Origin of the sequence: Clostridium sp., from assembly GCF_050717515.1 — a bacterium.
Taxonomy (GTDB): domain Bacteria; phylum Bacillota; class Clostridia; order Clostridiales; family Clostridiaceae; genus Clostridium_AD.
Map to the genome: position 1 here is coordinate 230,550 of NZ_JBOITL010000036.1, position 57,671 is coordinate 288,220.

The following is a 57,671-nucleotide window of genomic DNA, read 5'->3' on the forward strand; positions in this document are numbered from 1 at the left end:
TTTTGTTATTATTAATAAAACAGTCACTAAACTAATTAATACAAATGCTGGAACCACACTTATAGGATGCTTTGAAGTAATAAATGCCTGGCCTGTAACATTACCATATGCCATAAGTGAGGTCATGCCTATAAATGCTGGAAGTATAATGCTTTTATTGTATTTTTTCTTTTTAGTAAATCCATATATTAAAGCTTTAAACATGGTACCCCACCAAGAAAAGAAAAATACTAGTGCAAAGGGTACTCCAAATTCAGTAGCTACATTTAAAAATATATTATGAGCATCGATATATGCTTTTTTTAGTTCCGGTGCATATGCTTGAAAATAATACTTGAAATTAGCTGGACCTACTCCAATATAAGTATGATCTTGTACCATTCTAAATGCTGCTGCTCCGATAGGCCTTCTATTACGAGTCTGCTCACCTAATTGATAAAAGAATCCTTTATTGTTTGCTACATTTTCTTCAATTTTAGGCACTTCAGAATTTACAATGGCATCCTTTATTTCTGTCATTTCACCTCTTTGGAATACATTAAAAGTAACACAGCCTAGTATTAATAGGGTCACTATTAAATATTTTTTATAATTTTTATGATCTATTATAATAATAGCTACAAAGGCTATTATTAACGCCCCCAAGAAACCTCTAGATCTTTGAGTACATAAATTAACAATCTCAACTAATAACAGTAACTTGTATATAGAATTATACTTGCCTGAAACTTCTTTATTAACAGCATATATTAATATAAATGGAAGTACCATCAAAGTATATCCAAGCATGAAATTACTACCTAATACTCCATACAGGTGAGTATTTTCCCCACTTAACACTTGACTATATAACGCTATAAAAGTGTCTGGTATTCCTGATATTGCAACACCTATACATAAAAACAAAATAATTTTTTTATAAAAATCATATTCCTTTATTTCTAAACATATTAATATTAAACTATAAAGAATCATAAATATGACTCCGATAAACGTTAATCTAAATGCTTCAAATTTATAAGCACTTAGCAATGATGAAATTAGTGCAATAGCACATAAGAAAACATATACTATGGTAACTATTCCATACTTACTTTTTATATTAATCTTTTTAAAATTCAGTTTTTCCTTTCTTATACCAATTAATAAAAATATAAAATATACAAAATACATTGTAGCACCAATACTATTTTGATTCAATCTATTTAGTAAGTATAACTGCATAGGCAGTATTGGTATGGAAATATTATATATTAGTATGGCAGTTTTTGAATCCTTTAGCATTAAAACTAATGAACTAATTATAAATATTGTTGTAAAAAAACTAGCTGCAAATATAAAATAGTTGGTTTTTCCTATAAGCATATAAATACCTAATTGACAAACTAAATATGCTACTAAAATTAACATTTTATATTTTAATAAATACTCTAAATATTCTTTTGACCCGTCTTTAATATCCTTTAGTAAATTCATTTATTACCTCCTGGTATATCTATGATGTACTGAACAATTATAAATTGTTCATGTTTTACTTTATATAAGTTTGCCCTAAAAACATTTTATAAACGTTAATTCCACTTTGGACAATACAGTTTTGATTTTCTAAATATGAATATAGCCACTTGAAAACTTGTTTTGAATCCTTATTATATTGATTTGTTATAGCTGAATTATGCCATAATATAGCGAAAACTCCACTATATTTTTGCACTTGAAAAATAAGCTCTTTAATATATTCCACGGACTCCTCATAATTTAAATTCATATAATCAAAAAGACTTCCCTCCATTAATATTAATGGAACTTCAATTAAATCTAAAGATGAATTACGAGTTAAGTCATAGGTCCGATAAGGCAAACAATATCCAACCTTAAATCCTGCCTGTTCTGGAAAACATGCCGTAGAGTCATATTTCAACTTACAGTCATCTTGAATAACCCATGTTCTCGAGCTATGAAAACTTAAATAATGCTGCCTAACCCCCGAAACATATGTATCCTTTATACTATTTTCTAATATTGCAAGTTGGTTTTTAAAATTTTCTTTATTATTAGAAGTATTTAGTCCTGGATGAAACCCTATCTCAGATCCATTGTCCAATATCTCCCTTAAAATTTCTTTTACTCTATGACTTTTCAAATCATAAGTTTTTCTATCTGCCATAAAGTAAAAGCTGGATTTGAAATTTTTCTCCCTTTCCATATTCATAATATAATCAAAAGTATCAAAGGGATCTTTCTGCACTTTTAGTATTTTAATATTAATAAAATCACTTATTCTTTTAAATACTTGTCTTGGTTTCCTATCAATTAAAATCATACTAAGTAATAATCTTATTTCTCTTTTAAAGGATAGGTGCTGTGTAATGATATCAACATCATGAGATAACATTACTGCAAATTCGCTCCCACTCCATAAGTCTTTTCTTTCAAGATTCATATTAAATCTTTTATTTAAAACATTAATAAAAAGACATATGTTTTCATTAACTACTGGTCGTGATAGTAAATTAAATTTATGTAAAATGCTATTTTCTATATTAAATCTCCCTTTATCATCGTACTCATTAAAAACAAATTCTTCATAACAAGTTAAAAAATAAAATATGGTCTGGAAAATGTCAATATTAAACATTATTTTTTTTTGCTTTTCTTTGAAGTAAAAATCACAAGATTTATTAGTAAAGAATACCGGTAAGCCCTCATAAAATTCAACATTACTAAGTAACGAATATTTATGCAAATAATTTTTTCCAAAAAGAGAACCCCGCGTAACAATTATATTTGCAAAGTCACATTCTAAATTATTCCCATAATAAATAATTAAATCACATTTGCAATCTGCAGGATTAAATTTTGAATATGGTACCATACAATAGTCAACGCAGTAATTACCAAATAGTATCTGAGATGCATACTCTATTTGATTTTTAAATTCCTCATTTTCATAAACAACTAAAATTCTCTTCAAATCACTCACCTACAATATTAAAAATTCTTTCACTAACCTTACCGTCTACTTTATAAAAATTTTCATGAAGGTATTGTTGAATACCTTCATCCTTTTTAATATCAACATCTTTTAATTCTACTAGTGTTTGTGCTAATTCAAATTCATTACTTACACCAACTGAAACACCATCACGAACAAAACCTCCATCATCATTATATTTGGGAAGCAGAATGCATGTAGATGGCTTATTTAAAAGAGCTCCTTCCACAACAACCGTAGAATGAACACTTACAATAACATCACTCCAATTAATGAGATCATATAAGTCACCATCTTTTAGAATTTCAGCATTATTTATATTATACTCCTTTATTTTCGACGTGTAGAAGTCATAATATAAATCAATGGGATGAAGCTTAATTATAAGTTCATAAGGCTCTTTTAAAAGGTTCAGTGCTTTAAATAACATTATTGTTGCAGGCTCTAGTAAATCCACAAAATATTGGGTACAATATAAAATTTTTATACTTTCTTTTTTTAATTCTGAATCATTATATTTTCTATTAACTAAAAAATCTGTTCTTACCTGACCCACTACTTTTATATTTTTATCATTATAGGCGTTAGAATTTTCTAAAAGAAGTTGCCTATATTTATCCCCCCAAAAAAAAGTAGCTTTAGGAACTATCAGCTGCCCAAATTTTGATATTATTGCATATGCAGGTGAATTTTTATTAATTACTCCATGTTGCGATGCAAAGCTTTTTATACCTAATCTATTTGCAGCAATAATAAAACATCTGCCTCTGTCACCTTCATCAATAATCAAACATCTTTCAATTTTATTCTTACTTAGAAACCTTTCTGCAGATAAGGTTTCTATTAAGTAGGACTTAGATTGATGTTTTAAATCCTTTAAAATACAACAGAGCATAAGTTCTTTTAAGTCATAATCCTCAAACTCATAATTAAAATTTGGTAGCTTGCTCAGTTCATCTTTATACTTTGAATTATCTATAAGCTTTTTACCTATAAATCTCTTGTAAGCAATAAACAATTCAAAAGGCACAAACTTCTCATTACAATTAAATGTTTTATCTATTAGTTCTACACTATTTAATAGTTGAAGATTTAATACATTAAATTTACTTCGACATTTTTTAGTTACAAGCCCTATTTGAGTATCATAGTAGCGATTGTTTGCCTTAGCGTCTTTCACTAAATTCAGTGAACCTGTATGAGAGCATATAAGCATATTTGAGCTTTTGCTTTTAATCATTTTAAACTTTAAGTATTGCAAAACCCCTGAGAATTGTCTATGAAATAGCTTATACTTATTGTTTAAACCACTATTTTTTTCATCACTATTATCTTTTGTAGCTTCACTAGTTTTTAAATTAAATACTTTTTCAGCTACCATCCTCATAATTTCATTATCTGTTTGAACTAAAAAATCTTTACCATATTCGCTAGTAACACTTTGAAGAATAGTTATACAGGTTATTAATATTTTTAGTTTTAAAAATATTGTTGGTCTATTGAAATAATATAATGGAATACCATCGTAGGTACATAAATCCTCAATTTGTTTTCCTTGGATTTTTTGATTTTCTAAAAACTTAAGAAAACAAAATGAGCGTTCATCAATATTTGAACTAACTAAAAATTTATCTATATCAACTTTTCCATTGCTACTTACCATTTCCTTACACTGATTTGTATATATTAACGTATTCAACTTATATCACTTTCCTTTTACTATATGTCAGTAGGTTATTTATTTAAAAGAACACCAATTTTCTTCTTAAAGCTAAAAACTGTTATTAAACAAACCATGATAATTATACCATATCTTATAACCCATATGTCTTTAATGAAATAAAAAATCACACTAGATATAGTTACAAACAAAATTCCATATATAAAGTGCATAATATTAAAGACTCTTACGTCAGATATTTTTAAAGCTATTATATAATGATACAAAAAAAGCAACAAATATGATACAACAGTTGTCCACCCAGCAGCCTTATATCCGAATTTGGGAATAAAAATAAAATTTAGAACTAGGTTAGCTACTGCAGCCATAAACGTTCCCGTCGCTATATATTTAGTTTTCTTTGTATAAAACTCTAAATTAACCGGTAGGCTATATAAGAAAACAAAGTAGTAACCTATCATTATGATTGGTACGAGTCCTATTCCCTGTGAATATGCCTTTGTACCTAAAATCATTGCTATTTCTGGAGATATGAAAATTAAAATAAATGTTATAAATGAAAATAAAATTATATAGTACTTTGTTTTTTCCGAAATTTCGTCATAGTTTTCTTCCTTCATCTTTTCAAAAAACCAAGGTACCCAAGCTTTATTAGATGCAGCCCACGCAATACTTACTATTAGTCCCATTTTATATGCAAATCCATAAATACCTGTTTCCGCATCACCTACTATTTTACTTATCATTACGGCATCGGAAGAAGTCAATGCTATTGATGAAAGTTGATGAAAAATCATAGGAAGAGAAATAGGTAGTGCATACTTCCAGTATTTTAAAGCTATTAATTTTTTACCTTTCATCATAAATATAACATATAGTATTACTCCATAAATTATTGTAACATAGGCTCCACCTTTGATTCTTCCATAATATCTATTATTAGTTAATCCCATTATTAAAACAATTGATAACCCAACGTTTATTAACGTACTTGTTATAGAAATAAATAAAAATTTCTTATACTTATATTCAATAGAATATTTTGTGCTAGCAAAGCTAAGTACAAAACCAAAAAAACTTTGTACAATGAGCATAATCAATAAATCCGGCTTTATTCCTATCATATTTGCGATAGGTTTTTTGAATATAATTCCAATTGCTAGCCATATTAGGAAGGTTATACTAGCTAGAAAAAGTAACGAAGATAAGAATTCTTCATAGTCCTCTTTAAAATCAAATCTACCTCTAGATACAGCAGATTCCAGTCCTATACCAATAAGAATAGTAAATACACCAACATAGGTAGTGTATATAGTAATTACACCATTTTCTGTAGGACTGAGCAATCTATTAAAAATAGGAAGCGTTAAAAACCCTATACCTTGTAGGAAAAATGTCCCTATAGTATACCATATTCCACTTTTGACTAATTTGCTGCTATACATTTTTTTAACTAAAGCATTCAAAATTCTATCCCCTTACTAATACTTCATATTGCTTATTTTAAAAATAACTAGTGCTATAGTAATCTATTTTTTTTGCACTACAATGATAAATAATACCGGTCCATATTAATATATCTTTAAAATAATATGGACCAGTATCCCTATCTGTTATTTTTAAATTTTATTTTGCGTATTTTTTAATAATATTACACACTGCTTCAATATCTTCTTTTTTAAGACCTACAGAACTTGGAAGATTTATTCCTAGCGCATAAAGCTCACCTGTAACACTTAAATCTCCATGTGTGCAATCAATGTATGGTGGCATATCATGTATAGGCATAAAGAAAGGTCTTGCTTCTATTTTTTCTTCATTTAATTTTTGTATAAGCTGGTCCCTTGTTATACCATACTCATCTTCAACTAAGATTGAGTATAGCCAAAAACAATTTTCTACATTATCTTTTTCTATTGGTAATGTAATTCCAGGAACCTCACTTAAAAATTTATTGTAATAAACTGCATTTTCTTTTTTTACCTTTAAATATTCTTCAACATTTTCAAGTTGAGCCACTCCAAAAGCAGCAAGAAGATTTGGCATCCTAAAATTATATCCTACCTCAGGATGGTAGAAAGCTTTATTATCAGTAACTACTTTTGTTTGTGTGGACAAAAATTTTGCTCTATCTCCATATTCTAAATTGTTAGTTACAAACATTCCACCTGCCCCTGTAGTTATAAGCTTATTTCCATTAAAACTGTAGCAACCCATATGTCCTATGGTTCCAGCCATTTTGCCTTTATAAGTAGATCCTAATGCTTCTGTTGCATCTTCTATAACAAACAGATTATGCTTTTGCGCTATTTCCATAATCCTATCCATATCTGCTGGATGACCATAAATATGTACTGGCATTATAGCCTTTGTTTTAGGTGTTATTAACGCTTCTATCTTTTCTGCATCCATAACAAAGGTATCTCTACATACATCTACAAATACAGGCTCAGCACCTACATATTTTATAGTGTTTATTGGAGATATAAATGTTAATGATGGAACTATAACCTCATCTCCTGCACCTATTCCTAGAGTTACTAATGCTAATTGAAGTGCTGCTGTACCATTATTTGTAACTACTGCACTTTTGCTACCTACATATTCACTAAATTTCTTTTCAAATAAATTTACATAACTTCCTACTGAAGATACCCAATTAGTATCTATACAGTCTTTAACATATTTCCACTCATTGCCTCTTATTTCTGGTATACATAATGGTATCACACTAAAAACCTCCTGTTTATTTTATACGTTGTATATGTCTGTTTTGAAATACTGCATATTATTTTTTATCCACTCAACTGTTTCTTCAAGACCCCTATCTATATTATAATTCGGCTTCCAGCCTGTTAATTCTTTTATTTTAGTGTTATCCGCCCATAATCTATTAACTTCGCTATTTTCCGGTCTTAATCTTTCATCATCACAAAGGATTTTTACGTCCTTTCCTATTATGCTTATTATTTTTTTAACTGTGTCCCCTATAGTTATCTCATAGTTTGAACCAGCATTTATAACTTCACCAATAGTTTTTTCGCTTTCAGCAACTTTTATGAATGCCTCAGCAGTATCTTTTACAAAATTAAAGTCTCTAGTTGGAGTTAAACTTCCAAGTTTAATTTCCGTTTTACCTGCAAGTATCTGCGATATTATTGTTGGAATTACAGCTCTTGCTGATTGTCTTGGTCCATAAGTATTAAATGGTCTTATAGTAGCTATTGGCATATTAAAGCTTTTATAGTAACTTTCTGCCATCTTGTCTGCTCCTATTTTTGATGCCGAATATGGAGATTGACCCTGCATTGGGTGTTTTTCATCAATTGGCACATAAAGAGCTGTACCATAGGTTTCAGACGTGGAGGTATGCACAATTTTTTCAACCTCATATTCTCTACAGGCTTCTAAAACATTGGTAGTACCTTCTATATTTGTTCTTACATAGGCCATAGGTGAAAGATAAGAATATGGAATTGCAATTAGTGCAGCAAGATGAAGCACCACTTCTTGCCCCTTTATAATTCTTTTCATTCCATCATATTCTCTTATATCTCCAGTAACAACTTTAATGCTATCTTTAGTCTTTTTATCAAAAGTGTCAATCCATCCCCAGTTATTAAAGGAATTATATTGAGCTAGTGCCGTAACATCTGCTCCAAGTTCTACTAATCTTTCTGTTAAATGACTTCCTATAAACCCCTCTGCACCTGTAACTAAAACTTTTTTACCTTGCCAATTCATTTCATCTACTCCTCTTTTTATAATTCAAAAAACTTATGAATATCCCTGTTAGCATTTCTATAGTCTTCTATTTGGCCTATATCCTTCCAATACTCAGTTATCTCATATATACCTGAAGTGTAATCATTATTCATTGCATCTTCTATTAAATCAGTCATATTATAAACTTCGTCTTCTTTTATATATTTTACAATTTCAGGATTAACAACATATACTCCGCCATTAATATTAAATTTGTATGTAGGCTTCTCTTCCAAAGACTCTATAATCATATTATCCGTAACTAATACTCCATAGGGAACATTAATTTCATAATTTCTAACTCCCACTGTTATATTGAAGTCGTTTTTTATATGATGATTTAAAAATTTTTCAAAATCAATTCCCGTTAGTATATCTCCATTTATAACTATAAAAGGCTTCGTGAATTTTTCTTTTACTAAGGCTATTGACCCTGCAGTACCTAGTTTTTTAGTTTCTCTAATGTATTCTATTTTTACACCAAATTCACTTCCATCTTTAAAGTAATCCTCTATTATTTCTCCTTTATAATTAAGTGAAACAATAAAGTTTCTAAATCCATATTCTTTAAATTGTTCTATTATAAGTTCCAATATGGGTTTTTCACCAACTGTTAACATAGGTTTAGGCACTGTTTCTGTTAAGGGTCTTAGTCTAGTTCCTAGACCTCCAGCTAAAATAAAAACATAATTATCTTTTTTTTCATAAGATATTATATCATCTAAAAAGTATAAATCTATAAGTTTTTTATCTTTATCAATAACAGGTACCTGTCTTATTTTATTACTTAGCATATACTCTTTTGCTTTCTTTTTACTATGTTCTTCTGTTACAAATTTAAAATTTTTAAAATAAGTGTTTTCTATACCATCACTTATGCTAGAGCCTTTAAGCATAGCCCGCCTAATATCACCATCTGTAATAGTTCCAACGAGTTTATTATTTTCATTTACAACTAAAGCCCCACCAGTTAAATTTTTATCTATAACCACCATAGCTTCTTTTATTGTAGAATCCGTTCCTATACAATATTTGTCAATTGAAAATTTCATAATATCACCTGCGCTTTATAATTTTTGCTGGAATTCCTACTGCAACTACATTATCTACTATATTTTCAATAACCACAGCTCCGGCTCCTATAATTACATTATTACCTATATGTATTGATTGAATTATAGAACTTCCCATACCTACATGGGTATTACATCCAATATTCACCCCTCCAGCTATACAAGCCCTAGGTGAGATATGGGTGTTCCTTTGAACCTTGCAATCATGTTCGATTACTGCTCCAGTGTTTATTATACAATTCTCTTCTATGAGTGCACCTGGATTAATTATGGCTCCGGCCATTACGCAAGTTCCAAAGGCTACATTTGCATAAGGAGAAACTATTGCACCCTTATGTATAAGTACAGGCATCTTAAAACCTATATTCAAAAGCTCCATGTATATCTTATCACGAACCACAATATTCTGCAGTGCACCAACACATACAAAGGCATTTTTTACTCCATTATTGTATAGCTCTTTTAAAATGCTGTCATCACCTATTATAGGTATATCTAATACAAAGGTTTCTTCACCACTCACATAAGCTTTATCCGTTACACCCACTATATCATATTTAGAAGCACTTTTTATAATGTCAATAATAACCTTACAATGACCACCTGCGCCTACAAGTACAATTTTCTCCATAATATCACCTCAACTCTCAACTAGTAAGTTATTCTTTTTTGTATAAGTTTCCTATCTAAGACTATCTCACTTAAAATTTGCGCTATTTTACCACTGGCATTACCATCACCATAAGGATTTATGCAGGTTTCTAATTGTTTGTTAAAGTTATCATCTTCTAGTGCACTTTTAATTCCTGCCTTTACAGCATCTTTACCGTAAGGTATGTCTATTATATTGCAGGCTCTTAATCTTCCACCCTGCCTTGATCCTATATTTACCACAGGCAACTTAAAGCTAGGAGCTTCAATTATACCTGAAGATGAATTCCCTATCATTACATCTGCTATTTCTAAAAAGCTTAGGTACTCTACTTGACTTAAATTTCTAAATACCTTTAAGAATGGGTATTTAGCTCTATATTCCTCAATAACCTTTATAATTTCACGTCCGCCATTATCACTATTAGGGTATGAAACTATAGTTTGATACCCAAGTTCTACAATCGCATCTAGTGTTTCTCTTATTTGCCATTCCACCATGTCCCGCTCTGTGGTTACTGGATGTTGCGTAAGTAAAAATATCTTATCATCTTCTAATTTAAATCTTTCTAGCATTACACTTCTTGATAAAAACACTGTTTTTTTAATGTAATCAAGTCCTGGGGCTCCTACTACAAAAATATTTTCTTCCCTCTCACCTAATTTAAGGATTCTTTGTTTGCTATCCTCATTAGCAGGAAAATGAATATGTGAAAGTTTAGTTATAGCGTGTCTTACGGATTCATCTACGGTTCCAGTTACTTCCCCTCCATGAATATGAGCCACAGGAATATTCATATGAATAGCTGCAGTGGCTGCCGCCAGCATCTCTCCCCTATCCCCTAGTATTAATACCACATCTGGTTTTATTCTATCAAAGCACTGTGCCATACTTATAATGGAAAGCCCTATAGATTTAGCCATAGAGGTGCCTGTGTCAGAAGCCAGAATTGTTTCAAACTTATCTGCTATTTCAAAACCATCTTTTTCTATCTCGTTTATAGTCATGCCAAATTCAGGGCATAGATGCATACCACAGGCAATAAGCTTAAGATCTAATGCGACCTGTTTTTCTATTTCTTTAAGAACATGATAAAATATACCATAATCTGCTCTTGTACCAGTTATTACTGCTATTTTTCTTTTCATATTTGACCTCCTTGTAGTGCCCTGGGAGAATAACATAACGGAATGGTTTAGTACATTTTTATTCCATCATATTGAATGCTATTTGCTCATCAACTTTTATATCTCTGTTAACTTTTTTACCAATAATGTCTAAATAAAACTTAGGTGAAAGTCCAGTTCCTGGTCTTTTGTAATCTAAATCCATTAAACTTATACACTCTCCTGCTCTTATATCCCTAGTAGCTACTATACTTTTTCTTGCTGCCTTAATAGTATCTACTTCACTAGGATTACATCTCTTAATACCACTTCCAAGTGCCATTTCTACATTTCTAATAGCTGTAACCATGTCTTTTAACTCTAAAGGACTGAGAGATGCACTATGGTCTGGACCTTCCATGTCCTTATCTAGTGTAAAATGTTTTTCAATTATATCTGCTCCCATAGCAGCTGCGGCTATAGGCACTGTTATCCCTTGTGTGTGGTCAGAATACCCCGACACAATTTTAAAAGCATTTTTTATGGTACTCATTGCATTTAAGTTAACACTTTCAAGTTTAGCTGGATAATTTGAAGTACAGTGGAGCACCGCTACTTCTTTATTCCCTATGCAATAAATTGCATTTATTGCATCTTCTATTTCTGAAAGTGATGCCATACCTGAAGATAAAATTATAGGTTTATTAAATCTTGCTATATGCTCTAAAAATGGAATATTTGTTAAATCCGCTGAACTTATTTTAAAAGCCTCCATACCTATAGATAATAAAAAATCAGAGCTTTCAAAATCAAAAGGTGTAGATAAAAACATAATTTTCTTGTGTATACAATATTTTTGTATTTCTATAAAGTTTTCATATGAAAGTTCTAATTTCTTTAACATATTGAACTGAGAGTCATCTTTGCCTATATTATTCTTTTGATACTCTGCCATGTCTGCATAACGCGTGACTAATTTTTCAGTCTTAAAAGTCTGAAATTTTATGGCATCAACTCCCGCAAGCACAGCTTCATCCACCAGTTTTTTTGCTATATGTATATCTCCATTGTGATTAACCCCAGCCTCTGCAATAATAAAGGTTGGATTTCCATTACCTATAAGTTTACCATCTATTTTAAACATCCATACTCTCCTTTATTATCAGTTCTACAAGTCTCGCGTCTAGCATTGTGTCAATATCTACCGAACTTTCCTTGTCCATTACATAAGGGATTGTATCTTCATTAACAAATTTCTTTTCATCCACTAACATATCTGTTGAATTTATATATAGTGCACCATTAAATATATAAAAAGCAGGTAAATCTTGGCGCCTTAGATTTGTTCCCTCAAAACTTATGACTTCTTTTAATTTATCATTTTCTATATTTCTCATAAGAATAGGATTTTCCTCAGCTTCACAAACACTAACTAATGAAGTTCTGCTAGACTCAATAATTTTTTCTATAGCTTCATCCAAATGCTCAAAAGTCCTTAAAGGTGATGTTGGCTGTAATAATATTACGTAATCAAAAGCTATATTATTATTTTTATAAAAATCTATTGCATGTATTACCACATCTATAGATTTCGCACTATCACTTGATAATTCCTTTGGTCTTAAAAAAGGAACCACAGCACCATACTGCTGTGCTATTACCTTTATGACATCACTATCTGTTGATACAATTATTTCATCTATGTATTTAGATTTCTTTCCTGCTTCTATTGTATAAGCTATAAGTGGTTTACCACATATAGCCATGATGTTCTTATTTGGTATACCTTTTGAACCACCTCTTGCTGGAATAATAGCAAGAAATCTTTTATTCTTATACATAATTATCCCCTTTTAAGTATGATTTTTCCGTATTTTCTTATATCTTGTTTGATATTTAGAATAATTGAATTGTTTTTAATTATTCTAAAGTATTGTTTTTGCGTAGCTCCAAAGGAGCGAAACATGCTTTCTATTTGTGGAACTACTGAACCTTCAAAATCAAATTTATCCGTAAATCCCGCAGAATATTTTATAGCTTCAAACACATTTAAATACATGGCTCCACTACTTCTAAATTCTGGATCTGCACCCCCTAATAGGTAATATGCGCAGTTTTTATCATACACAAGATAAAGCGCAGCATGAAGATTGTTTTGTTCGTCCACTGTGAAAAACATCTTTCTTGCATTGTTTTTATTTATTATAGCATCAAATCTCCCAAACCACTCAAAATCAAAAGGCACCTTCATATTTTGCCGATCAAAAGTTTTTTTTAGCATACTATACATATCAGATAGAGTCAAGTTATCCATAACCTTTAAATTATGATTTACTGCTTTAGTAATAACTGACTTAGTTTTATCTGCAAACTCACCCCGTACTACTTCTATATTTTGAATACCTTCTATTACATAAGTGTACCTGGTTTGCTCATTAAAGCCCTTCCACATAAAGGGCATCCAGTTAGTAAAATTATAGTGAAATGAAATATCAAAATTTTTGAATTTAGGAATATTGTCTACAAAATCCATAATTATGTCTTTTTCTTTAGAAATTCTCTTTACATACTTCATTTCTGAAAAATCAGTAAAAACTATGCCCAAGGTTTGGGTAAGCTTTGGCATAGTTATATATCCACTTTCATTTTGAGTTATGGGCATACCTGCAACCATTCTATCGCCTTTATCAAAGCAGCCTAGTATATCATACTTTGAACCTACTGCATCTAGCCAAAAACTTTTAGCAAAAATACACCCTTGTGGAGATTTGTCTACAAATGCATCCCACATTTTATATTCATTTTTTTCTAAATTTCTAAAATTAAAATTTCCCATATTTACTTCCTTTTATTGATTTTTAAGTAATTGATCCTCTGGTACAGATCGAAGCACTTTAGCAGGATTTCCAACTACAATCATACCTGCTTCCACGTCTTTTGCAACTACGCTACCTGCTGCTACTAAAGCATCTTCGTGTATAATTTTACCAGGCAGTATAACTGCTCCGGCTCCAATTCTACCACCTTTTTTTATAGTTACCCCTTTGAATTTCCCAAACCGTTCTTTAGAACGGGCTGCATAATTATCATTAGATGTTGTAACACAAGGCGCAATAAATACATAATCCTCAACTTCTGAATAAGCTGTTAAGTATACATTAGTTTGTATTTTGCAGTTAGAACCAACCTTGCAGAAATTTTCAATAGTCGTCCCGCGACCAATAATTGTTCTTGAGCCTACAGTTACATTTTCTCTTATTACTGCAGTATCCGCAATAAGTGTTTTTTCTCCAATTGTGCAACCACAATAAATAATTACCCCTGCCCCTATAAGACAACCTTCGCTTATTTTAGCTGGAAGCAATTTTTCTTCATCTTTGAAAATACTGTTTACAGATCTCATTGGCTCCTTACCTATTACCGTATTATCATCTATTCTAACATTGCCTGAAATATTAGTTCCAGCGTGTATAACAACATTACTGCCTATAATACAATTGTCACCTATTACTACATCATCATCTATTACTACAAAATGTCCCATTGTTACATTATTGCCAATTTTACTTTTTTCTGAAACATAATTCATGAAAATAACCTCTTTTCTATGATATTTCTAAAATTATTTTTTCATTTGCATTGTTGAGAACTCTCCCATTGGGAATTTAACTGGAAGCCCTGTAAGTCTTGATTTATAAGCCGCAAGTATAATAGACATACCTTTTTTACCTTCTTCTCCATTTATGAGAGGTTGTCTATCCATATTTATAGCATCTACCATGTCTTTATATAGTGGCGTATGTCCAAAGCCGTATACAGAATCTGGGTCACCTTTCTGCTGACTTAATATTTCTTCCTCTGTATCCACATTATCTGCAAATTTCCAAGTTTCTATAGAATTAACTGCAAGCCCTCCTATACAAACTGTACCAGTTTCACCAAATATGCTTAGTGTCTCTTCTAAATTTTTAGGATATACACAAGCAGAACCTTCAATTATACCTATAGCTCCATTTTTAAATCTTATCATTATTGCTCCAAAATCTTCTGCTTCTATATCTCGAAGGAAAGTATCACACTGAGCATAAACAGTGTCTATTTCTCCACCCATCATCCATTGTAATAAATCAATATTGTGAATACATTGATTCATTAATGTACCACCGTCCAGTTCCCATGTTCCTCTCCAAGGTGCTTGAGTGTAGTATCCCATATTTCTATTCCAAAGAATTCTTGCTGTTCCATTAACTAATTTTCCGAATCTATTTTCTTCCACCGCTGCTCTGAGTTTTTGTATTGGTTCATTAAATCTGTTTTGATGACTAACACAAAGTTTTACATTGTTTTTACTTGCACACTGAATCATTCTATCTGCATCTTGAGTAGATAGCGCCATGGGTTTTTCTACAAGTACATGTTTCCCTCTATTCATGCAATATATAGCTATTTCTGGATGATACCCACTTTCAGTAGCTATAGAAACCATGTCTATATCAGCTTTTTCAAGCATTTCTTTATAATCCGTATAAATTTTTACATCAGCATTTTCTCCTAGTGCTTTTATGTACTCATCTCTTTTGGAAATAGCACTCGCTTCTACCACATCACAAACTGCTGTAAGCTGGATTTCTGACTTATTTTGAGTTATAGCCTCTATATGTTTGTAAGATATTCTCCCACACCCTATTATTGCTACCTTTAATTTTTTCATTTAAATTCCTCCTTGATGGTTTGTTAGAATTTTGGCATGCAACATTATAAAATAGTTTACAATGTTTGCATGCCATAATTTTTTCCCTACATTATTTAAAGTTTATTAATTTTTTCTCTATTATTTACAACATGCTTTGTAGCGTTTCTAGTATCATATAATAAACTAGCTTTAGCTACAATTTGTTCATAATCATAAGAACTATGATCAGTAGTTATTATCACTATATCTGCATTTGCTATTTCTTTTTCCCAATTTACAGTTATATATTCTTTGCCCTTATGGCTGAATTTTGGGATAAAGGGATCATTTATCATAATGTCTGCACCATTCTTTTCTAATTGATCAATAACCTTTAATGTTGGTGATTCTCTCATATCATCTATATCTTTCTTATAAGCTGCACCCATAAGAAGAACTTTCGCTCCATTTAATGCCTTTTTTTGACCATTTAAAAGCTTCATAACATTTTCCAGCACAAATTCAGGCATATAATCGTTGATTATACCTGAAGCTTCAATTAATTTTGTATGATAATCAAACTCTTTTGCCTTCCACTCAAGGTAGAATGGATCAAGTGGTATACAATGTCCACCAAGTCCTGGACCTGGGTAAAATGGCATAAATCCATAAGGTTTAGTTGACGCAGCATCTATTACTTCCCAAATATCAATATTCATTCTTTTACACAAAATTGCCATTTCATTTGCTAGCGCTATATTTACATTTCTGAAAGTGTTTTCAAGAATTTTTTCCATTTCAGCTACTGCTGGTGAAGACACTTCCATTATATCTCCCTCTAGCACACTTCTGTATAACATTCCTGCTACTTCGGTACATTCTTTAGTACATCCTCCAACTATCTTTGGAGTGTTTTTTGTATTAAACTCTTTATTACCTGGATCAATTCTCTCTGGAGAGAATGCGAGGAAAAAGTCAACTCCACATTTCAAACCTGATTCTTCTAGAATTGGTTTTAAAACTTCCTCAGTTGTTCCTGGGTATGTAGTACTTTCAAGTACTACAAGCATTCCCCTATGCAAATATTTAGCTACACTTCTAGTTGATGCAACAACATATGATAAATCTGGTTGTTTATATAAATCTAGTGGCGTAGGTACCGCAATACATACTGTATCAACGTCAGCAACAAAGCTAAAATCTGTAGTAGCTTTAAGTTTTCCTTCCTCCACTAATGACTTTAAATCTGAATCTACAATATCTCCAATGTAATTACGTCCTTCATTTACCATTTGAACCTTTTTATCTTGAACATCAAAGCCTATTACTTCATATCCTACCTTAGCCTTTTCTACAGCTAGTGGCAATCCCACATAGCCCAGGCCTACTACACCAAGTTTAGCTGTTTTGTTTTTTAATTTTAACAATAATTCGTCTTTATATTGAGACATTTTATTACCTCCTATAACCTTAAAGGTCTAATTAAATCAGTTTTTTTAGTTCATCTTCCTTTTATAAGTAGGAACTTTTTCTTCCATTAAAGCAAATACAGCTTCTTTATCTCTTCCTACCACATTTTTAAAATCCTCAATAGATTTTTCAATAAAATCTATATCATTTCCAATAGGTTTTTCAACGTAAATTTTATTATGTGAAGTGGATGTTAAAGCTATCTCATCCATCAGAAGCTCTTCATAAAGTTTTTCTCCTGGTCTTAATCCAATAAATTCGATTTTTATATCTACATCTGGTTCAAGCCCTGAAAGAGTTATTAAATCTCTGGCTAAATCAACTATTTTTACAGGCTCACCCATATCCAGAACAAATATTTCTCCGCCTTTTGCCATACCTCCAGCTTGAATAACTAATTGTGCGGCTTCCGGTATTGTCATAAAGAACCTATTTATATCAGGGTGCATAACTGTTACCGGTCCTCCATGAGCTATTTGTTTTTTAAATAATGGTATTACTGAACCATTACTTCCTAAAACATTACCAAATCTTACAGCCACATACTCAGTGTCGCTAATTGTATCAAAGGCCTGAATTATGAGTTCACAAAATCTCTTGGTAGCTCCCATAATGTTTGTAGGATTTACTGCTTTATCTGTACTAATTTGAACAAATCTCTTAACACCAGCTTCATGACTACATTTTACCACATTATAAGTTCCTATCACATTATTCTTAATGGCTTCTGCTGGGTTATTTTCCATAAGTGGCACATGTTTATGAGCCGCTGCATGAAATACTACATCCGGTTTATGGGTTTCAAAAATTTCTTTTAGTCTATCAATATCTCTAACAGATGCAATAATGAATTGTTTATTTAACTGTGGAAACTCATAGTTAAGCTCCATCTGTAAATCATAGGCGTTGTTTTCGTAAATATCTAAAACTATTAGTTTTTCAGGGTTAAACTTAGCAATTTGCCTACATAGTTCAGAACCTATAGAACCACCCCCACCTGTTACTAATATTGTCTTACCTTTAATATATTTATCAATATCTTCGGTGCTTAATTTAACTGGATCTCTTCCTAAAAGATCCTCAATATTTACATCGCGAAGCTCACTAATGTTCACTTTTTCGTCTACAATTTCATAAATACCAGGAATTGTTTTAAGCTTACATTTAGTCTTTTTGCAGATGTTTAGTATTTCTGTTTTAGTTTTAAACTCTGCCGAAGGCATGGTAATAATTATTTCCTCAACGGCCTCTTGCTGGCAAATTGAAATTATCCTATCTCTGCCACCTAATACTTTAATTCCATTAATTATTTTATCATTTTTAGATGGATCATCATCAATTAATCCAACAACATAATATTTAAGTTCACTATGTTTACTAATCTCTTTTACTAAAAGTGCACCTGCATCGCCTGCACCCACAATAAGAATGTTTACATTCTTATCACACTGCTTATTTTCTCCTTTTTTTTGCTCTGATATTCTATATATAATTCTAATTCCACCTAAGGTAATTATGCATAGAAGCCAAAATATAATATGTACAGTGAAAGGGAATCTATAGTAGGCACTGTTAAATAAGATATAACTAACTAAATAGCTGTAAATTACAAACACTATGTTTGCCAGGGATATGGAATATACTATAGAAAATACCTCTTTAATAGAAGCATATTTCCAAATACTTCTATACAATTTAAATATTTTATTAAAGCCTATTATTAAAATCAGCACTGGAATAATTGAAAGTTTAAAAAATTGCAGGTCTTTACTTGGGATATTAAAATCAAATTTCAACAGTAGAGCTATATATAATGATGCCAAAACACAAACAATATCCACCGCAAAAACCCTTTTATCAGTTTTCATGAAGTTCACATCCTCTATTTAGTTATAAATCCTTCGCCACTCCCCTTAATCATTTTACCTCATTTCTAAAATTATTCAACATTTTTTTTATACATCTATTATGAGATATCTTTGCACATATTATTATATCCTAAAACCTTGTTTTTGTATAATTTAATGGAGTTTATTAACTATTTATTTATAATTTCTCAAAATATAGTTGTTTAAATTTAAAAATTCAAGAAGACCTAACACATAATAATTGCTAGGTCTTCTTGAATTTTGTTGAATTATCAAATTTAGTATAAATATTTAGGAACATCAAAATACATGTTACTATTTGTAAATTTATCCATAATCGCTTTTATATTTTTTGTTTGTTTATTAGCCCAACCTATGTCCGTTGCATATTGATGGTTTCCTGCACCATTTGGATTCCATCTCATTTTATATAAGGTGTTTTGGTTATTACTAGAATTATTGATATAGTTTTTAGAAATCCAATTAGCGCCACCAGCAACTGCCTGTTCAACACTAAACCAACCATTTGTATAAGCATATTCACTACCCAGTCTTGTAGGATCAGCGTCATATGCCCCAATACCAAACATATTATAAGATACCTTAGGTGGTACAGGTTTCCCTTTTACTTGTGTTACTATAACTCCACTTGCTAAAACGGATTTACCATATCCAGTTTCCAAAAAAGCATGTGATATCAAATATGCCGGACTTACATTATATGTTATACAGGAATCCAAGAATGCTTGTCCCTTTCCATTTAATACTCCCTTCCCTTGCAGAACAGCATTAATTTCATTAACGGAAATTCCTTTAGTATAATTTAATTTTAGAAATTGATACTTCCCATCTCCATTTAAAAAATTCGTAGGGTCCATATAATACTTTATTTCATTTCTATCTGCCAGTATCCATTTACCTGCTGTATATGTTACCGAGGCCTTTAGTCCATACTGAATATCCGTTATATTATCTAATGAGCAATTATAACTAGTTAAACTAGTATTAGACTTAGTAACATTTATTACTTTTAGCTTCCAGCCTTCATAGGCTGCAGCACTCTCATTTGCAGTAACTTTACTCCAAAGCGTAGAATTTGCAGACATTGCCCAAACATCAATGACATATGCCCCCGCTTCTGTAGGTTGCCATGTTATTTTATCCTGAGAATAATTTGTAACATGGGTACTCCATTTGTCCTTTGTAGCATTATAAACATGCAACTTATATTTATAAGGTGCTTTCATACCTCTTATATTTTCAATGCCATTTATTTCAACCTTGTCACCCACCATATATTCTGTTTTGCCCACGTCCATATTTCCATCTAAATATACCCTATTATTATCATCTCTACTAACACAATTCAGATTTGATACGTAAAAGCTATCATAATTTGCATTTGAACCCTTTGCTCTGGCCCAAATAGATACTTTATACTTACCTAACTTAAATACTTTCTCGGGACTTATCTCATAGGGAATTTGTGCATTCATAAATTCTGTGTAACCCGATGTAAATTCTGTCCATAGTTTTGTATTTTCTTCATATAGAAATATTCTATACTGAACTTCCTTTACATTTTTTGAAGTTATGTAAAATTTTTCTTTATCGCCTTGTATTAATGGAGAATGTGAAACTCCCACAAAAGATACAGATGGCTTGTCCAAAGCTAAAACAGATCTTGGCGACAAAATAATAAGACTTATTACTAAAACAATTACTGATAAAATTTTTTTCAATTTAAAACACTCCTCACATAAATACCTTGCTCTTATTTTCTTCGGCTATTTTTTCTTTTTCTTTACCGGTTTTCTTCATTTTTATTTAATAACATTTAAATAAGTATTAAAATCAGTTATCGAGCAAAAAAAAGCCTTTTTCATTTGGCTTTTTTTATTTAACTTTCTATTATTTATTATTACGTTCATTATAAATTTCTTTAATAGCCTTATCTAAATACTCCAATTATTTATTCTCCACCAATAGGTTTTCTAACTGAATCACAATTTCATCTAATGGATCTATTTTTTTAGCCATATCTAAATGTATCCTAGCCTGATCAAAGTCTTTAACATTTATATAACACATAATAAGATTTGTACATACCTCTATGGATTTTGTAACCTCAAATGCTTCCCTAAAATACCTTATGGCAAGTTCATAATTTTCAAGACATGCGTAATTAATTCCATACTCGATTACCACCTCAATTAAATCATTTTCAATTGCTACTGCTTCATTCAAGTAGTATATAGCCTTTTCGTAATTTTGTAGAATTCTATAAGCTACAGCACTATGATAATATATATCTGGTCTATCTCCTAATTGTTCCATTAAAGGTATTAAAATTTGGAGCGCAGCTTTAGGACTTGTGGGGATTAGTTCCTTTGCCTTTTGAAAACTCGTTATAGTTTTCAAACTATTTTTAAGTTCAATTACCTCTGTTGTTAGTTCTCCACCACTTTCAACATATTTATTTATAGCAATGTATGCTGCATCATGTTCCTTTTCATTATTAAAAACTAATGACTCATATAGATATGGATTACTATAATTAGTAATTTTTTTAGCTCTTTCTATAAGTTTTAATTGTTCATCCTTGAACATACTATCAGTGGTTCTTAATTTATCCACGAGCAAAAAAATCTTATCGTAATTTTCAGTATTTTCTTCTATAGTTAATAGGCCTTTTAAAATAATATATGCTTCTTCATAATTTTCATTTTGGATTTCTTTAAAGATCACACCCTTAATAAATCCTATTGAATTTGGAATAGTATTTATAATTTTTTTATACTCATCAGTATATTTAAAATGTTCATCTGCTCCTAAAACATAAAACATCCCTTCTATAAATAAGTTAACTGGTATATTATCAAAATCCTCTTTTTTCTTTACTTTTTCTATTATCTCATTAGTTCTCACCGGGAAGTATATGTCATCCAAAATGACAAAATCATTGATTTTACTATTCTTCTTAATTTCTAAAAAAAGAAGAGCTGATAATTTCTCTGAAAAATATGTTTTTATGTCCATGTTTACACCTTCCTATCATTCTTGATTTTTCTAATTTATATATGCCCCGTCAACTATTGACATAACATTTTCTTTAAGCTTAATTAATTTTTTAGATGTATTTTCTGAAGAATTTCCTTTAACAGATAAATAAATTTTCATTTTTGGTTCAGTACCGGAAGGTCTAACTACAAACCAAGAACCATCCTCCAAAATAAACTTTAATACATTCGATTTTGGTAGTTCTATTATTTTCTGGCTATTCTTTACTAAATCCACTTCTAAACCAGCTCTATAGTCCATTTTTTTTACAATTTTATTGTTTTCTAGTCCTTCCTTCATCGAGGACCTTAAATATTCTAATATACTACTTATCTTTTCTGCCCCATCTTTTCCTTTAAGTTCTATTGAAACTAAACTTTCTTCGTAGTATCCATGTTCACTATAAATATCCATCAATGCATCGTACAAACTGATGCCTTTATTTTTATAATAAAGTGTCATTTCACAAATCAGCATTGCTGCTATAACTGCATCTTTATCACGCACAAAATTTCCAGCTAGATATCCAAAACTTTCTTCAAAACCAAATATAAATTCTTTTTCACCTTTCAGCTCAAACTCCTTAATTTTTTCTCCAATATATTTAAATCCTGTTAACACATCTAATACTTCAACATTATATTTTTTTCCAATAGCCTCTACCATATCTGTAGTAACAATGGTTTTTATTACCACACCATTTTTAGGCAATTCCTTAGTTTCACACAATGAGTTTAAAATATAATTACTTAATAATACACCTGTCTGATTTCCTGTAAGAACCTTATATTGGCCCTTTTTATCTTTGACTACTACTCCAATTCGATCACAATCAGGGTCTGTGCCAAAAATTATGTCAGGATTAATGTCTTTTGCCATTTCAAGAGCTAATGAAAATACCTTTGGGTCCTCTGGATTAGGATATGGCGCTGTTGGGAAATCTCCATTTGGCATTTCTTGCTTCTTTACAACAAATACATTATCATAACCCAGTTCACTTAAAATTCTTCTCACAGGTACATTTCCCGAGCCATGAATAGGAGTATAAATTATTTTTAAATCCTTGGCACATCGCTGAACTAGGTCTTTTCTAATAGTTAAATTCTTAACCTTATTAATGTATGATAAATAAATACTTTCTCCAATGATTTTAAGCATTCCATTTGTTTTTGCTTTGGAAATCTCCATAGTTTTCACTTTAGAAAAATCTTTTACTCTCCCTGCACAGGCTATAATTTCATTTGCAGCTTCATCAGTAACTTGCCCACCATCATCTCCATAAACCTTATATCCATTATACTCTTTAGGATTATGTGAAGCAGTAATAACAATGCCTGCTTTGCACTTTAGTGCGCGAACGGCGTAAGATAATATTGGAGTTGGTGTTAACTGCTCAAATAAATTAACAAAAATCCCATTACCACAAAGTGTTTTTGCAGCAGCCCTTGCAAATTCTTTTGACATATTTCTTGAATCATAAGCTATGCTAACCCATATATCCTCCTTATATTTTGAGTTTAAATAGTCTGCCAGACCTTGTGTCGCTTTGCCTATGGTATGTATATTCATCCTGTTTGTTCCTGCACCCATTACTCCTCTTAGTCCTCCTGTACCAAACTCTAAATCTCTGTAAAATCTATCTTCAATTTCTTTTTCATCTACTAATTGTTCTAACTCGCTCTTTAATTCCAAATCTATAGAATTAGAGTTAATCCAACTTTTATATTTTTCTTTGTAAGTCATAATTTCCCTCCTTAATTCCTGGAAAAACAAATAATAGCTGATATCCTATTCGCAATTACTTATTGCATTCATTCTAATTTATAATTATTCTCTCACATTATACTATCATACCAATACAAATAGAAGTGACTTTTTACGATAACCTATTTTACATTATTTACAATACTATTTTAATAAATCTACATAATATACTGTAGCATTTGTTTTTTTAAAAATTATTATTGCATTTGCATATTTTATACCTTATAATTATTAATTGTTTGAATGAATATATTATAAAAAATAATTTTAAATATTTTAAACATAAAAACAAATAGAATAATATGCTTACTCCACATTTATTTGAATGTACCTTAGTATAAATTCTTTTGAAAGGGGTGTATAAATTGTATAGATTAAATCAAAATGAAACTCCATTATTTGATGCTCTAATGGAATATGTTAACAGAGATACCTTGCCACTACACGTACCTGGCCATAAAAAAGGAATAGGCGCTGATGAACAATTTAGAAATTTTATGGGGGCAAACCCTTTTAAAATTGACGTTACAGTTTTTAAACTTGTTGATTCTTTTCATCACCCAACTGGACCTATTAAAAAAGCTCAAGAATTAGCAGCAGATGCTTATGGAGCTGATGCTTCATTTTTCTCAGTTCATGGTACCTCAGGAGCTATTCAAGCTATGATTATGTCTGTAGTTGGATCTGGCGAAAAAATAATTGTGCCTCGAAATGTTCATAAATCTATAACCGGTGGTATAATACTTGCCGGTGCTGTTCCAGTTTATATGCAACCAGAACTAGATAAAAAAATAGGTGTTGCTCATGGAGTTTCACCTGAGACAGTAGAAGCAACCTTAAAAGAAAACCCTGATGCAAAAGCTGTACTTATAATTAATCCAACATATTATGGAGTTTCCACTGATATTAAGAGCATTGCAGATATAGTTCATGAATACGACATTCCGCTTATTGTTGATGAAGCTCATGGACCTCATCTTACATTTAATGAAAGATTACCTATGTCTGCAATGGAAGCTGGTGCAGATATATGTTGTCAAAGCACTCATAAAATTATAGGCTCATTAACTCAGAGCTCTATGCTACATGTTAACTCAAGGCTTGTTAACCCAGCTAGAGTTAAACAACTAATAAACTTGATGCACACAACTTCACCTTCCTACATACTAATGGCTTCATTAGATTGTGCTAGGCGCCAAATTGCATTGGATGGCAATGAGCTTTTAGAGAAAACTATTGATTTATCTAATTATGTAAGAAGTGAAGTAAACAAAATTCCAGGACTTTATTGTTTTGGAGAAGAGGTTTTAGATGGTTTCGGTGCTTTTGCTATTGACCCAACTAAAATCACGATAACATGTAGAGATTTAGGCATAACAGGTTATGACTTAGATATGATACTTTCTAATAAATATCATATCCAAATGGAATTGTCTGATCTTTATAACATACTCGCAGTTGGTTCCTTTGGTGATACTGAAGAGGGAATGGAGAAATTACTTACAGCTTTAAAAGAAATAAGCAATGAATACTATGGCAAAGGTACAAAAAAATCTGATTTTATTGATATTCCTAGTATTCCAGAGCAAGTTCAAATTCCTCGAGAAGCTTTTAATAGTGTAAATACAGCTGTAGAGATTAAAAAAAGCGTTGGTATGATTAGCGGAGAATTTTTAATGGCTTATCCACCTGGTATTCCAATACTTTGCCCTGGTGAGAGAATAACTCAAGAGATTATAGATTATGTTGAAAAATTAAAAGCAACTGGATTATATGTTCAAGGAACTGAAGATCCAGAAGTTGAATATATAAAAGTGGTTCGCGAAGAAGATGCTGTATATATAACTGTTGAGTAGAAGTAAAAAGAACTCCAAATTAATTGGAGTTCTTTTTACTTCTATTTAATTTTACTCTATAATCAATATTTTCTTTTTCAATAGTGCCTAAATACTTAAAATATTCAGTATCGGACATTTTACTTATGATTTTACAAGTATCAACCAATTTATTAAAATACCCCATCATATAACCTATCTGCATTAAGGGTTGTGCTATTTTATGATTAAATCTAATAGAAATCTGTTTTCTCTTTTTTTCTGCAGTTCTTTTAATATTTGAATAGCATTCACTTGCAGAATCTATTAATTTTATCTTTTGTAGATTTATGCTTAAAGCCTCTCTATATGTTGGTAATAGTTCTTCCATCATATGCGCATTAAAATATTTTTTTTCTGTCTTATACTCTCCTGATTTAACCATAAGTTGTTTTAAAACTTCATTATTTTTTTTTCTAATACTAGGCAATTTAACAACAACTTGTTTTACCTGTTCTGAATCCACAATTCCGTCTGTAGTTAAAAAATCTAAACCGGTCACCACTAACTTATAATCCTTCCTATCTTTTTCAATTATACCATCCTCTTGAAACGCATTAACTATACAGATTCTACTTTCTGTATTGTAAAACACCTCTGAAAAATAAGCTAGTTTTGCTAGTCTTTCTTGTAGTGATTTTTCACTTACGATTTCATTTTTTTCATTAATATAAAGGTACCCCAAATTTTCTTTTCGAAAACTTTTAAATAATTTTTTAGAAAATGTAATTTCTCTGTATAATATATTATTATATTCCAAAGCGTCAAATATCTTAACTACTTCACCTTTCTTTCTATATTGTTTTATGTGCTCTAATATTTCTTTAGATGCTAATGAGTATATTGGCATTTTTCTTCCTCCTTGTAGTCCTCTAGAGCACGAAACAACAAGTAATTGTTTCGCCCCTTGTCGCTCTCCGAAGTACAAAACAATTATTAATTATTTTGCCCCTTGCTACAGCCTTTATTTATATTATATCAAATTTTTAGAAATATCCCACAAAAATATACTATTTTTTGCTTAGTGTGCTATTTTAAATATATATTTACATTATTCACTAAGTTACAATGAAAAATAAGAAATAGGAGCTTTAAACTAAAGCCCCTATTTCTTATTAAAAATTCGCTAAAATTACATAGCTAATTACTGAACATCCATGCCTGCACTAAATGCCTTCTTATTTATTTCTATGGCTTTAGGAGGTACTATCTCACTAATAACTTCTTCCCAGTTTATATTTTCTAATTTAAGTACTTTAATTAAAGCTCCTAGTAAAACTACATTTTGAGCTTTAATATTTCCAAGATCTTTAGCGATTTCAGCTGCATTAATAACTACTATGTTATGGACCACTTCGGTTAATCTTTCGTTTACATTTTCAGGATATTTTTCTTTGCCTATTAAAACTGGTATAGGATATATTTCATAATCATTAACTACCATATAACCATCTTTCTTTAAATAAGGTAAATATCTAGCTGCTTCACTTTTTTCGAAGGATACTATTACATCTACTTTACCTTTTTCTATTAGAGGTGAATAAACCTTCTTTCCAAATCTTACTTGTGTCGTAACACTTCCACCTCTTTGAGCCATGCCGTGAACTTCTGACATTTTTACATCATATCCACTTTTCAAAAGTCCTTCTGTCAAAATTTTAGATGCTAAAATAGTTCCTTGCCCACCTACACCTACAAATAATACATTTTTATTTTCGCACATAGTTATTCACCAACCTTTTCTATAGCTTTAAATGGGCATACTTGCAAACATATTCCGCAGCCATTACACATGGTAGCGTCTATAGTTACAACTCCATTTTGGAATTTTATTGCCGGACAGCCTACTTTTAAGCAAGCCTTACACTTTTTACATTTCTCTTGATTAATAATACACTTAATTCCTGTTCTAGCTTTAAGTACATCCTTAATTAATGCACAAGGTTGTTTTGTAATGATTACAAAAGGCTCTGTGCTATCATGTGCTTCTTTCACTGCACTCTTAGTCTCATCTAGTTTATATGGATCTACTACTCTTATATTTTCTGCTTTAATACCACAGGCAAGAACTAACTGCTCAATATCAATCATAGGTGCAGGAGTTCCTTGAAGAGTTTTTCCTGTACCAGGATTTTCTTGATGTCCTGTCATTCCAGTAATTCTATTATCTAGTATACAAGTAACTATCGGCGTATTATTATATACTGCATTTATAAGCCCTGTTACTCCTGAATGGAAGAACGTCGAGTCTCCAATAAAAGCAAAAACTTTTTTATCATCTCTACAGGCAACCATATTGGCTCTTTCAATTCCTGTACCTGCTGAAATTGAAGCTCCCATACATATAACTGTATCTGTTACACTAAGAGGTGCTACCATACCTAATGTATAGCATCCTATATCACCAGATGATATTATATCTTTATATTTAGATACTTCATAGAAAATTCCTCTATGTGGGCAACCTGGGCATAATACTGGTGGTCTTGATGGGGCTTGTACATCCGTTGTATAAGTAAGGTCATTAACTTCACCTAAAACAGCTTTTCTTATTATGTCAGGGTTTAATTCATCACAAATAGGAATTATTTCTTTTCCTGTACACTTGATTCCCATTGCCTTTATTTCAGTTTCCAAATATGGGTCATTCTCTTCTATTATATAAAGTTTTTCAACTTTAGCTGCAAATTCTTTAATCATTTCATCAGGAAGAGGATAACTCATTCCTATTTTTAAATATGAAGCATTATCGCCTAAAACTTCTTTAGCATATTGATAAGAAATACCGCTTGTAATTATTCCTATTTTATTATTACCCATTTCTATTCTATTCAAAGTCGAAGTATTAGAATATTGTCTTAATGCTTGTAATCTTTCTTCTACTTCATAATGCTTAGCTTTTGAATTTGCTGGCGTCATAATGTACTTCTTAATATTCTTTTCGTAGGGTTTAACTTCTACTGATTTTTTCTCTCCAAGCTCTAGTGCAGATTTAGAGTGACATACTCTTGTAGTAACTCTAAATAAGACAAGAGTATCGTATTTTTCACTAATCTCATAAGCTGCTTTCATATAGTCTAAGCATTCTTGTGAATCAGATGGTTCTACCATGGCTACTTTAGCATGTGGTGCATAGTATCTATTATCTTGCTCATTTTGTGACGAATGCATTCCAGGGTCATCTGCTGTAACCACAACAAATCCTCCATTAACGCCTTCATAAGCCATTGTAAATAAAGGGTCAGCAGCTACATTTAGTCCTACATGCTTCATAGTAGTTAGTGCTCTTGCTCCCCCAATAGATGCGCCGGATGCAACTTCGAATGCTACTTTTTCATTAGGTGCCCATTCTGCATAAACGCCTTCATATTTCGCAAGATTTTCAAGTATTTCTGTACTAGGTGTTCCTGGGTAAGCTGAAGCTATATGGCATCCAGCCTCATAAGCACCTCTTGCAATAGCCTCATTCCCTGACATTATTATTTTTTTCATATATTTTTTCCTCCTTGTATTCCTCATGGGCACTCAACAATTATCAATTGTTGAGCTCCCTCTAATAGCTTTTTAATTTTTAAACTACCACTGCTCCAAGAGCTATAGCATATAATTTCGATTTTGCACTATCAGCCCTGGAAACCAATACTACTGGACATTTTGCTCCTACTATAATTCCCGCGCTTTCAGCTTTTGCAAAGTAGGTAAGAGACTTACCTAAAAAGTTTCCAGCCTCTATATTAGGTACAAGTAAAATATCACTATCACCAGCTACATCGCTAATAATACCCTTATGCTCTGCCGCCTCCTTTGAGATTGCGTTATCTAGCCCCAAAGGACCATCTATTAAACAACCTTTTATTTGTCCCCTTTTATTCATTAATGATAGTGCTGCAGCATCTAGTGTTGCCTGCATTGAAGGGTTAATAACTTCCACAGCGCAAATAGGAGCAACTTTTGGAATATCTATTTGCAAGGCATGTGCTACTACTACTGCATTATTAATTATTTCAATTTTTTCTTTAAGTTCAGGGCAGGTAACCATACCTCCATCAGTTAAAAACAATAATTTGTGGTAAGTAGGTACATCATAAACCATAACATGTGATAAAAGTCCTTTACCTCTTAAGTTGGCTTCTTTGTTTAACACTGCTTTTAATAAATCAGAAGTACCAAGCATCCCTTTCATAATGAAATGAGCCTCGCCCCTGGATACAAGTTCTACAGCTCTTGCTGCAGCTTTTATTATGTTTTTCTCATTTACAATTCTAATACCTTCAAGATTTAAATTTTCAGAAGATGCAATTTCCACTATTTTATCTTCATCACCAACTAATATGGCATCAACAATTTGTAATTTAACTGCTTCTACCACAGCCTTTAAAACTATGCTATCTTGTGCTACAGCTACTGATAATATTTTTTTTTCTTTACCTATAGCAAGTTCTATTAACTCATCAAGTCTTTTAATCATGATCTAGCCCCTTTCTCTTAACCTACGTAATACTATTTAAATACTTAAAAATTATAAATCATAGTACAATTGGAATTCTATTGGTGATGGAACTGGAATTACCTTTTTTATTTCCTTTTCATATTTAAACTTAATCCAGGTATTAATAAAATGTTCATCAAATACGTTGCCTTTTAATAAGAAGCTAGAATCACTTTTAAGTGCTTCAAGAGCTTCATCTAAAGATCTTGGTAAGGTCTCAATTTTATTTCTTTCTTCCTCGGGCAAATCAAAAACGTTTACATCATATGGTCCAAAACCTTCAACTGTGGGGTTAATTTTATTTTCAATACCGTCAATACCAGCCATAAGTAGTGCAGAATATGCTAAGTATGGATTTGCTGTAGCATCTGATGGTCTAAATTCAAATCTTCTAGCTTCTGGATCTTTAATATATCCCGGAATTCTTATTACTGCACTTCTATTTCCTGTAGCAAAACAAATTGACACTGGTGCTTCAAAACCCGGTACTAATCTTTTATAAGAATTAGTTGAGGGATTGGTAAATGCAAGTAACGCCTTAGAATGCTTTAATATTCCACCAATGAAATATAGAGCAGTTTCACTCATTTGAGAGTATCCATTTTCATCAAAGAAAAGGTTTTTTCCATTTTTTCTTAAAAGCATATGAACGTGCATTCCACTTCCTGCTTCTCCAAATAATGGTTTAGGCATAAAAGTAGCTGTTTTTCCGTGGGCAACTGCTTCATTTTTAATTAGGTACTTTGCCATCATTGTAGCATCAGCCATTTTAGTCATTTGACCGAGTTCTACCTCTACTTCAAGTTGGCCAGCGGATCCTACCTCATGATGATGATATTTAACGTCTATGCCCATCTCTTCGAGTTTCAAACAAATTTCACTTCTTAGATCATTATTAAGATCATAAGGTAAGCCTAAATGATAACTTTTTTGGAAAGGTGCTTTATATCCAAAATTTTCTTCTTTGTTATTGGTATTCCATGGTGCTTGCTTAGAATCTATGAAAACCTCTTGATGATGGCTTGTAACTTCATAATTTATGTGGTCAAATATGTAAAACTCAAATTCAGGTCCTATTGCATATTCATCAGCTATTCCCAATTCTCTCATATATTTTTCTGCTTTTTCAGCTATAAACCTTGGATCACCAGAAAACCTTCCTTCATTTTTGCCAAGAGTGTACATATTTGCAATCATACTTAAAGTTGGTATCTTGCAATATGGATCAACAAAAGCTGTGGTCATATCAGGAAGAAATCTCATATCTGAATCCTCTATAGTTGAATATCCATAACTGGAGCCATCAAACCCTATTCCTTCAGAAAAAGTCTTTTCAGATAGCCTCTCAACAGGTATAGTTAAATGATTCCATCGCCCCGGTAACGTTACTACTTTAAAATCTATAAATTTAATGTTATTTTGTTTTATAAACTCTTGTACTTGACTAATATTATTAAACATTTATAAAAACCCCCTGCATCTTTATAGAAAAATTTTAAATATTCATAATTTTAGTATAATACATGATTTTTTTTTGTCAATTCAATCTGCTAAAGGATATAGAATAATTCAAAAAAAGTCACAATATTTCAGTGACTTTCCCTTAAAATTTAATATAAAATTCTTTTACTAATATTTTTTATAGATTTACACCCTGTAAGCACCATTGCTGATTTTAATTCACTTTTCAAAAAATCAATGTAAGATTCTACACCCTCTGCCTTACCTCCAAAGGATGCTACTACAAAAGGCCTACCAATAAGTACTGCGTCTGCACCTAGTGCGAGCATTTTAAGTATATCTGCACCACTACGAACTCCACCATCAGCTAAAATGATTACTTTTCCCTTAACTGCTTTTGCTATTCCCTTAAGAACATCTGCAACACCCGGAGTTTGGTCTAATACTCTTCCTCCATGGTTTGACACTACAATTGCAGCTACCCCAGCTTCTACTGCAAGTTCTGCCTCATCTACCGTCATTATCCCCTTAAGAATAAATGGAAGTTTCGTTGATTCAACAATTTCTCTAATTTCTTCTACAGTTTTAGGCATAACCGGTTTGCCAGCAAGGGCCAAGGTAATAAGGCCACAGGCATCTATGTCCATTCCTATAGCGAATGCACCTGCTTTTTCTGCTAATTTTATTTTTTCTATAACATTTGCATTTTCCCAAGGCTTTATTATTGCAATGCCATTTCCACCCAGTTTTTCTAATTGTTCAAGATTAGTTGTGAGAAAAGAATCTACAGCAGTATCTCCTACCATTGGGAAAATCCCTCCTGAGAGACATCCACGAATAACCCAAGAAATATAATCTTCTTCACTAAATTTACCACCCATATTTAAGGTAGTTCCGGATACGGGAGCAGCAAACACAGGCATATCCATTTTTCTACCAAACAATTCTGTTGATGTATCAGGATTTTTAGCATCATGTATAGTTCTCATATTAAGTTTATAAGCTTTAAGTGATTCTATATTAATTTTAAAAGCATCTCCAGTTCCTTTGCCACCCATTCCAGGTACCTCTCCAGCACAAGCAACTCCGTTACATATAGGACAAACTCTACAGCTCTTATTTAAATTACCTTTAGCTTCTTTTAAAACATCTTTATAATTCATGTTTTATTTCCCCCTTAGTCAAATTTGACTTCATCTAAATTTTCTTCTGTATAAATTTTTATGCCTTCGGATAATAATAACTCCGCAGTAACTCCATTACCAGATCTTTTAGTCCTACTAAAAGTTCCATCGTATATTTGCGATACTCCACAAGAAGGACTTCCTGCTTTTAAAATAGCAATACTAGCAGAAGCTTCTACTGCTATTTTTAGTGTTTCATAAGCACCTTTTATAAACTCTGCAGTTACATCATCATCTTCTGAACCAAGAATTCTTGCTTTGCCCATTAACACATCGCATCCATTGCCATTTACAATTTCAGAAGGAGCCCTAGGAGTTTGCATACCCCCTAGTTGTTCCGGGCAAACAGGTATTGCCTTTCCTTCTTGCATAAGTTTAAGCACCCTCGCATCTAAATTATTGCCGCCATTGTACTTACAATTAATACCACATAAACAAGCGCTTACAATAATCATAGCCTCCTCCTCCTTTATTTCCCTGCAAATTAAGATCCACCTATTTAAGTTCTACTACAGTAACTCCGCTACCACCTTCACCATAATTTCCGAGTCTATAAGCTTTAGCATGACCATGCCTCTTTAGCATATCTGTAATAGTGTTTCTTAGAACTCCTGTTCCTTTGCCATGAATAATGGTAATTTCTTTAAGTCCTCCTAAATAAGCATCATCTAAATACTTATCAACAGTATATATAGCTTCCTGCGCATCCATTCCTCTTAAATCTACGGAGGTGGATACACTTCTTAAATTTAGCTTAAGCTCTCTCTTATTTATCTTCGCTTTTTTCTTTTCTTCCTGCGTAACCTTTGACTTGCGCAGATCATCTACTTTAACATTTATCTTCATAATACCTGCTTGAACTTGTACTTCACCGCGGCTATCAGGTTTTGAAATTACAATAACCTTCTGATCAAGAGATGGTAAATATACCTCTTGACCTTCTTTTACAGTTTTTAGCTTTTCTCCTAGATCCTCATTGTTTTTTTGTACATGCTTATCTAAGCTTTCAAGCTTACCTTTGATTTTCATTCTTTCCTCTTCAAGCATTTGTCTTGCTTCAGATGGGAATCCCAGTTTTTCTAGTTCTCGCATATTTTTAAGAATAACATCAGATTCTTCCTTAGCATTTCTTACCAGCATTTTTGCTTCTCTTTGAGCTTCATACATTGCATTTTCTCTAATGTTTTCAAGTTTATATAATTTTTCCTGATATTTATCTTTTAACTTGCTAGCCTCTAGTTTCAAAACCTCTGCCATCCTAGCATCTTTTTCTGCCTTTATGCTCTTTTCTTGAAGACTTTGAACTAATTCTTCAAATTCTAAGGTTTCACTGGAAATGTTTTCTCTAGCATCTTTAATAATATAATCAGGAAGGCCTAGCCTCTTAGAAATCTCAAAAGCATTGGATTTACCTGGCACTCCAATTATAAGCCTGTAAGTAGGACTTAGTGTGTCCACATTAAATTCTACAGAAGCATTTTCTACTCCTGTGGTTTTTAATGCATATCCTTTTAATTCACTATAATGTGTAGTTGCCACTACTTTTGTCCCTCTTGCTCTTAAATTTTCTAGAATTGATACAGCAAGCGCTGCTCCCTCTGTGGGATCTGTTCCAGCACCTAATTCATCAAATAGAGCCAAGGTTTTTTTATCTGCTTTTTCAATTATATTTACTATATTTGTCATATGAGAAGAGAAAGTAGATAAGCTTTGTTCTATGCTTTGTTCATCACCTATATCTGCAAAAATTTCATTGAAAAAACTTACCATAGAACCATCTCTAGCTGGAATTAAAATCCCACTCATAGCCATTAACTGGATTAAGCCTACAGTTTTTAAAGTTACTGTTTTGCCACCAGTATTGGGTCCTGTTATTACTAGTGAGGTAAATCCTCTTCCTAAGTATATATTACTTGGCACTACTACCTTAGAGTCTATCAAAGGGTGCCTGGCCTCAATTATATCTATTACTCCCTCATCATTAACACTGGGGATAATGGCATTAATTTCTATTGCGTATCTTGCTTTAGCAAAAATAAAATCTAATTCCCATACTATATTTGCATTACTTGAAACAATATTTATATTTTCATATATTTTATAGGATAGTTCAGCTAAAATTCTTTCAACCTCAGCTTTTTCCTTTAGCATTATTTCTTTGATCTCATTGTTTAAATTCACCAAACTCATTGGCTCAATGAATAATGTAGCTCCAGAGGAACTCTGATCATGGACAATACCCGGAACACTGCCTTTATGTTCTATTTTAACGGGAATTACATATCTATCCCCTCTTATAGTATAAAGACTTTCTTGAAGATATTTTGCATTAGATCTAACTAATGAATTTACCTTTTCCTTTACGGAAGAATTTTTTTCTTTTAGTGATTTTCTTAAATTAAAAAGTAAACTACTAGCTCTATCAGAAATTTCATCGTCACTTATTATGGCTATAAAAATTTCATCTTCTAGTTTTTTTATTGGTACAATCCCTATACATATATCTTCTAAAACTCTAGAGGTTTCGCCTCCTTTGCTTCCAACATAATTTTGAAATAATCTAGCACACCTAAGCATTTGAGCTATTCGAAGGAGTTGTGTGGGCATGAGAGCCGCACCTTTAGATGCTCTACTTATGGCATCTCGAACGTCATATATCCCTTCAAAAGGTGCACTTCCTTTTTTTGATAGGAGTAATAGCGCCTCATTGGTCTCCTGCAAGTGTTCGCGTACTTCATACATATTCGTGTAAGGTTCTAATTTTTCTATAATATCCTTGCCAGCTGTAGTATGAGTATATCCTTTGATTTTGTCTTTAATTTTATAATATTCTAAAACTTTTAATGATTTAGTATTCATAGTTTCACCGTCTTTCCTTTATTCTACGCCTCTTTTATAGTGGCCCCTAGTATAATTTTTAAATTCTGCGCTCCAAGTTCTTTTAATATAATTCCTAAGTACCTCAAGAGTTTCTTCATAATTTTCATGAATAAAATCTAATCTAAAGCAAGCAATATTGTTTTTAGTGATTTCTGTCATATTAGAAATCAAATTCACTGGCACATTATTGTAAATATAGCTTCTACAATATTTATCAGTATTAATTCTAAACTCTTCATTCATTCTATCCTTAAGTGTATAACATCCACTAGTACATTTTTCACTGCAAGTTTTATCATCAGTTTTGTTACCAAAAACACTTCCTATAGCACAATATTCACTAACCATAAGTTCATATTTGCCGTAAACCATAATTTGCAGTGGCAATGAACTTTTAGCTGCGATTTCTTTAATTTCCTTTTGGTTAAGCTCAGCACTAATGCAAGTTCCCGTAAGGAAATCCTTGTAAAAATCTCCTGCGTAACTATTAAAAACATTTAATTTATAATCTCCAATTATACTGATTTTCTTGCTAAATCTATTAATTATCCCTAAATTAGCTGTAATAATACCTTTTATGTTACTTAAGTTATTTTCAATAAACTCACAAACACTTTCAAATTCACCCCTGATAATATTGGGCACCTTCATATAAATATTTACATCATACCTATTAAAACTAACATTACACTCTCTCATAAAAGGGTTTATAGCGATGTTATCAAAACCCATTTCTATTACTGCTCTTAGCTGCTGCTCATTACTTACATATATAAGTGTCTCTGGTATAGTGCTAACCTTATTATCTGGAGCTTCTATAAAATTATTTTCTACTTGTAAACTTTTTTTCTTATTGTAATTAATTTGTTTACCGCTATTTTCTCTTTTATACTTTTCTGTTATATAATTTTGAATACTCTCTGTTAGTTCTCGCCTTACTGAATTTAATGCAGCCATTGGCAAGAATCCGTCTTCAAAACTCTCAAAATTCACTTCATTTATTTTAAAAGGAGTATCTCCTGTTTTAGACAGATTTTTAATAATACGCTCACTATCTAATGGTTTGTTTAGAGCCGCTTGAACATTTTCTCCGAAAACATTGAAATTCTTTCCCATGTAAATAGTACTTATTCGTAGTGGTTTATTTACACTAAAGTCTATTAAGAGATTTAATTCTATTTTTCTCTTAAATACATCACTATAGCTTTTTGAAAGCTCATTCATGAGTTCCACATCAGAAATCTTATATAAAATGTCCCCAGCTTTATATTTAGTTGGTTTTAATAAAACCCTATCCCCCATTACTGCACTTTGAACTTCCATTCCATTCACAATAATTTTTGATATGGCAAATCCATCCTCATTAAACATTACGCCATCCTTTAAAGCAACCTTTTCTAAAAGAGTTACTGACAAATCAGAAGCAACTTTTCCTATTTTAATTCCAGAATTCTTAGGAACCTTATATGCCATCATATCTTTTCCACTATTACCATATAGATAAGCCTTTGAAAAACCTTCTCTATTAAATAATTGTGTTAAAATTTTAGTATCATTATCTAGCTTTTGTATTTTATTGTTATAAATATTGTCCAGACCACGTCTATATATCTCCACCACGCCTGCAACATATTCTGGCTTTTTCATTCTTCCTTCAATTTTTAGCGAAGAAGTACCTGTTCTTACTATGTCTTTTAAGTTATCTAAAGTACAAGTATCTTTAGGGCTTAAAATATATGCCTTATGCTCCCTGTTAGTCTTTTTATCTATTAGTGTATAAGGTAACCTACAGGGCTGTGCACACCTACCTCTATTTCCACTTCTACCGCCTATAATACTGCTCATAAGGCACTGCCCTGAATAACATATACATAGTGCTCCATGAACAAAAACTTCTGTTTCCACTTTTAAAGTATTAGATATGAAATCTATTTCACTTAAACTAAGCTCTCTTGACAAAACTATCCTTTTAAACCCCAAGTTTTTTAAAAACAAAGCACCTTCACCATTATGAATCGTCATTTGTGTAGATGCATGAAGTTCAAAATCCGGAAAATTATTTCTTATTAAATATATGAGTCCCGTATCTTGAACTATAAGTGCGTCTACTCCCACACTATATAAAAATCCTACATACTCCATAATTTCTTTAAGTTCATTATCTTTTACTAAAGTGTTTACAGTAACATATACGCGAACTCCATATATGTGGCAATAATCTACCGCACGAGTAATATTCTCATTGTCAAAATTAAAAGCAAAGGCTCTTGCTGAGAACTTACTTCCTCCTATATAAACTGCATCTGCGCCCATTTGCACTGCTGCAATTACGCTTTCCATACTTCCAGCAGGGGCTAGTAATTCAATTTTATTCATTTGCATCTCTCCTAATAAGTGTACTATCTCTTATTATACAGTAAAACTTGTAATAAATTAAGAGATTAAAAGATTTTATATTGATATTACTCATATTTTATACCCATAGACACAATAAAAATAATGGAATATAATAAAAATGGACTAGCTGACTTCCAATTTATTGTTTTGAAGATGATTAGCCTAAAAAATTTGCTAATGGAGATATGAATATGACAGTAAAGAATAATATTAGAAACATTGGAATAGTTGCCCATGTAGATGCTGGAAAAACAACTTTAACTGAACAACTACTTTATCAAAGTGGTTCTAGCAGAATTTTAGGCAGTGTAGATAAAGGCACAACCCATACCGATTCTTTAGATATGGAAAAACAAAGAGGTATTTCAGTAAAGGCTGCTGAAATTGATCTCACTTATAAAGAAACAAATATTCACGTTATAGATACTCCTGGGCATATTGATTTCAGTTCTGAAGTAGAAAGAAGTATAGGTGTTTTAGATGGAGCTATAGTTGTATTGTCCTGCGTTGAAGGAGTACAACCACAAACAGAGGTATACTTTAATGCTTTAAAGGAGTCAAATACTCCTTCAATATTTTTTATAAACAAACTTGATCGCATTGGAGCCTCTCCCTATAAAGCTATTATAGATATGAAAAAGCTTCTTACAAATAATCTTGTACCCATGCAACTCGTCTATGAAAAAAATAATGAGTTTATTGTATGCAATGTATTTGATGAGACAAACTGCGAAAAAAGTATATTAGAAATAAAAAATGAATCCTACACCCAATTACTTGAGGATATAATAGATACATTAGGCAATTATAATGTAGAAATTTTAAATCAATTTTTTGAAGGTACTTTAACCCTGGGAAATATAAAAGATGAAATAATTGCGCAATCTAATATAGGTATCATCTACCCTGTGTTTTATGGCGCCGCGCTAAAAGGTGAAGGAACACTGGAACTTCTTGATGCCATAATAGATTACATTCCTGGTCCAGATGATTTAGATAATTGTGAGCTTTCTGCACTAGTATATAAAATTTCCCATAATAAAACCTTAGGTAAAATAGCTCATATAAAAATTTTTAGTGGATCAATATCAACTAGAGATGATATTTTAAATGTAACTACAGGCAAAAATGAAAAGATTACTATGATAAAAAAAGTAATTAATCAAAAACCAATTGATGTAAAATCTGCAAGCAGCAGTGATTTGGTAATGGTGAGTGGGTTAAATTGCAGCACCTACGATGTACTCGGAAGCAAGACTCATATTCCTAGTCTCCAAACAATTACAACTCCACTTCTAACCTTAAGAATTTATTCGAAAATTCAAGAAGATTATATAGCTTTAGTTGAAGCTTTAACACTCTTACAAGAGGAAGATCCACTTCTTAACATGCAATGGATAAAAGAAAAGAAAGAAATTCACCTTCGAATAATGGGTAAAATTCAAATTGAATATATCGAAGCTATTTTAATGGAAAGATTTAATCTGCAAGTTACCTTTGGTCCACCCTCTGTCATTTACAAAGAAACTCCTCTATCAAGTGGATATGGTGAATCACGTTATACTATGCCTAAACCCTGCTGGGCAGTAGTTGAATTTTTAATTGAGCCACTACCAATGGGAACTGGAATCGTCTATGAATCTAAGGTAAGAACTGAAAAAGTAAAGATAAAGTATCAAAGAGAAATCGAAGATAATCTAGATAGAATCTTAAGCCAAGGTATTTACGGCTGGCCAGTGACAGATTTAAAGATAACCTTTACCTGCGGTGAGGACCATGTGATGCATTCACGTTCAGGTGACTTTGCTACTTCTACGGCTATGGGCATTATGAGAGGTCTAAATGAAATAGGAACTACGCTACTTGAACCTATAATTAAGTTTAGGATTACAGTGCCTGAGAATGTAGGAGGAAGAATTTTAAATGATATTATAAAAATGCGTGGAAGCTTTGAGTCACCCTTTATACACAACGGCACTTTTACAATAGAAGGAAAAATGCCTGTATCCACCTCACTTGAATATCCTGGGGACCTGGGGAAAATTTCTTCTGGGAAAGCAGTAATGACAACTGGATTTGCAGGTTATGAGCCTTGCTCCTTAGAACTAGGAGAGGTAAGAGAAAGAATTGGTGTTAATCCTTTAGATAGAGCTAAATATATACTTTATGTACGGAATGCATTGTAAAAAAGAATCGTCCAATGATATTGGGCTGATTCTTTAAATTCTTTCTAAGTAATAAAAATTCCACTAAGCTCTAAGATAGAAATTTCAATGATTGAATTATTTATAGTAGTTAAACATTTTTAATCCTAGATAATTTTTCTTATATTATACTTGACCTTAAAGCATAATATAAGAAAAATCTCTTAACTTATAATATGAGATCACTTTAATGAAGGATTTCTAAATAGGTTTTATAAAATTCATCTGTTGATTTCTCCCAAGTATAATTTTCATTAACATAATTTTTTAGTTTACTACTCTTACGTTTTTCAAATCCACTCTTTACTGCAGTTAAGATGCTCTTATTATCATAGGGATCACAATACAGAGCCATATCTTTAAAATATTCACTTGCACAACCTTCCTCCGTTGAAACTATATTGCAGCCACTTGCTGCAGCCTCAAGTGAGGATAAGCCAGGCATTTCTACAAAACTTGGGTTTACGTGTACTTTTGCAAATCTATAGGCATTGTATACATTATAACTATCCATAAACCCTAAGTATATTACGTTTTTAAAATTGGTACATTTTTCAAGATACTCATTGTCATTTCCACTTCCTATTAAAACTAACTGCTTATCTAATTGGTCACATATGCTACATAGTGAAAGTTGATTTTTACTTTCACAAATTCTTCCCACACATAATACATAATTATTTAAATTATATCTCTCAGTAAAATTATATAGTGGTATATCCTCATTTTCTACTTCTACACCATTGTATATAACTCTATACTCTGTATTAACATTAAATTCACTCTTTATAAGAGACTTTTCTAAATCGCTATTGCAAAAAATAACCTTACTCTTTTTTAAAATTTCCTTTTTATAACTATTACACCTTTCATATAGTTTAATACTTTCAATTTTATTATTTATCATATTATATTTTTTCATATCCAAATGCATTGGAGATATAACTAAATTTTTTTTGTAAAAATGTGCAATCTTAAAGTATCTATATGTTTCTCCTGTAGTAGCAATATTAAATAAATGTACTATATCATAATCAGAATAGTCGTATATGCCACCATTATTTATATCTACGGTTACCCCTAATTTACGTAGGTTTTGAGCTGTCTTAATTACTTGCATAGAATCTCCTGCAAAATTTTTGTAATAATCTTGTCTAACACACAATAAAACTTTCATAGTACAAATCCCCCTATAGTTTGCTACTTTTACCATATAACTATGCTAGCTTACGTTTATTTATAACATTTCACTAAACATAATCTAATATTAACTTTTATTTATATACTATTAATTTATATTGTAAAAGTTTCTATATACTTATGTGAAATCATTATTAAATTTATAATTTCATGTATATCTACATGTGCTCACAGCATATTTTATATTATAGTTATTAAGTTATCCTATAAGGAGGTTGTATGATTAGTAATATTGAAGAGATATCCTTATTGAAAGCTAAAATGATAGATTATGAAAGAGAAATTATTCAAAATCATAAAACATTCGAAGAGAACAAATCTGAAATAGCTTTACTCAAAATTAAAAATGCTGAAAAAAATAAAGTCATAAACTCATTTGAAAATAAAATAGATGAGCTAAATATTATTAACAAAAATTATGAAGATCAAATTTCCATGCAAAGTAAAAAGATTATAATTTATCTAGAAAGAATTCAGAATTTGCAGAATAGTATAAGAACTTTAGATGAAAATCTAATAAATGCTACTAAAAGTGCTGTCCCTTCATTATTAAAACGCATTTTTAAAAGTAACAGCTAAGGCATCTAAAAATAACTAGTAAATATACTTGTTATTTTTTAGATGCCTTATACTTTAACTTAGTTTAAGATTGCATTTTCCAAACATATTCCCCTACTTTATTAATATATCCAATTTTTTTACCTATTTCAACTCTTGCAATGCCACAAATAAATTCATAGGCTTCTTCAAAACTTGGCTGTATAACTATTTTACCTGTGCAATCTATGTACCCCCACTTTTCTCCTATTTGAGCAGCCATTAAACCTTCACTCATAATATCTATGTCTTCAAAGCTAGCAGGTATTATAATACTGCCATTTTTATCAATGCAACCATATTTTTCATTTTCACAAATTGTAGCTAGACCATTATAAAATCTATCTGTCCATTGAAAGTCAGGTTTTATGATAAGCTCTCCCGCGCAATCTATAAAACCGTATTTTCCTCTAATTTCAACTGGTGCCAGACTCTCATTGAACTCTCCGCAAACATTATATTTAAGTGGTATAATCACATCTCCATTATTGTTTATATATCCATACTTTCCTTTAGCACAAACAGGTGCTATGCCATCATTAAATTGATAGGCATAATCATAAATTGCATCAATTATAACTTTGCCTTCTTTATTTATATAAGCTATTTTACCGCCAATTTGCACCGCTGCCAACCCTTCACTAAAATCGTCAGCATCTAAAAAGCTCATAGGAATTACTTCCTTACCATGACTATCTATATATCCCCACATATATCCACTTTTTACTGCTGCTCTTCCCTCCATAAAGAAATTAGCTTCTTCATATTTAGGCTTCACAATAATTTTTCCACTTAAATCAATATAACCCTTCTTGCCATCTAATTTTATTGCTGCAAAGCCTTCACTAAACTGCTGAACTTCATCATACACAGGTTCTATTACAAACTCTCCAACCTTATTAATAAAACCATACTTTTCATGGCATGCAACTATTGCTAGGTCACCTTCAAACTCCTCTGAATAATCGAATTTGATTTCTATAACTATATTGCCTTCATTATCTATATACCCATATTTCTTTTTTGATTTCACAGGATATAAATTTTTATCATTATTCATAACTTTAACTTCCTTTCAAATAAATAACCTCAGCCCACAAACTTATAAGCTCGATACATATAATATTATTATACACTGAAATGTCATAAATTTACCCTATAATTTTTCCTTGTTTTTAAATATATTAATTTATTCAATATATTTGTCAACTATTGTAAATGTATATCTACTATACCGTATTAATTTGTTAAAATTTGCGTAAAAATGGTTATTTTTCTTGTGTTTTATAATATTTTATATTATATTGTTATAGTATTACATAAACATAGTAATCATATTATATAGAATTAATTTATCTTTTGTAGGAAACTATCATGTTTTTAACTTTTTAAATTATATACTATTTTTTATACTTATATACTCTATGTTTAAAAGCATTTCAACTAATAATAAAAAAAACACAAGGGGGACTACTTTATTATGAAAACTAAAACTGAAACAAAATCTAAGCACATGTCTTTAAAAGTGAAAATAGTAATATCTTCGCTTTTAGTACTTTTTACAACTTTACTTATTTTTTGCGCAATTATGGTGTCAATTGTAAAAAACAAGATGGAGCTTCAAATGAAAACCGATGGAGACATAATAGTTAAACAAATTCAGCAAAGACTTATATCCAATGCAAATATTTCAAAAGAACTTGATTCGCTACTAAATGAAAAAATTATTACGTCATCATATCTTATTGGTATTACACCTAATGTTTCAAATGAATATCTTATAAAAATATCTAAAAAATTAAATATTGACGAAATTAATGTATCTGATGCCAATGGAGTTATTATATTCTCTAATATGGCAGACAATCTTAAATACAAATATCCACAAGACAATGTAGTTCAAAAAATATTAAAAAAAGAAAATACTGAGGTTATGGAGAAAATACGCCAAAGTACAAAATCAAAAGAAAATTTTTATAAATATGGTGCTGTCGCTATGGAAAAAGGAGGATTTGTTCAAATCGGAATTAATGCTAATAAAGTTAATGCTATTCTTAATTCTGTAAGTCCACAAGCTCTTATTACTGATTTAGGTAAAGATAAAAATATTGTCTATGGCTTAACTATAGGAACAGATTTAAAAGTAATTACACACACTGAAAAGGATAGAATCGGTAAAACACTAACTGATGAAGGAAGTATCTCTGCTGCTAAAAATGGCAAAGAGCAATCCTCTATTATTATGTATAAAGATGTAGAAAAAGCTTATGATGTATTAGTACCTCTTTCTGAAGATGGCAAACATATAGGTGCTGTAAATATAGGTCTTTCTATGAAAAATGTTGAGTCTGCTATTACTTCTGTATTAACATCTTCTTTTTTAATAACACTGATTTCTTTCTTATTAGGTTCATTAATACTAGTGTTATTAGTATCAAAATTTATTAATCCATTGAAAAATTTAGTAACCCTCGCAAACGGTGTTTCTAAAGGAGATTTAACAAAAGAGATTGAAATAAAATCTAAAGATGAAATAGGCCTTTTAGGCATGAGCTTTAATGAAATGATCGTTAATCTTCGTGGCATGACTACAGAAATCAGTAATATTTCTGAACTATTGTTATCATCTGCTGATCAGCTTTTAAACTCTGGAGAACAAAGTGCTATGGTCTCAAATCAAATTGCTATGGCAGCCCAGGAGTTGGCATCTGGTTCTGAAAAGCAATTTATAGCAACTGAAGATATTTCAAAGAATACTAAAGAAATAGTAAGTAATATGGATACTATTAAAGAAGAAATAACCGGTGTTGTACACACTGCAGATGAAACAAGTTCTCTAGCTACTGATGGACGAAATAAAATGAATGATCTGGTAAATCAAATAGAAGTTATAAAAAGCAAAGTAGATTACTCTGCTGCAACAATACAAACCCTTCAAAAAACTTCTGACGAAATTGGAAATATTGTTGAATTTATAGACACTATTGCTTCTCAAACCAATTTACTAGCACTAAATGCTTCAATTGAGGCTGCAAGGGCAGGAGAGGCTGGTAGAGGTTTCTCTGTGGTTGCTGATGAGGTACGAAAACTAGCCGAGGAAACCATGGAATCCTCTAATAGCATAAAAAAACTTATACAAAACACTCAACAATATGCTAAAACTGCGCTATCTTCGATTGAAGAAGGAAGTGCAGAAACCCAAAAAGGTACAATTAATGTACAAAATGTTGACAATGCACTTACTGGCATTCTTGAAGCATTTGATCTTACTAAAAACAAGTTAAATGTAGTAACAACAAATATATTACATTCAAATGAAATCATTGAAAATCTAGCAATTAATTCAGATAATATAACTAGGGTTTCCGAAGAAAGTTCCGCTGCTACAGAGGAAGTTGCTGCATCTATCGAGGAGCAATCAAGCACTATTGATGAGATGTCCTGCTCAATTAAGCAGTTAAGAGAAATGGCTAAGGACCTTCAAAATAGCATTAAGATTTTCAAAATATAATTTAAAAAGTTAGATTTTTAGAATCTACTAAAGATCATTTTTTTAAAAACCCCTTTAAAATAGAGCATTTGCAGATAAGTCATTTGCAAACTCTAATTCAAAAGGGGTTTTATTTATATCTATAAAATAATGCACACAGGACAATGATCTGATCCAACAACCTCATTTAAAATGTCAGCTTCCTTTATTGTACACAATAAATCCTCAGTTACAAAAAAATAATCAATTCTCCAGCCTACATTTTTTTCTCTAGCCTTAAATCTATAACTCCACCAAGAATATTTTTCTTCTGAATCGTGGAGATATCTAAAAGTATCAACGTACCCATAGGATATAAATTTATCCATCCAAGCTCTCTCTATAGGTAAGAATCCCGAATACTTTTCGTTTGCCTTTGGATTTTTCAAATCAATTGCATTATGTGCAGTATTGTAGTCTCCACAAATAATTAATTTTTTCCCGTTTCCTCTAAGTGCTTCACAATAGTCTAACAGTGCATCATAAAATTCCATTTTATAATTTAATCTAATTTCATCTTTTTGACCATTAGGAAAATATATGTTTAAAAGAGTAAAATCTTCAAACTCAGTTATTACTATTCTACCTTCACTATCAAATCTTTCTATCCCAATGCCATAGCAAACAGATATTGGCTTTTGTTTAGTGTATGTAGCTACACCACTATAACCCTTCTTTTCTGCACAAGAAAAATATGAATAATACCCTTGTATATTTTTAAGCTCATCACTTATTTGATTTTCTTGAATTTTTGTCTCTTGAAGACATAAAACCTCTGGTTGTTCTTTTGTAACCCATTCAATAAATCCTTTATCTTTTATAGCTCTTATTCCGTTTACATTCCATGAATAAATTTTCATAAAAATCCCCGCCTTCAACAAATATTTATAATAGTGCCTTACATATATATTTTTTAATCAATATTTAAAATCATATATATTAATCTGCTAATACTAATATATCATACTTTTGAGTATTATAAAATCGCCCACTATAATTATTTCTTAAGAATGAGTATTAGGCGTTTAAGTATAAAGGCACCTAGTTCATGATGAACTAGGTGCCTACTAAAATAAAAATTATTATATTTTAAATTTACTTATACTTTCTCTTAAATTTTCAGCAAGAAGGTTTAAGTTTTCTGCAGCACCTACTATTTCTTGTAGGCCTGCAGCTTGCTGCTGAGTAGATGCACTTACCTCTTGCGAAGTAGCTGCCGTCTCTTGTGATACAAATGCTGCATTTTCAATCTTTTCACTTACTTTATCTTTATAACTATTTATTTCTTTTAGTGAAATATCTACACCGCTTATATCCTTTTGAAGTAATTCCATTGCTCCTTCAATCTTTTTGAAGGTTTCATTAGTAGTTTGTACACTTTTATCAGTTTTATTATTTAACTCTTTGGAGTGCATTATTTGCTCTAATACTTCATCAACGCTGCTTCTTATTACGCTTATTACCTTATCAATTTCAGAAGCTGAACCCGAAGATTGCTCTGCAAGTTTTCTAACCTCATCTGCAACAACTGCAAAGCCTTTTCCTGCTTCGCCCGCCCTAGCTGCCTCTATACTAGCATTTAGAGCTAATAGATTTGTTTGCTCCGTTATTGCTTTTATAGTATCGGTTATAGCACTGATTTTAATAGAATTTTCAGCTAAAATTTCTACCTTTCTAGCTACTTCATCATTAGCTTTAGTGTTTTCCTCAAATACTTGTCTTAAATTATTAACTACTATAATGCCTTCCTCAGTTGATTGTTTAACCTCTAAGGATGCTTTAATCATATTTTTAGCATTAACAGTTGTTTTATTTACTTCTTCTCCTAAGGTGGTGGAATAATTAACACTTTCCTCCAGAACTTGAGACTGCTCATTTGCCCCTTGTGCAATTTGCTGCACTGCCCTTGCAACCTCATCCCCTACAGCATTTGATTCCTGTGTAGTAGCGGCTAGTGACTCTGCTGATTCCTTAACTTTATTTGAACCTTCCACTACATTTCCTAAAACTATAACCATATCCTCTATCATATTATTTACCGAATCAATAATTTGATTTATTTCTAAGCTCGCATTTTTATCTTGATTCACCCTTTGAGTGAAATCTCCCTCCTTAATTTTAGCTAATACACTAATTAATTTTTCCATGGGCTTTGTTATTTTACCAGAAAATATGGTGCCCACTAGAAGTACAAAAATAAGTGATAATACTAAAACAATAATGGGTATTGTTAATCCTTCTACTATTTTTGCTGTTAACTCCGATAAAGGAATAAATCCTACTGTAGTTAATTTAGTTTTTTCATCTACAGCCTTATAGACTAAATATTTTTCTCCATTTACATTTAATACAAGTTTATTTTCTTTAGAGTCCATAATGTTTTTTATCCAAGATTCTTGTGTTGAGTTTTTCCCTAATATATCCTTGTTTTTATGAGCTATAACTGTGCCCTTACTATCTAATACAGCTGAAAACCCACCACTACCTAATTTAATACCTGAAACCATATTAGATATTACTTCTAAATCTATATCTAGACCAATTACGCCTGCAAGGTTACTTTGGTTATCTTTAACTGTTTTTGCAAAAGTAATTACATATTTTTTAGTAGCAGTATCCACATATGGGTTAGTAGAAATTACTTTGCCTTCATTATTAATCGCGTCCTTATACCATTTTGTTGAAGTTGGATCAAAATCATTAGGTAATTCACTCTTAGGTGAAAGGTACATCTTCTTATCTACAGTCCCAAGATATATATGTAACATATCAGTATGAGTTTTTGCAAACCCATCAAAGCTTCTGGTTAACCACTGTGCGGAATCTGGATTTGTCTTAATCATTATAGCGTTTGGATCATTGGATAACATATCTGTAGATTCGTAGTTAGCTTTATATAATGAGCCTATAGCCTCATTTACTCTTGATATGCTTTGATTTGCTATATTATCAAATTCACCCTTTAAATTTTTTGATAAGCTATAATATGTTCCTAAAGAAATTGATAATATAGGTAAAAATGATGCCAAAATAAGCAATGCTATTAATTGAAACCTTAATTTTTTGGCTTTTGGTTTTTTTATATCACTTTTGTTAAATATATTTTTTTTCACAATTTAACCCCCCACTTCATTTTTTTATATTGTTATATATTTCGATATATTTTTCTTATTCTTTAGCGGTTATTTTTATGTTTTCATTATTTTTTTCACTTATATTCATATAAAACACAACATTCTACTTAATTAGCATCCTTCAAATGTTATCCACAGCTTATAAATTTCATTTTCTGTCAATAAAAAGGGGCTGTCTCTTCAAATGATTTTCAATCATTTTGAGACAGCCCCTTGTTATTGTTTTTTAACAAAACGTTTATATCAATTTCTTTTTATATGTTTATTTATATATTTATATATATATTTAATTATTAAAAGTATAATAGATAAACCAACTAAATAAGGTATAAATATGGAAATAATTACAACAAATCCTTTAGCAAAATCAATTAACGATTTCACCGAGGAAACAAACCCATTTACAATTTTATCTACAAAAGACACAGGATTTTCTTTGATTTTATGGACTTCTACTACCTCTATATTCAGTGTGCAAAAATCTATTAAATTATCCCATTTTTTAAGGTTTCCTGTTAAACTCTCAATTTCATATCTAACACTACTTAATTCCTTTTCTAACACTATTATATCTTTGAGCTCACCAGTTTTCTTTAAAAGTTCTAGTAATCTTTCCTCTTGAATAGTTAGTGATTTTAAATGTGCCTGTGTATCAAAATATGCAGTGGTAACATCCTCCGTTGAAATTTGTTTGTTTGTAATGCTTCCTAGGTTCCCAATGTCTAATATAAAACTATCAAATTTCATCTTAGGAATCCTTAATATAAATACACCTTTCCTACTTTGCTCCGACAACTTTGCTTCAATACTTGTACCTGATACATTAGAACTTTGCACATATGCTCCCATACTATTGGTTTTACTTAAAATCTGCTTTATTGCATCATCAAAGCTTAGTGTCTCCATCTGTATTATTCCATTCCTTATTATCTTACCCTGACCAACTAAAGAAGTGTTGAGATTATTCTTTGAATCAGTCTCAGGCTTAGCCGCTTGATTTGAAACAACAGTACCTCCATCACTTAATCCACTATTCCCCTTAGAAACATCCATACTAGGTTTGCTTTCAGTGCTTGTAGATGCTTTTTTAGACCCACATCCCACAGCTGCAAAGCTAATTATTATCATTAACATTATTACTGCTATACTTTTAAATTTTCTTTTCATAAAATACCCTCCTTTAAATTATGGTATATATGATGTATACGTATTTTTTTTATAAAAATCCGTATTGTTAGAAAATTTATATAATAAAAGAGAGTTCATAAAGCAGTAATACCGCTCTTAGAACTCCCTTATTTATTCTAGCCCTTTTTTTCCATGTGATCAAAAACTACTTTTGCACTTTCTTCATGGCCATGCTTAATATTTTTTTTCTTGAAATTATTATCTTCCTTTTTATTGTTCTTAGTTGCTTTCATTTTATTATCCATATACACCTCTCCTATCTTAGATATTCTGTTTAATAAACACTCACTTTTTATGTTCATTTTTTTAACAGCTATATATTATTTTCATCATTTTCTTTGAAAATATACATGATTTCTATCACCCTTATGATTAATTGAGAATATTATTATAGTGGAAGGGGGATTTATGCATAATTTCAAGAAAAAATATAATAGAAAACAAAGAAGATAAAATCATCTATTAATTAATATCATCACATAACAGCTTTCTTTTCCTTAGTTGCAATTTTCTTGAATAGATTCCCGACCTTTAAGTATTTACAAGGATACTATTTTTATAATTCCATAGTAAATAAAGAAAGCACTATACTGTATAATCACAATATAGTGCTTAATAGATTCTATATAATGTTTAATACTACATTTATACGGATAACTTCTCTTTACTATTCTCCACACTATTTTTCTTTAATTTAACATTAGGCTCAGTTGGTAATTTAAATAATGGTATAAATCTATCTAGGCCTGTTAAAGTAAGTAGTAATAATGAACTTACCGCTACCATAGCCATAAAGTTATATTTTATTATATCCATAGCTACAAACTTGTGAAGTGGATAAACTGCTGAAGCTATACCCACATAGAAAGCTATGTATACATGCCATGGAATAAGCTGTGATCCAAATACTCCAAGTGCATCTCCGAAAGTAGCATTTCTTAAACGCAATGTATACATATCCTCTTCGCTACCCTCTACATTATCTTCAAGTAAAGTTCTAATTATCGGCCCAACTGTCACTATTTGTGCCATTTCATCTGCTAATGCTGCATTCCCTAAAATTGACAGCATTCCATTCCAAAACATAAGTTGGCGTACATTTCTTGAAATATTAGAAACTAATCTTGATAATGGAGCAAATGCATCCATTTTACCCATGATACCTCCAAAGGCACCAACCCACATCATCATGACAATAACCCCCGAACCTGCATCTGAGAATCCTTTTTTCATCAATTCTAGAAATTTAGGTACAGATTCTACTGTTCCTGCTGCAAGTCCAAGGATTAGTGAAGCTACTATTCCAAGCCCTAAACATGCAAGCGTCGGAAATCCTTTAATTGCTACTGCAAGTACAATTAATAAAGGAATTATCATATACATAGGAACTCCAGTTTTAACTTGATTTAAAAGCTCCACTGCAGAAGGTTTAGCTTTTTCAAGTGATGCCCATACATCCTTTGGTATTTTATCTATTGCATCACCTGCATTACAAATTACTGTTGGAAGTCCCATTCCCACACTTACAGCGTAGAAAATAATTGCAGTTACTGTTAAACATATAAGAGACCATACTCCTTGATGCCTTATTCTATCAATAACTTCAACCTTTTGGATACCCGAACTTACTACAGTTGTGTCAGAAATAAGTCCTATATTATCCCCAAAGCAAGCTCCACCAGCAATTGCTGACGTAGTAAGTAATAAATTACCTCCTACTATATGATTTAACCATAAGAAAATTGGAGCACAGGCTGCAAAAGTTCCCCATGAAGTACCAGTGGCAACTGAAAGCACTGCTGTTACCAGAAAACCTGTTAAAGCTACAGTTCTAGCTGTTAATCCAAGAGTTAATGAAAAATTAATTATTGATGCGCCAACTCCTGTTGCCATGAAAGCCTCCGCCATTGCATAAGCCGCCATTAATATGAAGAAAACCAATTGCATTTCTTTTACATTTTCCACGGCACCATCAACGATATCGTTAAATTTAAATTTACACACTATTGATGCTATTATAGCTGCGTAAATAGTAGCAATTGGCGCTGCAAGTAATGCATTCATTCCAGACATCATGAGTCCCGCCATTACAAATACTGGTGATAATTTTAATAATGCAATCATGTGTATGTCCCCCATTCGGATTTTGATTCCGTTTACATGAAGTTACACTGTTTTAACCCCGCATAAACTTTCTTTAGTATAGCCAACATTATATGCTATATTTTTTCATAACTCAATTATTTTTATTATGATTCATTAAATAATAGCCATGTTTTTGTCATCTTTTGTATTTTTGCGTTGTATATATTGTAATAGCACCCATTTATTGCAATCGTTTTCTTGTAATCTATTTTGTAAATATACCAAAAGGTTTCCCAACTGGTAAAAATTGCTTTCCAAAATGAGCATTTAAAACTGCTGCTGCGGAACCATAAAAAGAAACTAATGCAATTAGTAATTCAGAATAAGCTGCGAGGCTATGTGAGAATTCATACATAATTCCAAAAGTACTAAGCGATAAACCTATAAATAGAAAATCAATTAAAACAAAAATTGTAAATAATACCTTGTGAGTTTCTGCAGCTCCTATAGTCATAAACAATGAGAATATCAGGTATCCTACAAAAGCAAAGCCCAATTGTTTTGGATCCACAGTCGATGCTAGTGCCTTACCAAATACACCTGCTTTAATTAACCAGCTCGCTCCAACACCCATCCAAAAGAATGCAAAAGCGCCAAAAGCTGTGGTTCCAAAAACATTGTTACGTTTTGAATCATTGATACATGCAAATAATTGAGCAAATCCGCCTAAGAATATTGCCCATGGAAGTATAAAAGATATACCCTCTGTTAGTCCAAGTTTCTGTGAAGATGCCACAAGTGTTACCATGGCAAGTCCGAATAGTCCTAATGCAGATGGATCCGCATTTGTTATTTTTACATTTTGTGTTTGGTTTGTAATCATAATATCCTCCTTTTATTTCCCTTAAAATAATAATTCCTATAAAAAAATAACAGAAAAAAATCAGATTGTCAATTGTATTGTATTCTTTTGTAGAGTTTTGTAGATTTGTTCTATTTTTTTATTAAATCCTAGAGTACAAATCAATTTTTAGTTCCTTATGGTATAATTAAATTATAAAAATTTTTTTATGTAATTTGTTTAAACTTTATATAAAAGAATATAATCATATAGTATAAACAAATATATTGAAAATTAAGAGGTATAAAATGAAATTTATTAAACTCCGTAGAATAGCTGGATATATGTATGAACTACACCGCAGAAACTTTAAGTCCTACTTTAAGCCTATGCTTATTCCATCCTTTGAACCTGTAGTAACAAATTCTGTCCACTGGGTAGGCCATGCTACTGTCGTTATTAATTTAAATGGAAAATTAATAGTAACAGACCCTGTAACCTCAATAAATCTTGGTCAAATAAGACGATTAATTAAACCTTCTTTAAACTTAGCTTCAATTAATATTGATTACATACTGCTATCCCATGGTCATATGGACCATATGAATTACACAACTCTAATGAAACTAAATAAAAACGCAATAGTTATTGCCCCTAAAAATTTAAATCTCCCACTAAAAATTTTAGGATTTAAAAATAGAATACTTCTAAACCCTGATGAAATCTATAGTGCAAGTGGCATAAAAATAAAAGCTTTAAAAGCAAATCATGATGGTAGAAGATATCCTTGGGGCACTGCAGCTGATAGCAATTCCTATATAATCGAAAATAGTACAAAAAAGATTTTTTTTGCTGGCGATACAGCTTATACTGATATTTATGAAAATTTAATGGCAGATGTTGCTATTATGCCTGTAGGCTGCTATAAACCTGACGAGTTTCAAGAAATGCATTGTTCCTCTGAACAAAGTTTCAAAATGTTTAAAATGACGAAATCCAAATTCATGATTCCAATTCATTATAAAACCTATATTTTGGCTCAAGATGATGATGAGGTTACCTGTGACACACTAGAAAGAATAAATGATGGAAGCATAAAAATTATTGACATCGGTCAAACTGTAAAATTATAAGACTTCATCATTTTTTCAACGTAGTAGTCTCAAAAAATACAACTAAAAAAGCACCCTCAAAAGATTAAATGAGGGTGCTTTAATATCATTATATAATGTCAGAAAATGAACTCATGTTATTAAATCATCATCTTCGATGCTGAAATGTCTCTAAAACTTTTGAACATTAATAGCTTGAGGCCCTTTAGGTGCATCTATTACATCAAATTGTACTTCTTCGCCCTCATGTAAATCCTTTCTTGGTCCTTGTTCCTTTATTGCTAAATGATGAACAAATACATCCTCGCCTTCTTGAGCGGATATAAATCCATATCCCCTTTCAGCATCATACCACTTTACTATACCTGTTTTCATATAATTTCCTCCTTGTCGTTCTCTGAAATATAAAGGATTCAAAGTTTAAATATAGTATTAGCTATAAATGTCTAACTAATACTTTTAAATATGCATAAAATCTATATAAAAACAATATAATTATGAATAGTAGTTTAAAGAAGGTAAATAAATGAAAAAACACAACGCATTGTTTGGTATTTTCTTAATTTTTCTAGGCTCCATGCTTCTGGCTGATCAAATATATGATATTAACTTTTTAAATTTTTCTAACTTTTGGCCGTTTTTTATTCTAATTCCAGGTATTTTGTTAGAAATAAGTTTTTTCTTTCTAAAAAAAGAACCAGCTATATTAGTTCTTGCTGGAATTTTAACCACTACAGGTTTACTATTTATTTTTGAAACTTCAACAAGTTGGAAATACTCAACTGAAACCTGGCCCATTTATACCCTAGGCCTTGCTATAGGATTATTTCAATATTATTTATTTTCAAAAAAAAATAACACCTTACTATTCTTTATATCTTTACTAGCTTTTATATCTATATTTTCTTTTGCAGTAAATTTTCTAGGAAACAAATATACTTGGTTTACTTACGGATTATTGGTTCCTTGTCTAATTATTGCGCTAGGCATATATGTGTTTTTAAAAAACATATTAAAATAAAAAAAATTAATATATATAAAAATAATCCCAGCAAAATTTTGCTGGGATTATTTTTATTCACATTGTGAAGTATTATTATTTAAAATTCAATTAAAAACATTTGGCTAGAGTGGCAGGATTCGAACCTGCGAATGCCAGAGTCAGAGTCTAGTGCCTTACCGCTTGGCTACACCCCAATAACAAAACAAATGGTGACTTTTAGGGAAATTGAACCCCTAATTCGATAGATTGTTTTTTACAACTTTCTGTAAACTATTATAACATAGTTGCACTCTTTTTTGCAAGTGTATATCATAATATTATCCCTTCATTAATATAGTCTATTATTTAATTCTTTTGAAAATCGGATGATCTTCTTTCAGCTGTAACAAATCCCATAAGTTCCCGTATAAATCCTTAAATACCGCAACCATTCCAAACTCTATAGCTGCATCATAATCTTTTACAACTAGAGCTATATGAATAATTGATTGAACCATTTTTTCAACTCCTCGTAGTTTTGGACATTATTATTTAATCAATATTTTCATGTATCATTCTTTAATTACAAAGGCAATTTGATTCACAAACCTCTTTTATGTCTTTATATTTTACGATTCCGAACCATTATATAACATAATAGTAAAGATTGGAATACTCCAAACTTTACTGTACCATAGTTTCCTAGTTGATTTTCAAGCCTCTACAAAGGTTGGCATTACTTAATTTACGCTAGTTGTGGCTATTGCAAACTAACTGCTTTTTTATCCAGAAGATTATATTTTTTTCAACATAGATATATTCTCAGCTTCTTCATCTCTTATTTCGTATTCTAAACTTTTATATAATGAAAAAGCAGGTTTATTATATTTAAAAACGTTAAGTAATATTTTATTAAGTCCCTTTTCTTTCGCTTCCTTTTCAATCAAAAGTAAGGTCTGTTTTCCATAGCCTTGGTTACGGAACTTCTCAAGTATTAAGAAATCACAAATAAATGCTATATCTTCCTTATACTTTTGATACCAGATAAAGCCTACATCTTCATTGTCGCTATTTACAACTACATAAATGAAATTATCCTTTGTGTACTTTCCTTGTGGAATCAATCCATTAAAACTTTTTTTGGCACTCTCAAACGCATTTTCTTCGCTGCATAGACCTGATTTTATTAAATCTTGTGAGTAATCTAGAATATTCCATTCAGTGAACTTATCAAATTCATCATCACTCATTTCTCTGAATCTTACATTGAAATCTTCCATTTTGTTCCTCCTTAATATTTACTCCTAAATTATAGTCTATTATAACACAATTTACATAATATCCAATAAAATATGCTTAAGTATAATAAGTTTAGTCTTAATTAATAAGAAATAATTAGCTATTGGAATCTATCCCATAGTAATTTTTACAGTTGTTTCTGACGAACTTAAATGGCATTCCTTGCTGAAATAAAAAAAAGGTGAGTTTCCTCACTTTATGAATTATCTAATTAATAGGCCCGTTACTTTACCTTCTTCTTTTTAGTATTGACTATGCTAATTTATGATTTTTTATCATACCTTTAATGTTTAAATCTTCAACTACTATAACTTGATTATCATTAACGAGTTTACGACTTAGTTTATGCATAAAATCATTTCTTTGATTAGCAACTTGTGAATGAATTGAATTTAATCTTTCTTTAGCTTTTAAATAGTTTTTTTGAACCTTCTATCTTTTTAGGTAGCTGCTTTTGTAGTTTAATTAGCTGGCGGTAACGTTGCTATTGAAGTGGCACGAACAGCCGTTCTTGCAGGCTTATCAGATGTTTCTATTTTCCGTCTTGAATCCCGTGATATCATGCCTGCAAGGCTGATTCATTTACGTATCAAACTGCACAACCTGACATCTTTGTGGGCGGTGATGTCTACACCGGTCCTAAATTTGCCATTGATGCTATCGCCACAGGTAAAGAAGGAAACTAAGCGCTGCCTCAGCTGTGGTGTTACCATTGTTGACAAAATTGCTTTTAAGAAAGTTACTAACCTTTTCTCCAAGGAAGACAAGTAAGGAGCGCTTATGCATAAACTATACCCGCAGTTAGATTTGTACCGTAGAATAACCCCATACAATGATAGTAAGAGGTTATTCTTATTTATATATTAAAATAAATCCTTCACCTTTTTCCATTTAATTGCTCTGCAATAATTCTTGATAAATACTTACCAGTATTTTTTACTTCCTCAATATTATTAGTATATGTGCCTACTTCAATTAGCACTGCATTATTACTTCTATCCTGGCCATAAAAATCTATCCCCCTATGATAAGCGCAAATTGGATGGTCTCTTATAAAATTTGGATATAATTTATTTGATATGCCAATCATAGAATCTATTAATTTCTTC

47 protein-coding genes, 1 tRNA gene and 1 pseudogene (2 of these 49 cut by a window edge) are annotated in these 57,671 nt (G+C 31.2%); 7 read left to right on the forward strand and 42 right to left on the reverse strand.

Annotation, left to right across the window (positions count from 1 at the left end; translation table 11 throughout):
* The 19 genes from ACREV6_RS20715 to ACREV6_RS20805 form a co-directional block, all read right to left on the reverse strand.
* On the reverse strand, window positions 1-1,476 hold the 5' portion of the coding sequence (locus ACREV6_RS20715; RefSeq protein WP_431579940.1) for an O-antigen ligase family protein. 24 nt of this gene lie to the left of the window's left edge; only the first 1,476 of its 1,500 coding nucleotides appear in the window; the start codon lies at window positions 1,474-1,476; its stop codon lies beyond the left edge, outside the window.
* 55 nt (window positions 1,477-1,531) lie between these two features.
* A complete protein-coding gene (locus tag ACREV6_RS20720; RefSeq protein WP_431579941.1) occupies window positions 1,532-2,974 on the reverse strand; it encodes a polysaccharide deacetylase family protein in 1,443 nt (480 codons plus the stop codon).
* Between the two features lies 1 nt (window position 2,975).
* A complete protein-coding gene (locus ACREV6_RS20725; RefSeq protein ID WP_431579942.1) occupies window positions 2,976-4,694 on the reverse strand; it encodes a CDP-glycerol glycerophosphotransferase family protein in 1,719 nt (572 codons plus the stop codon).
* 35 nt (window positions 4,695-4,729) lie between these two features.
* Complete coding sequence (locus ACREV6_RS20730) at window positions 4,730-6,142, reverse strand: lipopolysaccharide biosynthesis protein (RefSeq protein WP_431579943.1); 1,413 nt, start codon at window positions 6,140-6,142, stop codon at window positions 4,730-4,732.
* A 160-nt stretch (window positions 6,143-6,302) separates the two neighbouring features.
* The gene (locus tag ACREV6_RS20735; RefSeq protein ID WP_431579944.1) at window positions 6,303-7,406 is read right to left on the reverse strand and encodes a LegC family aminotransferase; all 1,104 of its coding nucleotides are present in this window, start codon (window positions 7,404-7,406) and stop codon (window positions 6,303-6,305) included.
* Window positions 7,407-7,427: 21 nt separating this feature from the next.
* Window positions 7,428-8,420, reverse strand: a complete 993-nt coding sequence (locus tag ACREV6_RS20740) for an NAD-dependent 4,6-dehydratase LegB (RefSeq protein WP_431579945.1) — start codon at window positions 8,418-8,420, stop codon at window positions 7,428-7,430.
* A gap of 17 nt (window positions 8,421-8,437) precedes the next feature.
* Window positions 8,438-9,493, reverse strand: a complete 1,056-nt coding sequence (locus ACREV6_RS20745) for a nucleotidyltransferase family protein (protein WP_431579946.1) — start codon at window positions 9,491-9,493, stop codon at window positions 8,438-8,440.
* Window positions 9,494-9,497: 4 nt separating this feature from the next.
* On the reverse strand, window positions 9,498-10,145 hold the full coding sequence (locus ACREV6_RS20750; protein ID WP_431579947.1) for an acetyltransferase: 648 nt from the start codon (window positions 10,143-10,145) through the stop codon (window positions 9,498-9,500).
* 20 nt (window positions 10,146-10,165) lie between these two features.
* Window positions 10,166-11,314: a UDP-N-acetylglucosamine 2-epimerase gene (gene neuC / locus ACREV6_RS20755; protein WP_431579948.1), complete on the reverse strand. Its 1,149-nt coding sequence runs from the start codon at window positions 11,312-11,314 to the stop codon at window positions 10,166-10,168.
* Window positions 11,315-11,372: 58 nt separating this feature from the next.
* Complete coding sequence (neuB, locus tag ACREV6_RS20760; RefSeq protein WP_431579949.1) at window positions 11,373-12,416, reverse strand: N-acetylneuraminate synthase; 1,044 nt, start codon at window positions 12,414-12,416, stop codon at window positions 11,373-11,375.
* Window positions 12,409-13,113 carry an acylneuraminate cytidylyltransferase family protein gene (locus tag ACREV6_RS20765; RefSeq protein ID WP_431579950.1) on the reverse strand — a complete coding sequence of 235 codons (705 nt, stop codon included), beginning with the start codon at window positions 13,111-13,113 and terminating at the stop codon, window positions 12,409-12,411. Before ACREV6_RS20765 ends, neuB begins: the two co-directional genes overlap by 8 nt.
* Window positions 13,114-13,115: 2 nt before the next feature.
* Entirely contained in the window at window positions 13,116-14,108 is a 993-nt protein-coding gene (locus ACREV6_RS20770) for a GNAT family N-acetyltransferase (protein ID WP_431579951.1), read from the reverse strand.
* A gap of 12 nt (window positions 14,109-14,120) precedes the next feature.
* Window positions 14,121-14,861 carry an acyltransferase gene (locus ACREV6_RS20775; protein WP_431579952.1) on the reverse strand — a complete coding sequence of 247 codons (741 nt, stop codon included), beginning with the start codon at window positions 14,859-14,861 and terminating at the stop codon, window positions 14,121-14,123.
* A gap of 33 nt (window positions 14,862-14,894) precedes the next feature.
* Window positions 14,895-15,983, reverse strand: a complete 1,089-nt coding sequence (locus ACREV6_RS20780) for a Gfo/Idh/MocA family protein (RefSeq protein WP_431579953.1) — start codon at window positions 15,981-15,983, stop codon at window positions 14,895-14,897.
* Window positions 15,984-16,078: 95 nt separating this feature from the next.
* Window positions 16,079-17,395 (reverse strand): nucleotide sugar dehydrogenase, encoded by a 1,317-nt coding sequence (locus ACREV6_RS20785; RefSeq protein ID WP_431579954.1) that lies wholly within the window; start codon window positions 17,393-17,395, stop codon window positions 16,079-16,081.
* Between the two features lie 45 nt (window positions 17,396-17,440).
* Window positions 17,441-19,282, reverse strand: coding sequence for a polysaccharide biosynthesis protein (locus ACREV6_RS20790; RefSeq protein ID WP_431579955.1), 1,842 nt, complete (start codon window positions 19,280-19,282; stop codon window positions 17,441-17,443).
* A gap of 278 nt (window positions 19,283-19,560) precedes the next feature.
* Window positions 19,561-21,024, reverse strand: a complete 1,464-nt coding sequence (locus tag ACREV6_RS20795; protein WP_431579956.1) for an N-acetylglucosaminidase — start codon at window positions 21,022-21,024, stop codon at window positions 19,561-19,563.
* Between the two features lie 226 nt (window positions 21,025-21,250).
* Complete coding sequence (locus ACREV6_RS20800) at window positions 21,251-22,321, reverse strand: tetratricopeptide repeat protein (RefSeq protein WP_431579957.1); 1,071 nt, start codon at window positions 22,319-22,321, stop codon at window positions 21,251-21,253.
* 30 nt (window positions 22,322-22,351) lie between these two features.
* Window positions 22,352-24,085, reverse strand: a complete 1,734-nt coding sequence (locus ACREV6_RS20805; RefSeq protein WP_431579958.1) for a phospho-sugar mutase — start codon at window positions 24,083-24,085, stop codon at window positions 22,352-22,354.
* A gap of 386 nt (window positions 24,086-24,471) precedes the next feature.
* Between ACREV6_RS20805 and ACREV6_RS20810 the strand changes: the two genes are divergently transcribed.
* Complete coding sequence (locus ACREV6_RS20810) at window positions 24,472-25,962, forward strand: aminotransferase class I/II-fold pyridoxal phosphate-dependent enzyme (protein ID WP_431579959.1); 1,491 nt, start codon at window positions 24,472-24,474, stop codon at window positions 25,960-25,962.
* 19 nt (window positions 25,963-25,981) lie between these two features.
* Here the strand turns inward: ACREV6_RS20810 and ACREV6_RS20815 are convergent, their stop codons facing one another.
* The 9 genes from ACREV6_RS20815 to ACREV6_RS20855 all read right to left on the reverse strand — a co-directional run bounded on the left by ACREV6_RS20815 (window position 25,982) and on the right by ACREV6_RS20855 (window position 38,370).
* Window positions 25,982-26,830 (reverse strand): hypothetical protein, encoded by an 849-nt coding sequence (locus tag ACREV6_RS20815; protein WP_431579960.1) that lies wholly within the window; start codon window positions 26,828-26,830, stop codon window positions 25,982-25,984.
* A 294-nt stretch (window positions 26,831-27,124) separates the two neighbouring features.
* On the reverse strand, window positions 27,125-27,703 hold the full coding sequence (locus tag ACREV6_RS20820; protein ID WP_431579961.1) for an indolepyruvate oxidoreductase subunit beta: 579 nt from the start codon (window positions 27,701-27,703) through the stop codon (window positions 27,125-27,127).
* Between the two features lie 2 nt (window positions 27,704-27,705).
* Entirely contained in the window at window positions 27,706-29,472 is a 1,767-nt protein-coding gene (gene iorA, locus ACREV6_RS20825) for an indolepyruvate ferredoxin oxidoreductase subunit alpha (protein ID WP_431579962.1), read from the reverse strand.
* A gap of 79 nt (window positions 29,473-29,551) precedes the next feature.
* Window positions 29,552-30,448 carry a phosphate butyryltransferase gene (locus ACREV6_RS20830; RefSeq protein ID WP_431579963.1) on the reverse strand — a complete coding sequence of 299 codons (897 nt, stop codon included), beginning with the start codon at window positions 30,446-30,448 and terminating at the stop codon, window positions 29,552-29,554.
* A 51-nt stretch (window positions 30,449-30,499) separates the two neighbouring features.
* Window positions 30,500-31,930, reverse strand: a complete 1,431-nt coding sequence (glnA, locus tag ACREV6_RS20835; RefSeq protein ID WP_431579964.1) for a type I glutamate--ammonia ligase — start codon at window positions 31,928-31,930, stop codon at window positions 30,500-30,502.
* A 149-nt stretch (window positions 31,931-32,079) separates the two neighbouring features.
* A complete protein-coding gene (locus ACREV6_RS20840) occupies window positions 32,080-33,093 on the reverse strand; it encodes an alpha-hydroxy-acid oxidizing protein (RefSeq protein ID WP_431579965.1) in 1,014 nt (337 codons plus the stop codon).
* Between the two features lie 14 nt (window positions 33,094-33,107).
* Entirely contained in the window at window positions 33,108-33,569 is a 462-nt protein-coding gene (locus tag ACREV6_RS20845) for a 2-thiouracil desulfurase family protein (protein ID WP_431579966.1), read from the reverse strand.
* Window positions 33,570-33,609: 40 nt separating this feature from the next.
* Window positions 33,610-35,973: an endonuclease MutS2 gene (locus tag ACREV6_RS20850; protein ID WP_431579967.1), complete on the reverse strand. Its 2,364-nt coding sequence runs from the start codon at window positions 35,971-35,973 to the stop codon at window positions 33,610-33,612.
* A gap of 18 nt (window positions 35,974-35,991) precedes the next feature.
* Complete coding sequence (locus tag ACREV6_RS20855) at window positions 35,992-38,370, reverse strand: U32 family peptidase (protein ID WP_431579968.1); 2,379 nt, start codon at window positions 38,368-38,370, stop codon at window positions 35,992-35,994.
* A gap of 212 nt (window positions 38,371-38,582) precedes the next feature.
* Here ACREV6_RS20855 and ACREV6_RS20860 point away from each other — a divergent pair, with 212 nt between their 5' ends.
* The gene (locus ACREV6_RS20860) at window positions 38,583-40,577 is read left to right on the forward strand and encodes a GTP-binding protein (RefSeq protein WP_431579969.1); all 1,995 of its coding nucleotides are present in this window, start codon (window positions 38,583-38,585) and stop codon (window positions 40,575-40,577) included.
* 205 nt (window positions 40,578-40,782) lie between these two features.
* Here the strand turns inward: ACREV6_RS20860 and ACREV6_RS20865 are convergent, their stop codons facing one another.
* A complete protein-coding gene (locus ACREV6_RS20865) occupies window positions 40,783-41,772 on the reverse strand; it encodes a glycosyltransferase family 4 protein (RefSeq protein ID WP_431579970.1) in 990 nt (329 codons plus the stop codon).
* Between the two features lie 242 nt (window positions 41,773-42,014).
* Here ACREV6_RS20865 and ACREV6_RS20870 point away from each other — a divergent pair, with 242 nt between their 5' ends.
* Window positions 42,015-42,374 (forward strand): hypothetical protein, encoded by a 360-nt coding sequence (locus tag ACREV6_RS20870; protein ID WP_431579971.1) that lies wholly within the window; start codon window positions 42,015-42,017, stop codon window positions 42,372-42,374.
* A gap of 64 nt (window positions 42,375-42,438) precedes the next feature.
* Here ACREV6_RS20870 and ACREV6_RS20875 read toward each other — a convergent pair whose 3' ends face one another.
* The gene (locus tag ACREV6_RS20875) at window positions 42,439-43,452 is read right to left on the reverse strand and encodes a WG repeat-containing protein (RefSeq protein WP_431579972.1); all 1,014 of its coding nucleotides are present in this window, start codon (window positions 43,450-43,452) and stop codon (window positions 42,439-42,441) included.
* A gap of 420 nt (window positions 43,453-43,872) precedes the next feature.
* Here ACREV6_RS20875 and ACREV6_RS20880 point away from each other — a divergent pair, with 420 nt between their 5' ends.
* On the forward strand, window positions 43,873-45,903 hold the full coding sequence (locus tag ACREV6_RS20880; RefSeq protein ID WP_431579973.1) for a methyl-accepting chemotaxis protein: 2,031 nt from the start codon (window positions 43,873-43,875) through the stop codon (window positions 45,901-45,903).
* A gap of 119 nt (window positions 45,904-46,022) precedes the next feature.
* Here ACREV6_RS20880 and ACREV6_RS20885 read toward each other — a convergent pair whose 3' ends face one another.
* The 6 genes from ACREV6_RS20885 to ACREV6_RS20910 all read right to left on the reverse strand — a co-directional run bounded on the left by ACREV6_RS20885 (window position 46,023) and on the right by ACREV6_RS20910 (window position 53,211).
* Window positions 46,023-46,781: an exodeoxyribonuclease III gene (locus ACREV6_RS20885; RefSeq protein ID WP_431579974.1), complete on the reverse strand. Its 759-nt coding sequence runs from the start codon at window positions 46,779-46,781 to the stop codon at window positions 46,023-46,025.
* Between the two features lie 222 nt (window positions 46,782-47,003).
* Entirely contained in the window at window positions 47,004-49,034 is a 2,031-nt protein-coding gene (locus ACREV6_RS20890; protein ID WP_431579975.1) for a methyl-accepting chemotaxis protein, read from the reverse strand.
* A gap of 264 nt (window positions 49,035-49,298) precedes the next feature.
* Window positions 49,299-50,222, reverse strand: coding sequence for a DUF4349 domain-containing protein (locus ACREV6_RS20895; RefSeq protein ID WP_431579976.1), 924 nt, complete (start codon window positions 50,220-50,222; stop codon window positions 49,299-49,301).
* Window positions 50,223-50,359: 137 nt separating this feature from the next.
* Entirely contained in the window at window positions 50,360-50,488 is a 129-nt protein-coding gene (locus ACREV6_RS20900) for a CPC_1213 family protein (RefSeq protein WP_431579977.1), read from the reverse strand.
* Between the two features lie 400 nt (window positions 50,489-50,888).
* Entirely contained in the window at window positions 50,889-52,367 is a 1,479-nt protein-coding gene (locus ACREV6_RS20905) for a Na+/H+ antiporter NhaC family protein (protein ID WP_503417274.1), read from the reverse strand.
* A gap of 226 nt (window positions 52,368-52,593) precedes the next feature.
* Entirely contained in the window at window positions 52,594-53,211 is a 618-nt protein-coding gene (locus ACREV6_RS20910; protein ID WP_431579979.1) for an acetate uptake transporter, read from the reverse strand.
* A 266-nt stretch (window positions 53,212-53,477) separates the two neighbouring features.
* Between ACREV6_RS20910 and ACREV6_RS20915 the strand changes: the two genes are divergently transcribed.
* Window positions 53,478-54,302, forward strand: coding sequence for an MBL fold metallo-hydrolase (locus ACREV6_RS20915; protein ID WP_431579980.1), 825 nt, complete (start codon window positions 53,478-53,480; stop codon window positions 54,300-54,302).
* Window positions 54,303-54,452: 150 nt separating this feature from the next.
* Here ACREV6_RS20915 and ACREV6_RS20920 read toward each other — a convergent pair whose 3' ends face one another.
* Window positions 54,453-54,656: a cold-shock protein gene (locus ACREV6_RS20920; RefSeq protein WP_164943561.1), complete on the reverse strand. Its 204-nt coding sequence runs from the start codon at window positions 54,654-54,656 to the stop codon at window positions 54,453-54,455.
* A 151-nt stretch (window positions 54,657-54,807) separates the two neighbouring features.
* Here ACREV6_RS20920 and ACREV6_RS20925 point away from each other — a divergent pair, with 151 nt between their 5' ends.
* Entirely contained in the window at window positions 54,808-55,302 is a 495-nt protein-coding gene (locus tag ACREV6_RS20925; RefSeq protein ID WP_431579981.1) for a LiaF transmembrane domain-containing protein, read from the forward strand.
* Between the two features lie 101 nt (window positions 55,303-55,403).
* On the opposite strand, the gene ACREV6_RS20930 is transcribed toward ACREV6_RS20925, so the two are convergent.
* From ACREV6_RS20930 to ACREV6_RS20945, 4 genes and pseudogenes are all read right to left on the reverse strand, one after another.
* Window positions 55,404-55,478, reverse strand: a tRNA-Gln gene (locus ACREV6_RS20930).
* A 147-nt stretch (window positions 55,479-55,625) separates the two neighbouring features.
* Window positions 55,626-55,781 carry a hypothetical protein gene (locus ACREV6_RS20935; RefSeq protein WP_431579982.1) on the reverse strand — a complete coding sequence of 52 codons (156 nt, stop codon included), beginning with the start codon at window positions 55,779-55,781 and terminating at the stop codon, window positions 55,626-55,628.
* A gap of 276 nt (window positions 55,782-56,057) precedes the next feature.
* Window positions 56,058-56,543 carry a GNAT family N-acetyltransferase gene (locus ACREV6_RS20940; protein WP_431579983.1) on the reverse strand — a complete coding sequence of 162 codons (486 nt, stop codon included), beginning with the start codon at window positions 56,541-56,543 and terminating at the stop codon, window positions 56,058-56,060.
* Between the two features lie 271 nt (window positions 56,544-56,814).
* A pseudogene (locus ACREV6_RS20945) lies at window positions 56,815-56,976 on the reverse strand (transposase); the annotation flags it as partial.
* A gap of 78 nt (window positions 56,977-57,054) precedes the next feature.
* Here ACREV6_RS20945 and ACREV6_RS20950 point away from each other — a divergent pair.
* On the forward strand, window positions 57,055-57,333 hold the full coding sequence (locus ACREV6_RS20950; protein ID WP_431579984.1) for a hypothetical protein: 279 nt from the start codon (window positions 57,055-57,057) through the stop codon (window positions 57,331-57,333).
* A 106-nt stretch (window positions 57,334-57,439) separates the two neighbouring features.
* Here ACREV6_RS20950 and ACREV6_RS20955 read toward each other — a convergent pair whose 3' ends face one another.
* Window positions 57,440-57,671: the final stretch of a stage II sporulation protein P gene (locus ACREV6_RS20955; RefSeq protein ID WP_431579985.1), read on the reverse strand. It continues 944 nt past the right edge of the window; the window shows 232 of its 1,176 coding nt (coding positions 945-1,176); its start codon lies off the right edge, out of view — the gene reads right to left on this strand; it ends in the stop codon at window positions 57,440-57,442.

Bases quoted from the DNA above. Each gene is read 5' to 3' on its own strand.
- ACREV6_RS20740 (WP_431579945.1), bottom strand. From the start codon at position 8,420: ATGAATTGGCAAGGTAAAAAAGTTTTAGTTACAGGTGCAGAGGGGTTT.
- ACREV6_RS20745 (WP_431579946.1), bottom strand. From the start codon at position 9,493: ATGAAATTTTCAATTGACAAATATTGTATAGGAACGGATTCTACAATA.
- ACREV6_RS20750 (WP_431579947.1), bottom strand. From the start codon at position 10,145: ATGGAGAAAATTGTACTTGTAGGCGCAGGTGGTCATTGTAAGGTTATT.
- neuC (WP_431579948.1), bottom strand. From the start codon at position 11,314: ATGAAAAGAAAAATAGCAGTAATAACTGGTACAAGAGCAGATTATGGT.
- neuB (WP_431579949.1), bottom strand. From the start codon at position 12,416: ATGTTTAAAATAGATGGTAAACTTATAGGTAATGGAAATCCAACCTTT.
- ACREV6_RS20765 (WP_431579950.1), bottom strand. From the start codon at position 13,113: ATGTATAAGAATAAAAGATTTCTTGCTATTATTCCAGCAAGAGGTGGT.
- ACREV6_RS20770 (WP_431579951.1), bottom strand. From the start codon at position 14,108: ATGGGAAATTTTAATTTTAGAAATTTAGAAAAAAATGAATATAAAATG.
- ACREV6_RS20775 (WP_431579952.1), bottom strand. From the start codon at position 14,861: ATGAATTATGTTTCAGAAAAAAGTAAAATTGGCAATAATGTAACAATG.
- ACREV6_RS20780 (WP_431579953.1), bottom strand. From the start codon at position 15,983: ATGAAAAAATTAAAGGTAGCAATAATAGGGTGTGGGAGAATATCTTAC.
- ACREV6_RS20785 (WP_431579954.1), bottom strand. From the start codon at position 17,395: ATGTCTCAATATAAAGACGAATTATTGTTAAAATTAAAAAACAAAACA.
- ACREV6_RS20790 (WP_431579955.1), bottom strand. From the start codon at position 19,282: ATGAAAACTGATAAAAGGGTTTTTGCGGTGGATATTGTTTGTGTTTTG.
- ACREV6_RS20800 (WP_431579957.1), bottom strand. From the start codon at position 22,321: ATGGACATAAAAACATATTTTTCAGAGAAATTATCAGCTCTTCTTTTT.
- ACREV6_RS20805 (WP_431579958.1), bottom strand. From the start codon at position 24,085: ATGACTTACAAAGAAAAATATAAAAGTTGGATTAACTCTAATTCTATA.
- ACREV6_RS20815 (WP_431579960.1), bottom strand. From the start codon at position 26,830: ATGCCAATATACTCATTAGCATCTAAAGAAATATTAGAGCACATAAAA.
- ACREV6_RS20820 (WP_431579961.1), bottom strand. From the start codon at position 27,703: ATGTGCGAAAATAAAAATGTATTATTTGTAGGTGTAGGTGGGCAAGGA.
- iorA (WP_431579962.1), bottom strand. From the start codon at position 29,472: ATGAAAAAAATAATAATGTCAGGGAATGAGGCTATTGCAAGAGGTGCT.
- ACREV6_RS20830 (WP_431579963.1), bottom strand. From the start codon at position 30,448: ATGATTAAAAGACTTGATGAGTTAATAGAACTTGCTATAGGTAAAGAA.
- glnA (WP_431579964.1), bottom strand. From the start codon at position 31,930: ATGTTTAATAATATTAGTCAAGTACAAGAGTTTATAAAACAAAATAAC.
- ACREV6_RS20840 (WP_431579965.1), bottom strand. From the start codon at position 33,093: ATGAATTATAAAGATGTTTTAAAAGAAGCTAAAGGTAATTTAAATAAG.
- ACREV6_RS20845 (WP_431579966.1), bottom strand. From the start codon at position 33,569: ATGATTATTGTAAGCGCTTGTTTATGTGGTATTAATTGTAAGTACAAT.
- ACREV6_RS20850 (WP_431579967.1), bottom strand. From the start codon at position 35,973: ATGAATACTAAATCATTAAAAGTTTTAGAATATTATAAAATTAAAGAC.
- ACREV6_RS20855 (WP_431579968.1), bottom strand. From the start codon at position 38,370: ATGAATAAAATTGAATTACTAGCCCCTGCTGGAAGTATGGAAAGCGTA.
- ACREV6_RS20860 (WP_431579969.1), top strand. From the start codon at position 38,583: ATGACAGTAAAGAATAATATTAGAAACATTGGAATAGTTGCCCATGTA.
- ACREV6_RS20865 (WP_431579970.1), bottom strand. From the start codon at position 41,772: ATGAAAGTTTTATTGTGTGTTAGACAAGATTATTACAAAAATTTTGCA.
- ACREV6_RS20870 (WP_431579971.1), top strand. From the start codon at position 42,015: ATGATTAGTAATATTGAAGAGATATCCTTATTGAAAGCTAAAATGATA.
- ACREV6_RS20875 (WP_431579972.1), bottom strand. From the start codon at position 43,452: ATGAATAATGATAAAAATTTATATCCTGTGAAATCAAAAAAGAAATAT.
- ACREV6_RS20880 (WP_431579973.1), top strand. From the start codon at position 43,873: ATGAAAACTAAAACTGAAACAAAATCTAAGCACATGTCTTTAAAAGTG.
- ACREV6_RS20885 (WP_431579974.1), bottom strand. From the start codon at position 46,781: ATGAAAATTTATTCATGGAATGTAAACGGAATAAGAGCTATAAAAGAT.
- ACREV6_RS20895 (WP_431579976.1), bottom strand. From the start codon at position 50,222: ATGAAAAGAAAATTTAAAAGTATAGCAGTAATAATGTTAATGATAATA.
- ACREV6_RS20900 (WP_431579977.1), bottom strand. From the start codon at position 50,488: ATGGATAATAAAATGAAAGCAACTAAGAACAATAAAAAGGAAGATAAT.
- ACREV6_RS20905 (WP_503417274.1), bottom strand. From the start codon at position 52,367: ATGATTGCATTATTAAAATTATCACCAGTATTTGTAATGGCGGGACTC.
- ACREV6_RS20910 (WP_431579979.1), bottom strand. From the start codon at position 53,211: ATGATTACAAACCAAACACAAAATGTAAAAATAACAAATGCGGATCCA.
- ACREV6_RS20915 (WP_431579980.1), top strand. From the start codon at position 53,478: ATGAAATTTATTAAACTCCGTAGAATAGCTGGATATATGTATGAACTA.
- ACREV6_RS20920 (WP_164943561.1), bottom strand. From the start codon at position 54,656: ATGAAAACAGGTATAGTAAAGTGGTATGATGCTGAAAGGGGATATGGA.
- ACREV6_RS20925 (WP_431579981.1), top strand. From the start codon at position 54,808: ATGAAAAAACACAACGCATTGTTTGGTATTTTCTTAATTTTTCTAGGC.
- ACREV6_RS20935 (WP_431579982.1), bottom strand. From the start codon at position 55,781: ATGGTTCAATCAATTATTCATATAGCTCTAGTTGTAAAAGATTATGAT.
- ACREV6_RS20940 (WP_431579983.1), bottom strand. From the start codon at position 56,543: ATGGAAGATTTCAATGTAAGATTCAGAGAAATGAGTGATGATGAATTT.